General features: G+C 75.5%; 57 protein-coding genes, 3 tRNA genes and 1 pseudogene (1 of these 61 running past the window's edge). 36 read left to right on the top strand and 25 right to left on the bottom strand.

The features are described from left to right. The first annotated feature begins 164 nt into the window (after positions 1-164). From ACTWPP_RS33070 to ACTWPP_RS33085, 4 genes are all read left to right on the top strand, one after another. Positions 165-237, top strand: a tRNA-Asp gene (locus ACTWPP_RS33070). Positions 238-270: 33 nt separating this feature from the next. After that, a tRNA-Cys gene (locus ACTWPP_RS33075) sits at positions 271-343 on the top strand. A 40-nt stretch (positions 344-383) separates the two neighbouring features. After that, positions 384-456: transfer RNA gene (locus ACTWPP_RS33080), tRNA-Arg, on the top strand. A 27-nt stretch (positions 457-483) separates the two neighbouring features. Then, positions 484-1,020 carry an RNA ligase 1 family protein gene (locus ACTWPP_RS33085; RefSeq protein ID WP_443108317.1) on the top strand — a complete coding sequence of 179 codons (537 nt, stop codon included), beginning with the start codon at positions 484-486 and terminating at the stop codon, positions 1,018-1,020. A gap of 87 nt (positions 1,021-1,107) precedes the next feature. On the opposite strand, the gene ACTWPP_RS33090 is transcribed toward ACTWPP_RS33085, so the two are convergent. The 3 genes and pseudogenes from ACTWPP_RS33090 to ACTWPP_RS33100 all read right to left on the bottom strand — a co-directional run. Next, complete coding sequence (locus ACTWPP_RS33090; protein WP_443108318.1) at positions 1,108-1,515, bottom strand: RidA family protein; 408 nt, start codon at positions 1,513-1,515, stop codon at positions 1,108-1,110. 77 nt (positions 1,516-1,592) lie between these two features. Continuing rightward, entirely contained in the window at positions 1,593-1,973 is a 381-nt protein-coding gene (locus tag ACTWPP_RS33095) for a DNA glycosylase AlkZ-like family protein (protein ID WP_443108319.1), read from the bottom strand. Positions 1,974-1,981: 8 nt separating this feature from the next. After that, positions 1,982-2,236, bottom strand: a pseudogene (locus ACTWPP_RS33100) (DNA glycosylase AlkZ-like family protein); the annotation flags it as partial. 105 nt (positions 2,237-2,341) lie between these two features. On the opposite strand from ACTWPP_RS33100, the gene ACTWPP_RS33105 reads away from it, so the two are divergent. Beyond that, complete coding sequence (locus ACTWPP_RS33105; RefSeq protein ID WP_443108320.1) at positions 2,342-3,376, top strand: helix-turn-helix transcriptional regulator; 1,035 nt, start codon at positions 2,342-2,344, stop codon at positions 3,374-3,376. A 332-nt stretch (positions 3,377-3,708) separates the two neighbouring features. Here the strand turns inward: ACTWPP_RS33105 and ACTWPP_RS33110 are convergent, their stop codons facing one another. From ACTWPP_RS33110 to ACTWPP_RS33120, 3 genes are all read right to left on the bottom strand, one after another. Then, positions 3,709-5,337 (bottom strand): LuxR C-terminal-related transcriptional regulator, encoded by a 1,629-nt coding sequence (locus ACTWPP_RS33110; protein WP_443108321.1) that lies wholly within the window; start codon positions 5,335-5,337, stop codon positions 3,709-3,711. Between the two features lie 220 nt (positions 5,338-5,557). Then, positions 5,558-6,661, bottom strand: coding sequence for a flavin-containing monooxygenase (locus ACTWPP_RS33115; protein WP_443108322.1), 1,104 nt, complete (start codon positions 6,659-6,661; stop codon positions 5,558-5,560). Positions 6,662-6,817: 156 nt separating this feature from the next. Continuing rightward, positions 6,818-7,075, bottom strand: coding sequence for a hypothetical protein (locus ACTWPP_RS33120; RefSeq protein ID WP_443108323.1), 258 nt, complete (start codon positions 7,073-7,075; stop codon positions 6,818-6,820). Positions 7,076-7,169: 94 nt separating this feature from the next. On the opposite strand from ACTWPP_RS33120, the gene ACTWPP_RS33125 reads away from it, so the two are divergent. Genes ACTWPP_RS33125 through ACTWPP_RS33135 form a run of 3 tightly spaced genes read left to right on the top strand, consistent with a single transcriptional unit; the run spans position 7,170 to position 9,483 of the window. After that, positions 7,170-7,937 carry an SDR family NAD(P)-dependent oxidoreductase gene (locus ACTWPP_RS33125; RefSeq protein WP_443108324.1) on the top strand — a complete coding sequence of 256 codons (768 nt, stop codon included), beginning with the start codon at positions 7,170-7,172 and terminating at the stop codon, positions 7,935-7,937. After that, positions 7,934-8,554: an NAD-dependent epimerase/dehydratase family protein gene (locus tag ACTWPP_RS33130; protein ID WP_443108325.1), complete on the top strand. Its 621-nt coding sequence runs from the start codon at positions 7,934-7,936 to the stop codon at positions 8,552-8,554. Before ACTWPP_RS33125 ends, ACTWPP_RS33130 begins: the two co-directional genes overlap by 4 nt. Beyond that, positions 8,551-9,483: an RNA polymerase sigma-70 factor gene (locus ACTWPP_RS33135; RefSeq protein ID WP_443108326.1), complete on the top strand. Its 933-nt coding sequence runs from the start codon at positions 8,551-8,553 to the stop codon at positions 9,481-9,483. Before ACTWPP_RS33130 ends, ACTWPP_RS33135 begins: the two co-directional genes overlap by 4 nt. An 88-nt stretch (positions 9,484-9,571) precedes the next feature. Here the strand turns inward: ACTWPP_RS33135 and ACTWPP_RS33140 are convergent, their stop codons facing one another. Next, positions 9,572-10,072 (bottom strand): FBP domain-containing protein, encoded by a 501-nt coding sequence (locus ACTWPP_RS33140; RefSeq protein WP_443108327.1) that lies wholly within the window; start codon positions 10,070-10,072, stop codon positions 9,572-9,574. Positions 10,073-10,145: 73 nt separating this feature from the next. Here ACTWPP_RS33140 and ACTWPP_RS33145 point away from each other — a divergent pair, with 73 nt between their 5' ends. Further along, on the top strand, positions 10,146-10,721 hold the full coding sequence (locus ACTWPP_RS33145) for a TetR/AcrR family transcriptional regulator (protein WP_443108328.1): 576 nt from the start codon (positions 10,146-10,148) through the stop codon (positions 10,719-10,721). A gap of 191 nt (positions 10,722-10,912) precedes the next feature. Here the strand turns inward: ACTWPP_RS33145 and ACTWPP_RS33150 are convergent, their stop codons facing one another. Further along, positions 10,913-11,500 carry a dihydrofolate reductase family protein gene (locus ACTWPP_RS33150; RefSeq protein ID WP_443108329.1) on the bottom strand — a complete coding sequence of 196 codons (588 nt, stop codon included), beginning with the start codon at positions 11,498-11,500 and terminating at the stop codon, positions 10,913-10,915. A gap of 116 nt (positions 11,501-11,616) precedes the next feature. On the opposite strand from ACTWPP_RS33150, the gene ACTWPP_RS33155 reads away from it, so the two are divergent. After that, entirely contained in the window at positions 11,617-14,364 is a 2,748-nt protein-coding gene (locus ACTWPP_RS33155) for a BTAD domain-containing putative transcriptional regulator (RefSeq protein ID WP_443108330.1), read from the top strand. Between the two features lie 225 nt (positions 14,365-14,589). Here the strand turns inward: ACTWPP_RS33155 and ACTWPP_RS33160 are convergent, their stop codons facing one another. The 3 genes from ACTWPP_RS33160 to ACTWPP_RS33170 are packed head-to-tail and all read right to left on the bottom strand — an operon-like array spanning position 14,590 to position 16,046. Next, positions 14,590-14,931, bottom strand: coding sequence for a membrane dipeptidase (locus ACTWPP_RS33160; protein WP_443108331.1), 342 nt, complete (start codon positions 14,929-14,931; stop codon positions 14,590-14,592). Beyond that, positions 14,928-15,344, bottom strand: a complete 417-nt coding sequence (locus ACTWPP_RS33165) for a membrane dipeptidase (RefSeq protein WP_443108332.1) — start codon at positions 15,342-15,344, stop codon at positions 14,928-14,930. Before ACTWPP_RS33165 ends, ACTWPP_RS33160 begins: the two co-directional genes overlap by 4 nt. A gap of 54 nt (positions 15,345-15,398) precedes the next feature. Beyond that, the gene (locus tag ACTWPP_RS33170) at positions 15,399-16,046 is read right to left on the bottom strand and encodes a TetR/AcrR family transcriptional regulator (protein WP_443108333.1); all 648 of its coding nucleotides are present in this window, start codon (positions 16,044-16,046) and stop codon (positions 15,399-15,401) included. A gap of 89 nt (positions 16,047-16,135) precedes the next feature. Here ACTWPP_RS33170 and ACTWPP_RS33175 point away from each other — a divergent pair, with 89 nt between their 5' ends. Together ACTWPP_RS33175 and ACTWPP_RS33180 are read left to right on the top strand one after the other, a co-directional pair. Then, positions 16,136-16,594, top strand: coding sequence for an ester cyclase (locus ACTWPP_RS33175; protein WP_443108334.1), 459 nt, complete (start codon positions 16,136-16,138; stop codon positions 16,592-16,594). Then, the gene (locus tag ACTWPP_RS33180) at positions 16,591-17,085 is read left to right on the top strand and encodes a DUF3237 domain-containing protein (RefSeq protein WP_443108335.1); all 495 of its coding nucleotides are present in this window, start codon (positions 16,591-16,593) and stop codon (positions 17,083-17,085) included. Before ACTWPP_RS33175 ends, ACTWPP_RS33180 begins: the two co-directional genes overlap by 4 nt. Before the next feature lie 12 nt (positions 17,086-17,097). Here ACTWPP_RS33180 and ACTWPP_RS33185 read toward each other — a convergent pair whose 3' ends face one another. Beyond that, positions 17,098-17,502: an ArsI/CadI family heavy metal resistance metalloenzyme gene (locus tag ACTWPP_RS33185; protein ID WP_443108336.1), complete on the bottom strand. Its 405-nt coding sequence runs from the start codon at positions 17,500-17,502 to the stop codon at positions 17,098-17,100. Positions 17,503-17,654: 152 nt separating this feature from the next. On the opposite strand from ACTWPP_RS33185, the gene ACTWPP_RS33190 reads away from it, so the two are divergent. Together ACTWPP_RS33190 and ACTWPP_RS33195 are read left to right on the top strand one after the other, a co-directional pair. Continuing rightward, positions 17,655-18,011 carry an ArsR/SmtB family transcription factor gene (locus tag ACTWPP_RS33190; protein WP_443108337.1) on the top strand — a complete coding sequence of 119 codons (357 nt, stop codon included), beginning with the start codon at positions 17,655-17,657 and terminating at the stop codon, positions 18,009-18,011. Beyond that, a complete protein-coding gene (locus ACTWPP_RS33195) occupies positions 18,008-18,718 on the top strand; it encodes a methyltransferase domain-containing protein (protein ID WP_443108338.1) in 711 nt (236 codons plus the stop codon). Before ACTWPP_RS33190 ends, ACTWPP_RS33195 begins: the two co-directional genes overlap by 4 nt. A 9-nt stretch (positions 18,719-18,727) precedes the next feature. Here the strand turns inward: ACTWPP_RS33195 and ACTWPP_RS33200 are convergent, their stop codons facing one another. Further along, positions 18,728-19,441, bottom strand: coding sequence for a TetR/AcrR family transcriptional regulator (locus ACTWPP_RS33200; protein ID WP_443108339.1), 714 nt, complete (start codon positions 19,439-19,441; stop codon positions 18,728-18,730). Positions 19,442-19,546: 105 nt separating this feature from the next. Between ACTWPP_RS33200 and ACTWPP_RS33205 the strand changes: the two genes are divergently transcribed. Both ACTWPP_RS33205 and ACTWPP_RS33210 read left to right on the top strand, forming a co-directional pair. Then, positions 19,547-20,512 carry an ATP-binding cassette domain-containing protein gene (locus tag ACTWPP_RS33205; RefSeq protein WP_443108340.1) on the top strand — a complete coding sequence of 322 codons (966 nt, stop codon included), beginning with the start codon at positions 19,547-19,549 and terminating at the stop codon, positions 20,510-20,512. Next, positions 20,509-21,342: an ABC transporter permease gene (locus tag ACTWPP_RS33210; protein ID WP_443108341.1), complete on the top strand. Its 834-nt coding sequence runs from the start codon at positions 20,509-20,511 to the stop codon at positions 21,340-21,342. The genes ACTWPP_RS33205 and ACTWPP_RS33210 overlap by 4 nt, the downstream gene beginning before the upstream one ends. A 75-nt stretch (positions 21,343-21,417) precedes the next feature. Here ACTWPP_RS33210 and ACTWPP_RS33215 read toward each other — a convergent pair whose 3' ends face one another. Both ACTWPP_RS33215 and rsgA read right to left on the bottom strand, forming a co-directional pair. Then, positions 21,418-21,924: a GNAT family N-acetyltransferase gene (locus tag ACTWPP_RS33215; RefSeq protein ID WP_443108342.1), complete on the bottom strand. Its 507-nt coding sequence runs from the start codon at positions 21,922-21,924 to the stop codon at positions 21,418-21,420. Then, on the bottom strand, positions 21,921-23,009 hold the full coding sequence (rsgA, locus tag ACTWPP_RS33220) for a ribosome small subunit-dependent GTPase A (protein WP_443108343.1): 1,089 nt from the start codon (positions 23,007-23,009) through the stop codon (positions 21,921-21,923). The genes ACTWPP_RS33215 and rsgA overlap by 4 nt, the downstream gene beginning before the upstream one ends. A 310-nt stretch (positions 23,010-23,319) precedes the next feature. On the opposite strand from rsgA, the gene ACTWPP_RS33225 reads away from it, so the two are divergent. The 4 genes from ACTWPP_RS33225 to ACTWPP_RS33240 all read left to right on the top strand — a co-directional run bounded on the left by ACTWPP_RS33225 (position 23,320) and on the right by ACTWPP_RS33240 (position 26,568). Then, a complete protein-coding gene (locus ACTWPP_RS33225) occupies positions 23,320-24,348 on the top strand; it encodes a hypothetical protein (RefSeq protein WP_443108344.1) in 1,029 nt (342 codons plus the stop codon). A 98-nt stretch (positions 24,349-24,446) separates the two neighbouring features. Continuing rightward, positions 24,447-25,625, top strand: a complete 1,179-nt coding sequence (locus ACTWPP_RS33230) for a hypothetical protein (RefSeq protein ID WP_443108345.1) — start codon at positions 24,447-24,449, stop codon at positions 25,623-25,625. 113 nt (positions 25,626-25,738) lie between these two features. Next, positions 25,739-26,089, top strand: coding sequence for a 4a-hydroxytetrahydrobiopterin dehydratase (locus tag ACTWPP_RS33235; RefSeq protein WP_443108446.1), 351 nt, complete (start codon positions 25,739-25,741; stop codon positions 26,087-26,089). A 5-nt stretch (positions 26,090-26,094) separates the two neighbouring features. Further along, the gene (locus tag ACTWPP_RS33240; RefSeq protein ID WP_443108346.1) at positions 26,095-26,568 is read left to right on the top strand and encodes a TIGR00725 family protein; all 474 of its coding nucleotides are present in this window, start codon (positions 26,095-26,097) and stop codon (positions 26,566-26,568) included. 10 nt (positions 26,569-26,578) lie between these two features. On the opposite strand, the gene ACTWPP_RS33245 is transcribed toward ACTWPP_RS33240, so the two are convergent. Genes ACTWPP_RS33245 through ACTWPP_RS33255 form a run of 3 tightly spaced genes read right to left on the bottom strand, consistent with a single transcriptional unit; the run spans position 26,579 to position 29,474 of the window. Beyond that, entirely contained in the window at positions 26,579-27,370 is a 792-nt protein-coding gene (locus ACTWPP_RS33245) for an SDR family NAD(P)-dependent oxidoreductase (protein WP_443108347.1), read from the bottom strand. A gap of 11 nt (positions 27,371-27,381) precedes the next feature. After that, the gene (locus ACTWPP_RS33250) at positions 27,382-27,576 is read right to left on the bottom strand and encodes a hypothetical protein (RefSeq protein WP_443108348.1); all 195 of its coding nucleotides are present in this window, start codon (positions 27,574-27,576) and stop codon (positions 27,382-27,384) included. Next, on the bottom strand, positions 27,573-29,474 hold the full coding sequence (locus tag ACTWPP_RS33255; RefSeq protein ID WP_443108349.1) for a hypothetical protein: 1,902 nt from the start codon (positions 29,472-29,474) through the stop codon (positions 27,573-27,575). The genes ACTWPP_RS33250 and ACTWPP_RS33255 overlap by 4 nt, the downstream gene beginning before the upstream one ends. 137 nt (positions 29,475-29,611) lie before the next feature. Between ACTWPP_RS33255 and ACTWPP_RS33260 the strand changes: the two genes are divergently transcribed. The 3 genes from ACTWPP_RS33260 (at position 29,612) to ACTWPP_RS33270 (ending at position 31,909) form a co-directional block, all read left to right on the top strand. Continuing rightward, positions 29,612-30,031: a hypothetical protein gene (locus ACTWPP_RS33260; protein WP_443108350.1), complete on the top strand. Its 420-nt coding sequence runs from the start codon at positions 29,612-29,614 to the stop codon at positions 30,029-30,031. 2 nt (positions 30,032-30,033) lie between these two features. Beyond that, a complete protein-coding gene (locus tag ACTWPP_RS33265) occupies positions 30,034-31,401 on the top strand; it encodes a hypothetical protein (protein ID WP_443108351.1) in 1,368 nt (455 codons plus the stop codon). A 67-nt stretch (positions 31,402-31,468) separates the two neighbouring features. After that, on the top strand, positions 31,469-31,909 hold the full coding sequence (locus tag ACTWPP_RS33270; RefSeq protein WP_443108352.1) for a hypothetical protein: 441 nt from the start codon (positions 31,469-31,471) through the stop codon (positions 31,907-31,909). Positions 31,910-32,209: 300 nt separating this feature from the next. On the opposite strand, the gene ACTWPP_RS33275 is transcribed toward ACTWPP_RS33270, so the two are convergent. Next, positions 32,210-32,734: a pyridoxamine 5'-phosphate oxidase family protein gene (locus ACTWPP_RS33275; RefSeq protein ID WP_443108353.1), complete on the bottom strand. Its 525-nt coding sequence runs from the start codon at positions 32,732-32,734 to the stop codon at positions 32,210-32,212. Positions 32,735-32,829: 95 nt separating this feature from the next. On the opposite strand from ACTWPP_RS33275, the gene ACTWPP_RS33280 reads away from it, so the two are divergent. Then, positions 32,830-33,300 (top strand): PPOX class F420-dependent oxidoreductase, encoded by a 471-nt coding sequence (locus ACTWPP_RS33280; RefSeq protein ID WP_443108354.1) that lies wholly within the window; start codon positions 32,830-32,832, stop codon positions 33,298-33,300. A gap of 5 nt (positions 33,301-33,305) precedes the next feature. Here the strand turns inward: ACTWPP_RS33280 and ACTWPP_RS33285 are convergent, their stop codons facing one another. Then, positions 33,306-35,600 carry an ATP-binding cassette domain-containing protein gene (locus tag ACTWPP_RS33285; RefSeq protein ID WP_443108355.1) on the bottom strand — a complete coding sequence of 765 codons (2,295 nt, stop codon included), beginning with the start codon at positions 35,598-35,600 and terminating at the stop codon, positions 33,306-33,308. 65 nt (positions 35,601-35,665) lie between these two features. Between ACTWPP_RS33285 and ACTWPP_RS33290 the strand changes: the two genes are divergently transcribed. Beyond that, the gene (locus ACTWPP_RS33290; RefSeq protein ID WP_443108356.1) at positions 35,666-36,643 is read left to right on the top strand and encodes a helix-turn-helix transcriptional regulator; all 978 of its coding nucleotides are present in this window, start codon (positions 35,666-35,668) and stop codon (positions 36,641-36,643) included. Here ACTWPP_RS33290 and ACTWPP_RS33295 read toward each other — a convergent pair. Further along, a complete protein-coding gene (locus ACTWPP_RS33295; protein WP_443108357.1) occupies positions 36,640-38,004 on the bottom strand; it encodes a cytochrome P450 in 1,365 nt (454 codons plus the stop codon). The two genes, ACTWPP_RS33290 and ACTWPP_RS33295, sit on opposite strands and share 4 nt — an antisense overlap. 101 nt (positions 38,005-38,105) lie before the next feature. Between ACTWPP_RS33295 and ACTWPP_RS33300 the strand changes: the two genes are divergently transcribed. Further along, positions 38,106-38,894: an IclR family transcriptional regulator gene (locus ACTWPP_RS33300; protein WP_443108358.1), complete on the top strand. Its 789-nt coding sequence runs from the start codon at positions 38,106-38,108 to the stop codon at positions 38,892-38,894. Here ACTWPP_RS33300 and ACTWPP_RS33305 read toward each other — a convergent pair. Then, positions 38,787-39,803: a LysR family transcriptional regulator gene (locus tag ACTWPP_RS33305; protein ID WP_443108359.1), complete on the bottom strand. Its 1,017-nt coding sequence runs from the start codon at positions 39,801-39,803 to the stop codon at positions 38,787-38,789. The two genes, ACTWPP_RS33300 and ACTWPP_RS33305, sit on opposite strands and share 108 nt — an antisense overlap. Positions 39,804-39,887: 84 nt before the next feature. Between ACTWPP_RS33305 and ACTWPP_RS33310 the strand changes: the two genes are divergently transcribed. The 6 genes from ACTWPP_RS33310 (at position 39,888) to ACTWPP_RS33335 (ending at position 45,310) form a co-directional block, all read left to right on the top strand. Beyond that, entirely contained in the window at positions 39,888-40,964 is a 1,077-nt protein-coding gene (locus ACTWPP_RS33310; RefSeq protein ID WP_443108360.1) for an aminotransferase class V-fold PLP-dependent enzyme, read from the top strand. Between the two features lie 83 nt (positions 40,965-41,047). Then, positions 41,048-42,073: an NAD-dependent epimerase/dehydratase family protein gene (locus tag ACTWPP_RS33315; protein WP_443108361.1), complete on the top strand. Its 1,026-nt coding sequence runs from the start codon at positions 41,048-41,050 to the stop codon at positions 42,071-42,073. Between the two features lie 37 nt (positions 42,074-42,110). After that, complete coding sequence (locus tag ACTWPP_RS33320) at positions 42,111-42,779, top strand: glycosyltransferase family 2 protein (RefSeq protein WP_443108362.1); 669 nt, start codon at positions 42,111-42,113, stop codon at positions 42,777-42,779. Further along, positions 42,776-43,462, top strand: a complete 687-nt coding sequence (locus ACTWPP_RS33325; protein ID WP_443108363.1) for a TIGR04282 family arsenosugar biosynthesis glycosyltransferase — start codon at positions 42,776-42,778, stop codon at positions 43,460-43,462. Before ACTWPP_RS33320 ends, ACTWPP_RS33325 begins: the two co-directional genes overlap by 4 nt. A 94-nt stretch (positions 43,463-43,556) precedes the next feature. Further along, positions 43,557-44,933 (top strand): hypothetical protein, encoded by a 1,377-nt coding sequence (locus ACTWPP_RS33330; protein WP_443108364.1) that lies wholly within the window; start codon positions 43,557-43,559, stop codon positions 44,931-44,933. Further along, the gene (locus ACTWPP_RS33335; RefSeq protein WP_443108365.1) at positions 44,930-45,310 is read left to right on the top strand and encodes a DoxX family protein; all 381 of its coding nucleotides are present in this window, start codon (positions 44,930-44,932) and stop codon (positions 45,308-45,310) included. Before ACTWPP_RS33330 ends, ACTWPP_RS33335 begins: the two co-directional genes overlap by 4 nt. Before the next feature lie 59 nt (positions 45,311-45,369). Here ACTWPP_RS33335 and ACTWPP_RS33340 read toward each other — a convergent pair whose 3' ends face one another. Together ACTWPP_RS33340 and ACTWPP_RS33345 are read right to left on the bottom strand one after the other, a co-directional pair. Beyond that, complete coding sequence (locus ACTWPP_RS33340) at positions 45,370-46,425, bottom strand: SgcJ/EcaC family oxidoreductase (protein WP_443108366.1); 1,056 nt, start codon at positions 46,423-46,425, stop codon at positions 45,370-45,372. A 55-nt stretch (positions 46,426-46,480) separates the two neighbouring features. Continuing rightward, positions 46,481-47,539 (bottom strand): 3-oxoacyl-ACP synthase III family protein, encoded by a 1,059-nt coding sequence (locus tag ACTWPP_RS33345; RefSeq protein ID WP_443108367.1) that lies wholly within the window; start codon positions 47,537-47,539, stop codon positions 46,481-46,483. 103 nt (positions 47,540-47,642) lie between these two features. On the opposite strand from ACTWPP_RS33345, the gene ACTWPP_RS33350 reads away from it, so the two are divergent. The 3 genes from ACTWPP_RS33350 (at position 47,643) to ACTWPP_RS33360 (ending at position 51,247) form a co-directional block, all read left to right on the top strand. Then, positions 47,643-48,656 (top strand): acyltransferase domain-containing protein, encoded by a 1,014-nt coding sequence (locus tag ACTWPP_RS33350; RefSeq protein ID WP_443108368.1) that lies wholly within the window; start codon positions 47,643-47,645, stop codon positions 48,654-48,656. 12 nt (positions 48,657-48,668) lie between these two features. Further along, positions 48,669-50,504: an acyl-CoA dehydrogenase family protein gene (locus ACTWPP_RS33355; RefSeq protein ID WP_443108369.1), complete on the top strand. Its 1,836-nt coding sequence runs from the start codon at positions 48,669-48,671 to the stop codon at positions 50,502-50,504. Positions 50,505-50,671: 167 nt separating this feature from the next. Beyond that, complete coding sequence (locus ACTWPP_RS33360; protein ID WP_443108370.1) at positions 50,672-51,247, top strand: TerD family protein; 576 nt, start codon at positions 50,672-50,674, stop codon at positions 51,245-51,247. Between the two features lie 81 nt (positions 51,248-51,328). On the opposite strand, the gene ACTWPP_RS33365 is transcribed toward ACTWPP_RS33360, so the two are convergent. After that, the gene (locus tag ACTWPP_RS33365) at positions 51,329-53,032 is read right to left on the bottom strand and encodes a class I adenylate-forming enzyme family protein (RefSeq protein ID WP_443108371.1); all 1,704 of its coding nucleotides are present in this window, start codon (positions 53,030-53,032) and stop codon (positions 51,329-51,331) included. Positions 53,033-53,219: 187 nt separating this feature from the next. Here ACTWPP_RS33365 and ACTWPP_RS33370 point away from each other — a divergent pair, with 187 nt between their 5' ends. After that, positions 53,220-53,515: the 5' portion of an HAD-IIA family hydrolase gene (locus tag ACTWPP_RS33370; RefSeq protein ID WP_443108372.1), read on the top strand. 484 nt of this gene lie beyond the right edge of the window; the window shows 296 of its 780 coding nt (coding positions 1-296); its start codon is at positions 53,220-53,222; its stop codon lies off the right edge, out of view.

Genomic DNA, 53,515 nt, shown 5'->3' on the forward strand with positions numbered 1-53,515 from the left:
GGGCGGTCATGACCTGTCGCCGCGACGACCGCACCCGGTCTCGGACCCCCGGGCGGGCGGCCCCCTGACACCCGGTGTCCCACCGGCGCGCGGCGGCCGCCTCCCCACCCGGGAGAGCGGCCCCTCGTCTTTCACGACCACATCTTTCACGCCTCGTCTTTCACGACCTCGTAGCTCAGCGGCCAGAGCACCGGCCCGTCACGCCGGAAGCCGTGGGTTCGAATCCCATCGGGGTCGCACGGCCCGCACCACACCGCGCCGCGGGCCCGTGACGTCGTAGCCGAGTGGCTCAGGCGGCGGTCTGCAAAACCGTCTCACGTGGGTTCGAATCCCACCGGCGTCTCCGGCTCCGCCCCCGCGTCACCCTGGGGGCGGGGCCCCGACTCCCCGTAGCTCAGCGGACAGAGCACCGGCCTCCGAAGCCGGGAGCCGCAGGTTCGACTCCTGCCGGGGAGGCGCCCCACCCCCGGTCAAGGAGGCCGCATGCGCAAGATCCCCACCGTGTTCGTCCGCGACTGGGACGGCGACCCCTCCCGCGTCACCCGCGAACCCGACCCGGCCTGCGCGTGGGTGCTGGCCGGGGAGGGACGCGCCACCCGCAAGTACGACGGGACCTGCGTCCGCTTCGACGGCGAGCGGTGGCTGGCGCGCCGCGAGGTCAGGGCCGGGCGCGCCGCCCCGCCCGGATTCACCGCCCTGTCCGCCGACCCCGCCACCGGCAAGACGATCGGGTGGGAGCCCGCCGAGCAGTCCTCGTTCTGGAAGCACCTGCGCCCCGCCATCGGCGGCCGCGACTGGGACGCCGGCACCTACGAGCTGGTCGGCCCGAAAATCAACGGGAACCCGGAGGGCCTGGACGCGCACACCCTCGTCCCGCACGGCGCCGACGACCTCGGCGAGGTCCCCCTCGACTACGACGGGCTGGCCGCCTGGCTGCGTTCGCGCCCCTACGAGGGCATCGTCTGGCACGCCCCCGACGGCCGCATGGCCAAGCTCAAGCGCCGCGACTTCCCGCCCTGACCCGCCACCCCGACCCGCCACCCTGTCCGGCCGCCGGACCGTCCGGCCGGCCTCGCCGGCCGGACACGGCGCGGTCCCGGGGGCGGGCTACCGCGGTATGACGGCCACCGCCTCGACCTCCACCAGCTGGTCGTCATACCCCAGCACCGTCACCCCCAGCAGCGTGCTCGGCGGATCGTGCGCGCCCATGTGCTCCCGGTACACCTCCCACGCCTCCACCAGGTCGGCCCGCCGCGGCGACGCCACGTACACCGTCGTCTTCACCACGTCCGCCGTGGACGCCCCCGCGCCCTCCAGCGCCGCCCGCAGGTTCCGCATCACCTGCCGCGCCTGCCCGGCGTAGTCGCCCACCGCGACCGTCGCGCCCGCCTCGTCCAGCGGGCACGCGCCCGCCGCCCACACTGCCCGCACCGGCGTGTCCGCGACCGCCGCGTACGCGTAGTCGGCGCCGGCCAGGCCCACGTCCCGAACCAGCCGCACACCCCTCACGCCCATCGGTCCCCCTCTCGCTCACGGCCCGCCCCGTGCAACGCCCCGCCCACCAAGATCGTTCCGCCGGGGCGGGGCGCCGGTCAGGCGTGGCCGCCGACCGTCACCGGCCCGACCGTGAGGCTCGCCCGGGACGCCTCCAGCACGTGCGCGACCCGCTCCACCTGCTCGTCCAGCTCCGCCCGCCGCGCCCGGGTCAGCGTGACCAGGGGCTCCACCGTGACGTCGACGCGGCGGCCCGACCGGCGCTGATGCCACAGGCCGCCGGCGACGCCGTCCACCAGCAGCACCTGGAAGTTGCCGCGCAGCCGCTCACCGGCACGCCCCGGATACAGCAGCTCCGGCGGCTGGTTGCCGACCCGGTAGGCGTAGCCGTCGAAATACGGCAGCAGCCGCACCCCGCGCGGCGGATCCGGCGGCGCCGCGGTGTCGCCGGCGGCAGCGCCGCCAGCGCCCCCGTCCACATCGGCAGGTCCCGCGCCGCCAGCACGTGCACGGTGCCGCGCGGCCCGTGCGCCTTGACCAGCGTCCGGTCCTCCCACAGCGCCCGCCGCACGTCCGCGCGGGTCGCGCCGTCCACCCGCAGCCCGATCCCCAGCTCCGCCGCCGCCATCACCTGCGCGTGGACGCCCGCCACGGCCGCCGCCACCTCCGCGCAGCCGCCGCCGGACGGGACCGCCAGCGCGTGCCGCTCCAGCCGCCGCGCGCACACCTGCCCGAACGACATCTCCACCGTCACCGCGCGCCTCCCCGCTCAAGCCCTCCGGACGCGACCCACACTAGAAGCCGTTCAGGCCGGATTCCGTCCTGAATGTGCGGCATGCTGGGCGGCATGGCCGACCCCGCGATCCGGTTGCTGAACCTGCTGTCGCTGCTGCAGACGCCCCGCGAATGGCCCGGGACCGAACTCGCCGGACGCCTCGGCGTCAGCGGGCGCACCGTCCGCCGCGACATCGACCGGCTCCGCGAACTCGGCTACCCCGTCGAGGCCGCCCGCGGGCAGGGCGGCGGCTACCGCCTGGTCGCCGGGACCGCGATGCCGCCGCTGCTGCTCGACGACGAGGAGTCCGTCGCGATCGCCGTCGGGCTGCGCACCGCCGCCGCCCACCCCGTCGACGGCATCGGCGAGGCCTCCGCCCGCGCCCTGGCCAAACTCGAGCACATCCTGCCGTCCCGGCTCCGGCACCGCGTCGCCTCCCTCGGCGCCGCCACCGAGCCGCTCACCACCGCCGCCGAACCCGGCGTCGACCCCGCCGTCCTGGCCGCCCTCGCCACGGCCGCCGCCGCCCGCGAACGCGTCCGCTTCACCCACACCGGCGGCACCGGAACCGAGACCCGCCGCCACACCGAACCGCACCGCATCATCGCCGCCGGACGCCGCTGGTACCTCATCGCCTACGACCTCGACCGCGGCGACTGGCGCACCTTCCGCGCCGACCGCGTCACCGCGCCCCACCCCACCGGGCAGCGCGCCGAACCACGCGACGTCCCCGGCGGCGACGCCGCCGCCTACTTCAAGGACACCATGTACTCCCGGGCGCCCACCCACCGCGCCGAGGTCACCCTCCACCTGCCCGCCGACCGCGCCGCCGCCCGCCTCGGCGCCGCCCCCGCCGACGTCCGCCCCCTCGACGGCGGCCGCTGCCTGCTCACCACCGGCGCCGACACCCTCGGCTGGCTCGCCGCCCGCCTGCTCATGCTCGGCTGCGACTTCCACGTCCACACCCCGCCCGAACTCATCACCCACCTGCGCGCCCTCGCCGCCCGCGCCACCGCCGCCGCCACCCGGCCCGGCGGCGCCCCTCCCGGCGGGCCGGGAGGCGATGGAGCGGCCCGCGAGGACGCTGAGTGCAGGAATCAGCGGTAGGGCGTCCCGGTGGCAATCCCGGAAAATCCAACGAACCTACGTCTAACCTGCGCTGAGGAACCCGGCGAAGGGCTGATCACTCACTGCTCGACGACCGGGGACACCGGCCCCTGCGGACCGTGGCCACCGACCGGCCCGGCGCCGGGCTGTGGAACCTCCCACGCACCAGCAGGAGGAAAGGTGTCCTATCCGGGCGTGCTCGTCACGTCTTTCCACGGCAACGGCCCAGGTCAGCGGCTACTCCGTAGTTTTCGTCGAGGACTGCTGGGACAGCGTCAACGCCCCCTCGACGCCCTGCCAACTAGCCGGGACTGCTCAGAACGAAGGGCGGCTCAGACCAGGTGATGCGCGTAGGCGAACGCCGCGGCCGCGGTTCGGGAGCCGACATCGAGCTTGGCGAAGATGTTGGACAGGTGCCGGGCCACGGTTTTCTCCGAGAGCACCAGGGTCTCGGCGATCTCCGGGTTGCTCCTGCCCGCCGCCACCAGCCGGAGGACCTCGACCTCCCGGGGGCTCAGCCCGCCGGGAGCCTTCTCCTCGCCCAACAGCGCCGCGACCTCCTGCTCCGCCGGCTTCGCCCCCATCTCCGCGAACGCCCTCCGGGCCGCGCTCAGGTCGGCCGCGGCCGACTCCTCGTCACCCAGCAGCCGGAGCGCGCGCCCGACGAGCACCCGGGAGCGGGCCACCTCGTACACCGCGGAGAGCTGCGCCCAGGTCTCGGCCGCCTGCCGCGCGCAGACGAGCCCGCGGTCCGCCTCGCCCCGGGCCAGGGCGACGGTCGCGGCGGCGTACTGCCCCGATGCCTGCAGCGCCGAGCACCCGAACGAGCTCCCGATCTGCCCCAGCTGCTCGGCAAGGGGTGCTGCCGTGTCCACCTCGCCGGTGGCCACCAGCACCTCGACCGCCGCCGGGAGCATCTGCGACCGGTGGACGGGATCGTGCACCTCGGCCACCACCCGGTGGATCGCGGCCGACGCCGCATCCCGCCGGCCGTGCTCCAGCCACAGCAGTGCCCGGCCGGGCTGGGCCGAGTGGCCGAACTCGGCGGCCTCCGCGAAGGCGGCCTCCGCGGCGTTGTGGTCGCCGCGAAGCCGGAGGGTCTCACCCCGCTCGTAGTGGGCCTGACCGACCGCCAGGTCCCCGCCGGCAGCGGCGTACCGCCCGACCGCGCGCTCGAGTTCCCTGACGGCGTCGCGGTAGGCGCCGTGCAGTCGCATCAGCTGGCCGCGGTGGACCGCACACTGACCGGTGAACGCGACCAGGCCGGGCTGGCCGTCGCACCAGGTGGTCAGCGCGTGAGTCCACTCGCCCATCCGGCCGAAGTCGGAGATCTGCTGGCAGGCCTCGACCGACGAGCAGTAGATCACCCCGGAGAAGATGGGTGAGACCTCCCCGGCCAGGACCGAGACCATCGCCTCGTCGAGGAGGCTCAGCCCGTCGGCGACCTGGCCCGCGAAGATCTTCATCCGACCCTCCATGTGGAGGCCCATGGCTGTCAGGTCGGGGTCGTCGAACCGTCGGCCGCACTCGGTGACCTTCGGCACGGCAACGAAGGCCTCGGCGAACTCTCCCTTGATGATGTGCCCCATGGTGGCCCGCTCGAGCAGATAGCCACGCTCCACCACATCCCCGCCATGGTCGCCGAGCAGCCGCTCGGCCCGGGCCAGCCAGCCACTGCCGATGGCGACCTCGCCGCCCTGCCACAGGACCACGGTCAGCCAGTACGCCGCGCGCACCGCGCCGAGGGTATCGTCCCTGTCACGGTAGGCCTGGAACGCCCGTTGCAGCGCCTGGACACAGTCGTTGCGGTGGCCCAGGAGGTGCGCGGTGACCGCCAGCGCCATGAAGTCGTCGGCCTGAAGCTCGGTCTCGTCCAGGTCGGAGAGAGCGCGGTACGCCGCCACCCACTCCTGGCGCTCGTACTCCTCGCGAGCTCGGCGTAGATCGTCGACCATGCTCATCTCGCAACACCTCGATTCGAGGCTAGTCGACGCTCATGATCCGCAGCATTCCTCGCCTGGATGATCAGGCACGGGTGTCTGGAGCCACCGAAGAAGAGCAACCCATCGACCCAGTGGAGGCCCGCGGGCTCGTAGATCTCCCCGGTCGTGTCCCCTGCGAGCGGGAGGGCTGCCGCGGTGAAGAGCCCGCAGCCGACGGCCACCAGCAGGGCCGTGCGTCTCAAGCCGCGACCGCGGTTTGCCGCGCCCGGGGGTGGGCGGCGATCTTGTCGGCGACGTACGCCGCGTCCCGGCCGACGCCACTGATCTCGCCCGAGGCGAACGCGTACTGGAACGCCAGGCCGCAGAAGTAGAGGCCCGGCACGGACTCGACCACGCCGCGGTACTCCACCGGCCACCCGTCCTCGATCGGCAGCGGGAGGTCGATCCAGTCGTAGACCTGCCGGAACCCGGTGGCCCAGACGATGCTCGCGACGTCGAAGGCGCGGCCGTCCTCGAGGCGCGGTAGCCCGTCGGCGACGCCCACGACGTGCTCGGTGATCCATTCCACATCGCGCACCCCCAGATGATGGCGCTTGATCCGCAGCTGCGGGGCGCCGTGGTGGCGAATCTTCTGCATCACCTTGCGTCCCATCGGCGTGCGCCGGGTGAGCACGTGATTGAAGGCGAACTCGATGAACGGGAATGCCGCGTGGAACCGCCGCGAGCCCCATTCGAGAGGGATGTTCCCGCGGTCGGGTCCGACCAGCGTGGTGGGACGGTCAGCGGCCAGGTCGTAGGCGATGTCCAACCCACTGTGCGAGGCACCGACGACCAGCACCGGCCCGTCGGGCAGCTGGGAGGGCCGGCGGTACTCGCCGGAGTGGAGCTGTTGGATCCGGGGGGTGATGTCGGCGGCGAAGGCCGGGATCTGCGGCGTACGGCCGAAGGTGCCGGTCGCCAGTACGACGTTGTCGCAGGTGACCTCGTCGGCTCCGAGGACCGCGGTGAAACCTCCGCCCTCGAGGGCCGCGAGCCGATCGACCCGGGACTGCGTCCGCACCGGCAGGCCGTTGGTGACGGCGTACAGCTCGAGGTACTCGGCGAACTCGTCCTTGGTCGCAAACTCCCACGGGTCGCCGGGGAACGGCATCCCGTCCAAGCCATTGGCCCGGGCGGGCGTGAACAGCCTGAGGCTGTCGTAGTGGCAGCGCCAGTTGTCACCGACCCGCTCGCGCTCGTCGACGATCAGGAACTCCCGACCGAGCCGCTGGAGGTGGTAGCCGACCGCCAAGCCGGCCTGGCCGGCACCGATGATCAGGGTTTCGATGTGTTGGGTGGTCATGGTTCGTTCTCCTTGGTTCCAGCCACTCACGAGTGATCCCGGCGACCAGGTCGGCGTGGCGGCACCGCGGGCGCGTGCCCGCCGGGCACCGGGTGAAAGTCCGGGTCGGGATCGGCATCGCGCCGGCCGGAGTCGGGGCCTCTCATGACGCCTACGCTAGAAACCCGACGGCCCGGTGCGCGTCGGCCGCGATACCCATTCCCTCCTCGGCCCGATGGGTGGATCGACGCACGACCCGCCACCGGTCACGGACACAGGACCCGCCCGGTCGCGCGGGTGCCTCCCGGCCCGCTCGCAGTGCCGCTCCAGCGCCGCGGCCAGGGCGGCGTTGAACGCGACGGCGTCGCCTTCGGCGATCGCGCGCAGCATCCGGCCCTCGGAGATGTCCGGGTACGTCTCGGCGGGCCGCTTCATTTTCCGTCCGCATGTCACAGGCGGCCGGACTGTCTCGTCTCGGGTCTCGAAGAAGGGTTCGAGAAGAACCACCATCCATAGCGAGGAGCCGGTCATGAGCGGGCAGACCACACAACAGAAGGTCGCTCTGGTCACCGGGGCGAACAAGGGGATCGGCCGTGCGGCCGCCGAGCAGCTCGCCGGGCTGGGCATGACGGTCCTGATCGGCGCCCGGGACGAGCGGCGCGGCGAGGAGGCCGCCGCGGCGCTGCGCGCAGCGGGCGGCGACGCGCACGCCGTCACCCTGGACGTCACCGACCAGGCCACCGCCCGGGCGGCCGCCGAGCGGATCCGGGAGCGCTTCGGCCGCCTCGACGTGCTGATCAACAACGCCGCCATCACCGGCTCCGGGCAGGTCTCGCCCGCCGACGCCCACGACCAGGTCCCCAGCTCCGTCGACCTGGACATGGTCCGGGCGGTGTTCGAGACCAACGTCCTCGGCGTGATCGCGGTGACCAACGCCATGCTGCCGCTGCTGCGGCGCTCCCCGGCGCCGCGCATCGTCAACGTCAGCAGCCACGCCGCGTCGCTGACCCTCACCGGCGACCCCGACGGCCCCTTCGCGGCGCTGCTGCCGTCGGCCGCGTACACGCCCTCCAAGTCCGCGCTGAGCGCGCTGACCGTGCAGTACGCCAACGAGCTGCGCAAGGACGGCGTCCTCGTCAACGCCGCCGCCCCCGGATTCGTCGACACCGACAGCAACGACCACACCGGCCACCTCACCCCCGCGCAGGGCGCCGCGGTCGTGGTGCGCCTGGCCACGCTCGGCGCGGACGGACCCACCGCCGGGTTCTTCGGCGAGGACGGCCCGGTGCCCTGGTGACGGCGGTCCCGGCCGCGGCCGAGGCGGCCGGCGTCCCCCATGTCGTCGCGCAGGGCTACGGCGCCTGGAACGGCATCCGCGAGGGCGGCTGGGTGAAGACCGAGGACGACCCGGTGGACCCGATGAGGGGAACGCCGGCGGAACCGGGGATGGCGGCGATCGGCCATGTCGAGGACGTCGTCGTCAAGGCCGGCGGCGCCGTCCTTCGCTACGGCTGGTTCTACGGGCCGGGCGCCACCGGCGACCTGGCCGAGCCCGTGCGCAAGCGGCGGTTCCCGGTCGTCGGGGGCGGCGCCGGCCACTGCTCGTGGGTGCATCTGGACGACGCGGCGAGCGCCACCGTCCTGTCCGTGGAGCAGAAGGCGAGGGGCGTGTTCAACATCGTCGACGACGAACCCGCCCCGGCCCGGGAGTGGCTGCCCCACCTGGCCGGGTGCGCGGGCGCCAAGCGGCCGATGCGGGTCCCCGCGTGGCTGGCCCGGCCGCTGGCCGGGGACGTGGCGGTGATGATGATGACCGAGGGCCGCGGCTTCTCCAACGCCAAGGCCAGGCGGGAGCTCGGCTGGGAGCCGCGCCACCCGTCCTGGCGGCAGGGCTTCAAGGAGGAGCCGGCGTGAGCAGGGCCGACGAGTTCGTGGACCTGCGGCCCCTGCTGTTCTCGATCGCCTACCGGATCCTGGGCAGCGTCAGCGAGGCCGAGGACGCGGTCCAGGACGCCTGGCTGCGCTACGAGGCGACCCCCGCCGTGCCCGCCTCGCCCAAGGCGTTCCTGTCGGCCGTGGTCACCCGGATCTCCATCGACGTGCTGCGCTCGGCCCGCGTCCGCCGCGAGGAGTACGTCGGGCCGTGGTTCCCCGAACCCCTGCTGGCCGACCCCTACCAGGACCCGGAGCGCTCGGCGGAGCTGGCCGACTCGATGTCGATGGCGGCCCTCCTCCTGCTCGAACGGCTCAGCCCCCTCGAACGCGCGGTCTTCGTGCTGCGCGAGGTGTTCGGGTTCGGCTTCCCCGAGATCGCCTCTGCCGTGGAACGCTCGGAGCCCGCCTGCCGCCAGCTCGCGGTCCGGGCACGCCGCCACATGGACGCGGGCCGGCCCCGGTTCGAGGCCGGCCGCCGAAAGCGCGAGGAGCTCGCCGGCCGGTTCCTCGACGCCTTCCGGGACGGGGACGTCGACGGGCTGACCGGACTGCTGGCCGCCGACGTCCAGATGGTCGGCGACGGCGGCGGCAAGGCCCCCCAGTGGGCCGACCGCTTCATCGGCGCCGAGAACGTGGCCCGGGTCCTCGCCGCGCTCGCCCGCCCGTTCGCCCGGATCGAGGCGGAGGTGGAGCCGCACCAGGTGAACGGCCAGCCGGGCGCGATCTTCCGCGACCGCGACGGCAGGATCCTCACCACCTGGATCCTCGACATCCTCGACGGGCGGATCCAGACGATCCGCACGGTGATCAACCCCGACAAGCTCGGGCACCTCGGCCCCGTGGCGGACGCCTGGGAGGCACTCCGCGAGGCCGGCCAGGCCCGCCGCCCCCGGCCTCATCCCGGGTAGAGCGACGGGCGCGCCATGCCGCGCCCGAAGCCCGGGCCCCGCCCGAGCCGCACGCGGGGCCGCACAGGGCCGCACGGGGCCCGGCGGGTCATCTGGTGATCTTGCCGAGGAACGCGTCCAGGTTGGCGTGCAGGCGGGCGACCTTCTCCTCCAGGGACAGCGACTCCTCCAGGTCCCTCCCGGCCACGGACTCCTTCTTGCCCCGCAGGTACAGGGAGCAGTCCAGGTCGCCGCACAGGTACTGCCCGACGGTGTTGCCCTGGCGGCCGGCCTCGCCGGTGCGGCGCGCGGTCATCAGCGCCACGCCGCCGCCGGTGCGCGTGGTCAGGCACAGCGAGCACATGCTGCGCGCGGTGAAGCCGCGTCCGCCGCCGGAGGCGGTCACCCGCAGCGCGATGCCGACCAGCCCGCCACCGCGTTCGGCGATCAGATGGGCGCGTCCGGGCGCGCCCGGATCCCGCCAGCCGAGGAAGTCCAGGTCGTCCCACGGCCGGTCCGCGAGGTCCCGGGGGAGCCCGAGCCGCCTGGCCTCGCCCTTGGTGGAGTTGACGAAGGATGCGCGGATGTCGCTCTCGGTCATCGCCCTCATGGGCACCGAGGCTAGCTAGGCTGACTCTGTTAGGCAAATTCCTAAATTGCTTAGCTTCTGGGAGGATGGCCGCATGAAACGCGCGGGGGTGACCGCCGAACGCCTGACCCGGGTGGCGGCGGAACTGGCCGACGAGATCGGCTTCGACAACGTCACGGTCACGGCGCTGGCGCGCAGCTTCGGCGTCAAGGAGGCCAGCCTGTACTCCCACATCAGGAACATGCGGGACCTGCGGGTCAGGGTGGCGCTGTTCGCGCTGGCCGAACTCGCCGACGCCGCCGCCGACGCCCTGGCCGGGCGCTCGGGCAAGGACGCCCTGGTGGCCTTCGCCGACGCCTACCGCGACTACGCCAGGAGACATCCGGGACGGTACGCCGCCAGCCGGTTCAGCCTCGACCCGGAGACCGCGGCGGCCAGCGCCGCCGTCCGGCACGTGGAGATGACCCGGGCGATCCTGCGCGGCTACCGCATCCCCGAGTCCGACCAGATCGACGCGATCCGGCTGCTGGGCAGCACCTTCCACGGATTCGTGAGCCTGGAGGCCGCGGAGGCCTTCCGGCACTCCCGCGACGCGCGCGGCACCGACGCCTCATGGTCGAGGATCCTGGACACCCTCCACGCCGCCCTCACCAGCTGGCCCCCGCCCTGACCGCCGCCCTGACCGGCCGTCGCCGCCGGCGGCGGACCGGCGACGACGCCCGCAGCGGCCGGCCCGGCGCCCGCCGCACGCCCCGCTCCACCGACACCGGCCGGCCGGGGGAGCCGCCCCCGCGGAAGGGCGGGCATGGCGGGGCCGCTCACGCCCCATCCCCGAGGTCCGCGGCCGCCGGGCGTCACCCGCTACTTCACGATGCGGTAGAGGAGGTGGGTGGCGTGCGGGGTGTCGGTCACGCTCGCCACTTCGAGCTGGATGTGGTCATCGCCGATGTGGTCCAGGAGCCGGGTGCCCCCGCCGAACAGCACGGGGACCAGATGGATCCCGATCTCGTCGACCAGCCCCGCCCTGACGAACTGGCCGGCGACGTCCGGGCCGCCCATCACGTAGACGTCCTTGCCGGCGGCGGTCTCCCTCGCCCGCCGCAGGGCGCTTTCCACGCCGTCGGTCACGAACGTGTAGACGCCGTTCTCGGGCACGTCCCCGGGCGCGGGCGCCCGATGGGTCACGACGAACAACGGCAGCCGGGCGGAGCCCGTCGGCCCGTCGGCCCCCCACCAGCGCAGCGAGTCGTCATAGGTCCGCCTCCCGCCGATGAAGGCGCCCGCCCCCGCCCTGGCGGCGGCCAGCAGCTCGCCGCCGGCGGTGTCGCCGCCCATCGCCCACTCGTGCAGCCGCTCGCCGCCCTTGCCGAGCGGCTCCTCCGGCGTGGGGGCGGACGCCCGGACGAACCCGTCCAGCGACATGCTCACATCGAAGATCACCTTGCTCATGGGACTCCCTCGGTGGATCACACTCGTACGGATCGGCCGCCAGCCTGGCGGACCGCGGTGGCAGAGTCGTGTCAGTCCGGTGAAACGTCCCGCCGGGCCGGGAAGGGGTGATCCGCGTGCTGAGCGTCGAGCTGCTCGGGCCGCTGCGCGTGTCGGTGGCCGGGCGGCCGGTGGAGCTGCCGGCCGGGCGGCTGCGCGCGCTGCTGGCCGTGCTGGCCATGTCGGCGGGCCGCACCGTCCCCGCGGACAGGCTGGCGACCGCCGTGTGGGGCGCCGGCGCGGGCGGCGACCCCGGCGCCAACGTCCGCACCAACGTCAAGCGGCTGCGCCGCGCCCTGGAGGCCGAGGAGCTGATCGCGGCCCGGCCCGGCGGCTACCTGCTGGCCGCCGCGCCGGGCGACGTGGACGCGCTGCGCTTCGGCCGCCTGCTCGACGACGCCGCGGCCGAGCACGACCCGGCGGCCGAGCGGCCCCTGCTGGCCGCCGCGCTCGCGCTGTGGCGCGGTGTCCCCTTCGACGGGATCCGGTCGGACTGGCTGGAGCAGTCCGCGGCGCCGGCGCTGCGGGAGCGGTACCTGACCGCGCTGGAGCGGCGGGCCGACCTGGACCTGGCGGCGGGAACGCGTCCCGACCCGGCCGGGCTGGCCGATGCCGCCGCGCGGCATCCGCTGCGGGAATCGCTGTGGGCGCGGCTGCTGCGGGCCCTGGAGGCGGCCGGGCGGCCCGCCGAGGCGCTGGAGCGGTACGAGACGATCCGGCGCCGCCTCGCCGACGAACTCGGCGCCGACCCCAGCCCCGAGCTGCGGCAGGTCCACGCCGACCTCCTCGCCGGCGGCGCGCCGCCCGAAGTCCGCGCGGTGCCGCGGCAGCTGCCCGCCGCCGTCGCAGGGTTCGCCGGGCGGGAGGACGAGCTGGCGGCACTGGACGCGCTGCTCGGCCCGCCGGACGGGCCGCCGCCCGTCGCGGTGATCACCGGCACCGCCGGGGTCGGGAAGACCACCCTCGCCGTGCACTGGGCCCACCGGGTCGCCGGACGCTTCCCCGACGGCCAGCTCTACCTCGACCTGCGCGGATACGGCCCGTCGGGCGAGGCGCCGCAGCCGTCGGCGGCCATCGCCGAGTTCCTCGGCGCGCTGCGGGTGCCGCCGCACCGGATCCCCGGCGGCACCGCCGCCCAGGCCGGGCTGTACCGCAGCCTGCTGGCCGGGCGGCGCATGCTGGTGCTGCTGGACAACGCCCGCGACACCGACCAGGTCGCCCCCCTGCTGCCCGGGACGCCCGGCTGCCTGACGCTGATCACCAGCCGGGACCACCTCCCCGGAGTCGTCACGGCCTATGGCGCGCGTCCCCTCAACCTCGGCCTGCTGCCGCCGGACCAGGCCGGGCGGCTGCTGGCCGCCCGGCTCGGGAGGGACCGCGTCACCGCCGACCCCGCCGCCGCCGACCAGATCGTCCGCCGCTGCGCCGGGCTGCCGCTGGCACTGGCGATCGTCGCCGCCCGCGCCGCGATCCACCCCGCGCACCCGCTCGGCGCGCTCGCCGGCGAACTCCGCGACACCCTCGGCACACTGGACCGCACCGCCGGCGTCCGGGCGATCTTCTCATGGTCCTACGACACCCTCGGTGACGAGACGGCGCGGCTGTTCCGCCTGGTCGCCGGGCTGCACCCCGGCCCCGGCGTCACCACCGACGCCGCCGCGAGCCTCGCGGGCGTCCCGGCCCCGCGGGTACGGGCGCCGCTGGACGCGCTGACCCGCGCCAACCTGCTCACCGAGCACGCCCCGGGCCGCCACTCCTGCCACGACCTGCTGCGCGCCTACGCCGCCGAACTCTGCGAGGCCCGCGACCCGGACCGCGACGCCGCGCGGCACCGCATCGTGGACCACTACGTCCACACCGCGCACGCCGCCGCGCTGCACCTCCCCGGGCCCACCGGGACCACCGCCCCCGCCGCGCCCCGCCCCGGCGTGTCCGTGACCGGCTTCGCCGGGCCCGGCGACGCGGCGGCATGGCTCGCCGCCGAGCGCCCGGCCCTGCTGGCCGCCCTGAAACTCGCCGCCGATCTGCGCCTGGACCGGCACGTCTGCCACCTGGCGCGGGCGCTGTTCGTCTTCCTGCACCGGCGGGGCCGCTGGCTGGACCGGGCCGAGACCCAGCGGGCGGCCGTGGCCGCCGCCCGGCGGCTGGGCGACCCGGCCGAACAGGCACGGGCGCACCGCGACCTGGCGCTGGCGCTGGCCGACCTGGGCCGCTTCGGCGACGCCCACCGCCACCTCGACACCGCACTGGAACGTTCGCACGACGACCCGGCAGGTCAGGCGTGGGCGCACTACCACCGCGACCTCGTCTACGCCGCGCAGGGACGGGAGGCCGACGCGCTCGACGCCGCCCGCCGCGCCCACGACCTGTTCGACCGGCTGGGCGACGAGGCCGGCCGGGCCATGGCGCTCACCGACCTCGGCTGGCATCACGGCCGCCTCGGACACCACGGCCGGGCCCTCGACCTGTGCGAGCGGGCCCTGATCCTGCACCGAAGGTCCGGCAACCGCCCCCATGAGGCCCACACGCTGTCCTGCCTCGCCGACACCCGGCTCAAGCTGGGCGACCCCGCGGGGGCCGACCCCCTCTACCGGCGGGCCCTCGACCTGTTCCGGGAGTTCGGCGACCGGTACGCCGAGGCCGGCGTCCTCGCCCACCTCGGCGCCTGCCGCCACCTCACCGGCGACCACGCGGCCGCCCGCGAGCACTGGCGCCGCGCCCGCGCCGTCCTCGGCGACCTCGACCCCACCTCCGCCGACCTCGTCCGCGTCCAGCTCACGATGACCGACGCGTCCGCCGCCGCGGCCTTCCACCGGCACCGCTGACCCGCCGCTTCCCGGCGCGCACGTCGGCGGTGACCGGACCCGACCGAGCGTCCGGCCATGAGGCACCCATGCAGACGATCACCGTGGACGGGTTCACCGCCTTCGGCGCCGACACGGTGGGGCCGCATCGTGCGCCGTTCCCGCCGACGCCACCGCCCACGACAGGCGTGCCACGCCACATCGGGGTCAGGCGCCGGGACGGGAGGAGCCGACAGGTGTCGAGGGTCAGGCGAGATGGGCGGCGAGCAGCCGGTGGAGGTTGCCGCCGAGGATCCCGCGGATGTCGGGCTCGGCCCGGCCGCGGGCGAGGAGCTCGCCGGTGACCAGGGGCAGGCCCGAGGGACCGGCGAGGCCGGGGAGAGTGGCCATGACGTCGAAGTCGACGGTCGCCGCGGGATCCTCGCAGCAGGGCGGGGTGAGGTCGGTGAAGACCTCGCGGACGAAGTCCGGGCCGAGGCCGACGTGGTCGGCGCCCGCCACCGACGCGACGTGCTCGATGTGGTCGGCCAGCCGCGCGACGGTGTAGCCGGACGGATCGGCGGCCAGGAAGCCCGGCAGGAAGTTCACGCAGACCACACCGCCGGACGCCGAGCCGGTGCACGGTCGCGAGCAGCTCGACGTTCGCGTCCAGCCCCGGGCATGCTCTCCAGCGCCAGGACCAGCGCGATCTTCCCCTCGGCCAGTGCCGCGTCGATCTGCGGCCCGCCGAGGCAGAGCCGGACGTCCCCGGCGCTCCCCTCGGCGATCGCGTGCGCGCACTCGATCATCCGGAGCGTCTCGCGCAGCGCCCCCTCGGGCCGGAACCGGTCGTCGATGAACACCGGGAGCACCTGGAGATCGACTCCGCCCGCGCGGAGCTGCGGCAGCCACCGCTCCCTGAAGAAGGACGCCCACCGCGCGGGCGGGCGGGCCGCCACCGCCATCAGCAGGTCATTGTGCGCGTCGGCCACCACCGCGCTGTCATGCAAGTCCGCAGGCATGACCGGCACTGTAGGGGGACCGGAACACGGCGGGTCCTCACACCGCGGCCCCGATCACCGCGGAGGGGCGAGGAGGCCTTCGATGACGCGGCGGACCTTGGCCACGGCCCCGTGGTCGCCGAGGCGCAGGGCGGTGTTGGCGGCCATGAGGACCGCGTCGATCTGGAAGGCCGCGAGGTCGGCGTCCACGTCGGCGATCTCGCCTTCGCCGGCGGCGTGCCGCAGTTCGCCGGCCAAGACGCAGAGCCAGTCGCGATGCCCGCGGAACAGGGCGTCGCGGACCGGGCCCGGCCGGCTGTCGAAGTCGGCGAGGTTGGCCGCCCAGAAGCAGCCGCCGGCGAACAGCGGGGTCTCGGCGTAGCCGATCCAGTGCTCGGTCAGCGCGCGCAGCCGCGCGGCGCCGCGCGGCGCGTCCCCGGCGGGCCGGACGACGGCGTCGGTGAACTGCTCGCCCGCCGACTCCACGGCCGCGAGCTGCAGATTCTCCTTCGTCCTGAAGAGGGTCTGGATGCCGCTCTTGCTGAGCCCCAGGTCGGTGGCCAGCCGGCCGAGGCTGAGGCCGGTGAGTCCGTCGAGGGACGCGACGTCCACGGCGTGGCGCGCGATGGTCCGCCTGGCCCGCGCGCCGCGCACCAGGCGCCGGTCGGTCACCGCCGCGTCCGCCCGCCCGTGCGCGCCGGGCCGCTGTGCGAGTTCGCTCATCGGGTCCATCCTGCCACAAACCCGATAGACGTACGACCGGACGTATGTTTAACTCGTGGCGCCACGGTACGTCGTCAGGAGGAGTGCGCATGGAGCCGATGTTCGAGCTGGCGCAGGCGCTGGCCGCCGCGAAGAGCCGGCAGGACCTGCCCGCGGCCATGAAGCTGCTGCATCACGAGATGGTGCTCGAGGCCCCGGCGTTCGGGACGACGGCCCGCGGCCCCGCCGAGAACGAGAAGGCGCTGGCCCGGTTCTTCGCGTCCTTCCCGGACTACGACGTCGCCCTGGAGGGGCACGCGGGCGGCGGCGACGCCCTGGCCTGCTGGGGGACGGCGCGGATGACCATGACCGGCGACCGGTTCGGCGTGACACCGAACGGCGGCCGCGCCGAACTGCCCGTGTTCATCCGGTTCGCCTTCAAAGACGGCCTGATCTGCGGGGAGCGGTTCTTCTTCGACCTGTCGGCGCTCTGCGCCCAGTCGGGCGTGTCGACCGACGCGGTCCGGCGGAGCCTGTTCGGGGAGGCGTTCGCGGGGGAGGGGCGATGACGGCGGACCCGCGCGTCAGGGACGTCGGCGAGATCGCGACGGCGCATCTCCTCGACCTGGTCGTCGACCTGAATCCACAGCTGGACATGGGCGCCGGGCCGTTCGGCCGGCGGATCCTGTTCGGCGGCGCCGGCGGCACGTTCGACGGCCCGAGGCTGCGCGGGGACGTGCTGCCCGGCGGCGGCGACTGGGCGCTGTTCCGCCCCGGCGGATCGATGACGCTGGACGTCCGGCTGACGCTGCGCACCCACGACGGCGCCCTGGTGTACATGGGCTACGGGGGCCGCTGGATCACCCCGCCGGAACTGCGCGCCGCCGTGGCCGATCCGGCCGGCCGGCACCGGGTCGACCCCGCCGGCTACTACTTCCGGACCAATCCGCTCTTCGAGACCGGCTCCGAGCGGTACGCATGGCTCAACGACATCGTCTGCGTGGGATCGGGCTACCTGGTCGAAGGCGGGATCGCGTACAAGATCTCGCAGGTTCTGTGAATCGGGCGCCGGTCAGCAGCAGGTCGAGCCGCCGGCCTTCTCCAGGGTGTCTGCGTCGCCCTTGACGACGTAGACCTCCCAGGGCTCCCGGCCGGGGCCGTGGACCCAGACCTTGTCCTGCACGGCGTAGCAGCAGGACGTGCCGTTCTCCTCCAGGGTGGCCAGGCCCGCGCCGGACAGGCGGCGGGCGGCGTCGCGGACCTGGCCGGAGTCCTCGACCTCGACGCCCAGGTGGTCCAGGCGGGTGGGCTCGCCGCCGGCGCCCTCGATGAGGACGAGCTTGAGCGGCGGCTCGGCGACGGCGAAGTTGGCGTAGCCGGGGCGGCGCTTGGCCGGGCCGGTGCCGAACAGCCTGGAGTAGAAGGCGATCGAGCCCTCCAGGTCGGAGACGCGCAGGGCGAGCTGCACACGGGACATCACGACCTCCTGTTTTGACGCCCATCGAATCAGCGGTCGCACTCAGCATGCGCGCTGCATCGACGAATGTCAATTTAGAAGTACGTCTAATCAAGAAGCGCGTCCGCGCACCCCTACCCCCATGGCCTTTCATCGTCTATCGTCGATTGACGATGGATACGGAGAAGGGGCCGCTCGGCCGGTCCGCCGCCGCAGAGTACGCGTCCTGGTTCAAGGCGCTCGCCGACCCGACCCGCGTGCAGATCGTGTCGCTGCTGGCCCGGCAGGGCCGGCCGATGAACGTGGGCGAGATCGTCGAGGCGGTCGACGTCGGGCAGTCCACCGTGTCGGCGCACCTGAAGGTGCTGGCGGAGGTGCGGTTCGTGCTGGCCGACAGCCGCGGCACCGCCCGCTACTACCGGATCAACGACGCGTGCGTCGGCTGCTTCCCCAGCGCCGCCGACGTCGTCATGGGACGGCCCGCGCCGCAGGCGCCGGCGTGCCGGGAACCGATGGGAGAGACATCATGACCGACGACGTGGTCGAGCGTTACTCCGGGCTGGCGCGGCTGGCCGGGGACGGCGGCCTCCCGCTGCTGGAGGAACCGCGGGGGTGCTTCGGCGCCGCCGCCTACACCGGCGAGGACGACGTCCCCGAGGACGCGCTGCGCGCCAGCCTCGGGTGCGGCAACCCCCTGGCCGTCGCCGACCTGCGCCCCGGCGACACCGTCCTGGACCTGGGGTCGGGGGGAGGGCTGGACGTGCTGCTGTCGGCGCGGCGCGTCGGCCCGTCCGGCGTCGCCTACGGCCTGGACGCCAGCGACGACATGCTCGCCCTCGCCCGCGCCAACGCCGAGCGGGCCGGGGCCGCCAACGCCCGGTTCCTGCGCGGCCGCATCGAGGACGTCCCGCTGCTTGACGGCTCGGTCGACGTCGTCATCTCCAACTGCGTCGTCAACCTCTCGCCCGACAAGCCCCGGGTGCTGGCCGAGGCGTTCCGCGTCCTGCGCCCCGGCGGGCGCCTCGGCATCAGCGACGTCATCGCCGGCGACGGGCTGGACCCCGCGCGGCGGGCCGAGGCCGAGCGCGGCGCCGGGTGCGCCCGCGGGACGCTGACCGCGGGGGAGTACCGGGCCCTGCTGGCCGCGGCCGGGTTCGGCGGCATCGCCCTCACCCCGGCGGGCGACGCCGGGGGCGGCCTGCGGTCGGCGATCGTCCAAGCCGTAAAGCCGGAGTGATCACGGCCGTCAGGGCAGGGCGCCGGCGATGCAGTCCAGGACGCGCTCCAGCCCGTGGCGGAACCGCTCCTCGCCGGTCATGTGGGGCAGCCGCGCGTCCCTGATGACGCGCTCGAACATCGGGTGGGCGCCGGTGTCCAGCAGTTCCCGGACGTAGGGGCCGCTGCGCGTCATCCACAGCTCCGGCGTGATCCCGCTCCGCCGGTTCTCCCGCTCCCATTCGATCTCGCCGCGCACGACGTGCTCGACATAGCCGTTCAGCATGTCGAGCAGGGTGAGCGCGTCGTCGATGGGGACGCCCACGTCCAGCGCGCCGATCGCGAACTCCACCAGCCGCAGCCGGTTGGGGCCGAACGTGGCGCGCGGGCGGTGCAGGCCGGCCAGCCAGGCGTGCCGCAGCCACATCGCGCGGGTGTTCTCGGCGATCAGCGTCAGGTCGGCGCGCCAGTCGCCGGTGGGGCGGGCGGGGACGTCCATCTCGGTCAGGACGTGGTCGGCCATCAGCTCGATCAGGTCGTCGCGGGACGGCACATAGCGGTACAGCGACATCGCGCCGGTGCCGAGCTCGGCGGCGATGCGGCGCATCGAGGCCGCCTCCAGGCCGTCGGCGTCGGCGATGCGGACCGCCGCCTCGGTGATCTGGGCGCGGCTGTAGGCGGGGCGGGGGCCGCGGCCCTGCCGCTCCGGGATCGACCAGATGCTGACGTGCTCGCCGCCTGACAACGGGCCTCCTCGTGCGTCCTGCGGAGCATCCTAGTTGCGTACGGCGTACCCGGTTGTCTACTGTGGCGAACACCGACCGCGTACACCGTACCCAGAGGAGGCGTCGTGGCCGACGAACCGATCGTGGTCGCCGAGGGGCTGCGCAAGCGCTACGGCGGCACCCGGGCCCTGGACGGCCTCGACCTCGCCGTCCCCGCCGGGACCGTCTGCGGGGTCCTCGGCCCCAACGGCGCCGGCAAGACCACCGCCGTGCGGATCCTGGCGACGCTCGCCGACGCCGACTCCGGCCACGCCCGCATCGCCGGGTACGACGTCGCCCGCCGCCCCGACCAGGTGCGGGCCCGCATCGGGCTGGCCGGGCAGCACGCCGCCGTCGACGACAAGCTCACCGGACGCGGCAACCTGCGCATGTTCGGCCGCCTGTACCACCTGTCCCGCCGCGACGCGCGCCGCAGGGCCGACGAGCTGCTGGAGCGGTTCGGGCTCGACGACGACGCCGACCGGCAGGTGCGGGGCTACTCCGGCGGGATGCGCCGCCGCCTCGACCTGATCACCAGCCTGATCCTGCGGCCCCAGGTGCTGTTCCTGGACGAGCCCACCACCGGCCTGGACCCCCGCAGCCGCGGCGAGATCTGGGACGCCGTCCGCGAACTCGCCGCAAGCGGCACCACCGTCCTGCTCACCACCCAGTACCTGGACGAGGCCGACCGGCTCGCCGACGACATCGCCGTCGTCGACCACGGCCGCGTCATCGCCACCGGCACCCCCGACCGGCTCAAGGCCTCCATCGGCGACCGCCTCGACGTCGTCCTGCAGGACCCCGCCATGGCCGGCGGCGCCGCCGAGGTCCTGCACGCCCTCGCCGGCGCCCACCCGGCCCTGGACGGCGCCCGGCTGTCGGTGCCGCTGCCCGCCGGGGCCGTCCGGCTCGCCGACGTCGTCCGCGAACTCGACCGCGCCGGCGTCGCCGCCGAAGACGTCGCGCTGCGCCGCCCGACCCTGGACGAGGTGTTCCTGCGCCTCACCGGCACCGGCGCCGCCCCCGAACACGAGAAGGAGACCGTCCGATGACCGCCCCCGCCCTCACCGCCCCCGCGTCCCGCACCGGGCGGCTGCGCTGGACGATCACCGACGGCCTCACCCTCGCCGGCCGCGAACTGGCCCGCATCCGGCGCGAACCCGGCGAGCTCATCGCCGCGCTGATCTTCCCCGCCGTCATGGTCCTGCTGTTCGGCTACGTGTTCGGCAGCGCCATCGCCGTCCCCGGCGGCGGGAACTACCGCGAGTACCTCATGCCCGGCCTGTTCGCCATGGTCACCTTCACCGCCACCATGGCCGTCACCATGCGCGTCGCCGCCGACGCCTCCCGCGGCGTCATGGACCGGTTCCGCTCCATGCCGATGGCGCGCTCCGCCGTCCCGTTCGGGCAGACCGGAGCCGACGTCCTCAGCGGCGTCCTCGGGATGGTCATCATGGCCGCCGCCGGGCTGATCGTCGGGTGGCGCGCCCACAACGGCCTCTGGCCCACCGTCGAGGCGTTCCTGCTGCTGGCCCTCATGCGGTACGCGCTGAGCTGGGCCGGCTGCTACCTCGGCCTCGTCGTCAAGAACGAGCAGACCGCCGACCAGCTCCTGCCGCTGGTGTTCCCGGTCACCATGCTGTCCAACTCCTTCGTCCCCACCGGCGGCATGCCCGCGCCGCTGCGGACGATCGCCGACTGGAACCCCGTCAGCGCCCTCACCGCCGCCTGCCGCGAGCTGTTCGGCAACCCCGGCGCGCCCCCCGGCGACGCGGCGTGGCCGGTCGCCCACCCCGTCGCCGCCACGCTCGGCTGGTCGCTGCTGCTGCTGGCGATCTTCGTGCCGCTGTCGGTGCGGACCTACGGGCGCCGCGGCCGCTGACGCCCCGGCGGCGGGCGGGGGAGCGGGCCGGGCCCGGGGCGGCGACGTGTGCGCCGCCGGGCCCGGCCCGCCGCCTCAGACGCCGAACGGCGCCGGGTAGGCGATCGTCCCGGACGGGACCGGGCCCCGACCGTCCAGCACCAGCGCCATCAGCGCCTCGTCCGGAGCCTCGAACGGCGCGGAGATCCCCAGCGACGACGCCCGGACGAACCCGAACCTCGGGTAGTACTCCGGATGCCCGAGCACCACCACCAGGCGTTCACCGGGCCGCCCGGCCGCCGCGGCCAGGACGGCGCGGACGGCCGCGCCGCCCGCGCCGCGCCGCCGGTGCTCCGGGAGGACGGCCACCGGCGCCAGCGCGAGCGCGCCGGACCCGCCGACACCGCACCGCGTCAGCAGCGCGTACCCGGCGACGCGCCCGCCCGGCGTCTCGGCGACCATCGACAGGCCCGGCTGCCACGCCGCGTCGCCGCGCAGCGCGTCCACCAGGTCCGCCTCCTCGGCGGTCGGGAACGCCGCCTCGACCACCGCGCGGACCGCGCCCTCATCGGCGGCGGTCTCCGGCCTCGTCGTCCACCTCACCGGTCCCGCCCCCGTTCCTTGTACATCTGCCGCTGCCACCGGGTGATGGCCTTGCGCTGGTTCTGCCGCTCGGCGCGCAGCCGAGCCTCGCCGCGGGAGGCGATCCATTCGTTCTCCCGCCGCAGCTTGCGGTAGCTGTCGAGGCGGCGGCGCGGCAGCGTCCCGTCCTCGATCGCGGCCAGGACGGCGCAGCCCGGCTCGGTGCGGTGCGCGCAGTCACCGAACCGGCACTCCGCCGCCAGTTCCTCGATGTCGGCGAACGTGCGCTCCAGGCCTTCGGACGCGTCGAACAGGCCCACGCCGCGCAGCCCCGGCGTGTCGATCAGGACGCCGCCGCCCGGCAGCGGAAGCAGCTCCCGCCGGACGGTCGTGTGCCGCCCCTTGCCGTCCCGCTCCCGGACGGCGCCGGTCGCGAGGGCGTCCTCGCCGAGCAGCGCGTTGCCGAGCGTGGACTTGCCCGAGCCGGACGGGCCGACCAGCACCACCGTGCCCGCCAGGACGGCGCGGACCACGTCCACGCCGTCGCCGGTCGCGGCACTGCACGCCACCACGGCGACGCCCGGCGCCGCGGAGGCGGCCTCCGCCTCCGCAGCGGCGGTGCCGGGGGCCCGGTCGGCCTTGGTGAGCACGATCACCGGCCGCGCGCCGCTCTCGAACGCCAGCGCCAGCAGCCGCTCGACGCGGCCGAGGTCCAGGCGGTCGGCCGGCGACACGGTGACGGCGACGGTGTCGACGTTGGCGGCCAGCACCTGGCCGCGCGAGTCCCGCGACGCCGACGACCGCACGATCGCGGTCCGGCGCGGCAGCAGCGCCGCCACCACCGGCCGCCCGCCCGGGCCGTCCGGGCGCAGCGCCGCCCAGTCGCCCGTGCACGGCGCCGCCGCCGGATCATCGGGTGAGGCGACGGGTCCGGTCCCGGCCCGGAGCGGGCCGTCCCCGGCGACCACGTCGCACAGGCCGCGGTCGACCGCGGCGACGCGCGCGGGGATCAGCCCCGCCGCGCGATGAGAGGTGAACTCGTTCTCCAGGGTCGCGTCCCAGCCGTAGGCGGCCAGGCGGGACGACCCCGCGGATGCGTAGGACAATGGTTCGGAACCCTTGCGTCGAAGGGGCCCCCGGCGCACGCGCCGCACCGGCGATGCGGAACGGGATCAGCCGGCGGCCCGGGAAATGAGGACAGGCTGAAGGCTGCGGGCGGCAACCACCGCAACGACGGCCATACATCCTCACCTCCCTCGTGGTTCCGTCCGCGACCTTAACCGCCGGCCCGGCCCAGCGCCATCCCTTTTTCCGCGCCGGCCCGCGCCCGGCCCGCCGGACGATCCCTCGCGCGGGGGAGGCGGATCGGCCGCGGCGGGGAGGCGCCGTCCCGCCTCCCGGCCGCAGGATCGTGCCATGACCACCACCACCGTCGCCGACCAGACCACCGCCGGCACGAAGCCCCGCGGAACACCCGGCCGGCGGGCGCTCGAACGCCGCCTCCCGGTCATCGCGCTCGCCTGGGTCACCGCCTACGGCGCGCTGCGCGCCTACTGGGCGTCCGGGAACCAGCCTGACGACATATCGCCCGTGGACACCGACCTGGTGGTCTTCACCGGCTGGGCGAGCGTCGCGCTGTGCGGCGCGGCCGCGGCCGTCCTGCTCGCGCTCGCCCACCCGGGCGCGGGACGGCTGCCCCGGCGGCCGCTGCTGGCGGTGGCGTGGACGGCCGCGCTCTTCCTCGTCGGCTCGGGTGCGCTGCTGCTGCTCGACGTGATCGGCGCGGTCCTGCCCGGCCTCGGAATCACCTTCTACCCGCTGGGCGCGCTCAGCCGCGCCGCCTGCGTCGCCGCCGGGGTCATGACCGGCCTTTCCGCCCTCGCGTACGCGCGCCGCACCCGCGCCGGATGCGCCGCCTGCGGACGTCCCGGGACCGCGCCCGGGACCCTCGCCCGCACCCCCGCGTGGGCGTACTGGGCCGCCTACCTCGCCGTCGCCGGCTGCCTCGCCCGGATCGCCGCGCAGGCCGCGGTCGGGTTCGGCGAGTCGCCGCTGTCGGGCGGCGCCTCGGCGATCCTGTTCGAGGCGGGCTTCGTGCTCGGCGGGAGCCTGCTGCCGCTCGCCCTCGTCCACTCCTTCGGGCGGACGTGGCCGCGCCGGCTCCCCCGGCTCGGCGGGCGCCGCGTCCCGCGCCGGCTGGTGCTGTGGCCCGGCGCCGCGATCTCCGGCGGCCTCACCGTCTACTTCGGTCTGATGCTGCTGCACATGTTCTGGGAGCGGCTGCAGGGCCGCAACCCGTTCCCGCCCGAAGGCGGCCTCGCCCTGCCCGAGGCGTTCTTCTGGGTCGCCGTCCCCGCCTACCTGCTGTGGGGCGCCGGGATGGCCGTCGCCGCCCGCGCCTACGCCCGCCGCACCCGCGTCCCCTGCCCGTCCTGCGCCCGCTGACCGCCCGGCGCCCGCATCGGGGAGGTTCCGCAGGAACTGGAGGCGGTGTTCGGAAGTTATGGTGATTTGGGGGCGGATCGTGACAAGGGGGTGTGGCCGTGGACGACGACAGGCGACAGCGGGAGCCCGGACTCGACGACGGGACCGGGCTTCCGGGACGGGCGAGCCAGGCCGACCAGGCCGCGGCGGAGCGGCTGGAAGAGATCTGGGACGGGCTGGCGCCGGCCGCCCTGAACGCCGCGCGGACGGCCGCCTCCGCCGGTGAACCCGTCGCCGCCGCCGCCCGCGACGCCGCCGCGCTCGCCGCGACCCGCATCCTGGAACAGGTGTCCGGCACGCCCGCGATGAAGGTCATCGAGCGGGCCGCCCGGGACGCCGCCGTCAAGGCCGCCACCGCCGCTGCCGAGCGGGCCGTCACCGAGGCCCGCGCCGCCGCCGCGGCCAACCCCGCCACCGCGGGCGCGTTCGAGGCCGCCACCGCCGCGATGACCCTCGCCGAGCAGGCCGCGCGGCACCCCATGGCGGCCGCCGCGCGCCGCTTCGCCGCCGAGAGCCCCCTCGCCCGCGCCGCCGGCGACGCCGCCCTGGACCTGGCCGGCCGCACCGCGTCCGCGCCGGTCGTGCAGGCCGCCACCAGGACCGTCGTGGACGCCGCGATCGACACCGTCGCCGACGCCGCCGTCGACGCCGCCATGATCGCGGGCCGCGACGTCGTCGCCCGCGTCGTCCGCGAGACCGCCGAGCAGGCCGCCCGCGACCTGGCCGCCGCGGTGCGCGACCGCGCCCGCGACGCCGCCGGGTCCGCCGAGCTGGCCCCGCTCACCGGCGCGGCCGCCGGCGTGGCCGCGCGCGCCGCCGGCGACCCGGCCCTTCGCGACGCCGCCCGCGGCGCCGGGGAGCTGATCGCCGCCGCGGCGGGCAGCGCCGTCGCCCGCACCGCGCGCGACCTGGCCTTCCGCGCCGCCTCCCGCGCCCTCACCGCCGCGGTCGAGGCCGTCCTGCGCGAACTGCTGCGCGACGCCCTCAAGCTCGCCATGAAGGACACCCTGCGCGGCATGATCCTCGACGTGTCCCGCGACGTCGTCGTCGACGTCGCCAAGACCACATGGGTCACCGCCACACGCCCCGCCCCGGGGACCGCCGAGGCGACGGCGGCCGTCGTCGTCCAGGCCACCGCGGAGACGGCCGACGTGTGGGCGGAGGTCACTGCGGACACCCCGCTGGAGGTCGCGGCCGAGGCCGCCGCGGACGACCCGCCCGAGGGACGCGCCTCCTGAACCGCCCCTGAGAAGTCTCTGAAAGAACCATGAGGGGCCCCCGCCGGTGGCCGGGGCGCCCGCCCGCGGTGTCCGCCACTCACCGGTGACCGCAGGGGGTCCGGCGGCGCGTGATGTACTCGGAGGGAGAGGTCATCCTCGCCGACGAACAGGAAGTGATCCCGATGGCCGACACGCTCGACGACACCGCCGTCGCCGACCGCCTGCGCGACCTGCCCGCCTGGAGCAGGGACGGCGACGAGATCCGCCGGACGGTGAAGGCGCCCTCGTTCCTGGCCGGGATCGACGTGGTGACCGACGTCGCCCGCGCCGCCGAGGACGCCGACCACCATCCCGACATCGACATCCGCTGGCGCACCCTGACGTTCGCGCTGTCCACCCACAGCGCGGGCGGCCTGACCGGCAAGGACTTCGCCCTCGCCGCGACGATCGACGAGATCGCCGCCCGGCACGGCGCCGGTTAGCGGCCGTGCCCGTCCAGGTGGCGGTGTGCGGGCCGGGCGAGTGCACCGAACGGGAATGGGACCACGCGCACGAGACCGGGCGGCTGCTGGCCGGGCACGGCGCCGTGGTCATCTGCGGCGGGCACGGCGGGGTGATGGCCGCGGCCGCCGCCGGCGCCCGCGCCGGAGGCGGGATCGTGGTGGGGGTGCTGCCGGCCGCCGACCGGTCCGCCGCGGGGCCCGACCTCACCGTCGCGCTGCCCACCGGCCTCGGCCAGGCCCGCAACACCGTCATCGTCAACGCCGCCGACGCCGTGATCGTCGTCGGCGGGTCGTGGGGGACGCTGTCGGAGCTGGCGCTGGCGATGCGGCGGGCCGCGGTCCCGGTCGTGCAGATCGGCGGGTGGCGCGTCCACGACGAGGACGGACGGCCCACCGGCGGCGTCGTGCACGCCGCGGGCCCGGCGGAGGCGGTCGAGGCGACCGGCCTGTTCGCCTAGCGGCCCGGCGTCAGTGGGCGGAGAACCCGCCGTCCACGAAGATCGACTGGCCGGTGACGTAGGCGGCCGACGCCGACGCCAGGAACACCGCCGCGCCGGCGAAGTCGCCGGCCAGGCCGTTGCGGCCGGTCATGGTGCGCTCGGCGAGGGCCTTCACCTTCCGCGGGTCCGACGACAGCCGGGCGTTGAGCGGCGTCATCACGAACCCGGGAACGAGGGTGTTGGCGGTGACGCCGCGGGGCGACCACGCCTCGGCCTGCGACCGGGCGAGCGCGACGAGACCCGCCTTGGACACCCCGTAGGCGCCGCTGGTCACCGACGCGCGGAACGCCTGCTGCGAGGCGATGTGGATCAGCCGCCCGAAGCCGCGCTCGGCCATGCCGGGGCCGAACCGCTGCCCGAGCAGGAACGGCGCGTCCAGGTTCACCGCCATCGTGGTGTCCCAGACGCCCTGGTCCAGCTCGTCCATCGGCGGCCGGAGGTTCACCGCGGCGGAGTTGACGAGGATGTCGGGTTCGCCGAACGCGGCCGCCGCGCCCTCGGCCGCCTTCGCGACCCCGTCGCGGGTGCCGAGGTCGGCGCTGACGGACGCGGCGCGGCAGCCGTGGCCCTCCAGGTCGCGGACGGCCGCGGCCAGTTCCGCCTCCCGCCGCGCGACGATCACCACGGACGCGCCGGACCGGGCGAGGGCCTCGGCGATCGCCCGGCCGATGCCCGAGCTGCCTCCCGTCACGATCGCGACCCTGCCCTCCAGCGAGAACAGCTCCGACAGGTATGCGGCGGGTGACGGCCGGTCGCTCATGATCGCAGAGTCTACGGCCCGTCCGGCGGCCCGTCCGGCGGGTTCCCGCCCGGGTGGCCGGTCGGGTCGTCGGCGGGGTCGTCGGCGCGGCGGCGGTCGCGCCAGATCACCACGGCGATCACCGCGACGACGATGAACGTCGGCACGAAGAACGGGACCGCCGTGATCACCGGGTGGGTCGCCAGCACCCCGCCGGCGGGGCTCATGCGCCCGCCTTCGACGGCGTCCCGGACGGGGCGGCGGCGGGCTCGGGCAGGCGGCGGGCGATCCGCGCGACGCCCCGGCCGAGGGAGAGCACCAGCGCCAGCGTGCACAGCAGCACCACCGCCGAGCACGCCGCCCACAGCCAGCCCGGCACGTCGGTCTTCAGCTCCCGCTGCAGGATCGTCCGCTCGCCCTGCAGGTCGCGGGTGAACTCCGCCGGGGCGGGCACCTCCTCGGCGCCGATGGCCGGGTCGGCGGGCAGGTAGACGGGGACGCCCGCCAGCGTCCGCCCGTCGTGGACGCGGACCAGCGTCTTCCACTCGCCGTGCAGCGGCATCGGCTCGCTCGTCCGGTACACGCCTTCGCGTTCGCGCACCAGGCGGTCGACGTACAGGCCCTTGCCCTGCCAGCCGGTCACCGTCACCCAGGCCGCGCCGTCGACCGCGTCCGCCGGGGAGAACTCGATGCGGGCGCCGGCGGTGCGGGGCGCCGCGTCGCCCGTCCGGGCGGGGCTCGTCGCTTGACCGGCTGTGGGCGGGGGCGGGAGGAGGGTCACCGTCACCTGCACCGCGCGGTCCGGCGGGACGGAGATCAGCAGGCCGTTCGCGACCGCCGCGGCCACCGCCAGGATCGCCCCCGCGAAGATCCCGCGCGCCGCCGCCGGACGCGGCGTCCGCCCCTCCAGGCCCTCGGCCAGCAGCGCCCCGCACAGCCCGCCCGCGACCCCGCCCGCCACCGCCATGACCATGCCCTCGGCGGCGATGTCGGGCGTCCACGGCAGCCGGAACGCCACCTGGCTCCACGCGTACTCGGCGCCGAACCCCGCCGTGCCGATCAGCGCCCCCGACACCGCGCCCAGCGCCAGCGGGCGCCGCGCCAGCAGCAGCGCCACGGCCTCCACGCACAGCGCCTCGGCGAAGTACAGCGGCACCGACGCCCACAACTCCCCGATCGGCCAGCCGACCAGCACCGACACGCCGCCGCGCACCAGCATGTAGAACGCGACGGCCGACACCGCGCCGCCGCGCCCGGCCCACAGCCGCGCCGCGACCAGCGCGCAGCCCGCCGCCAGCGCGATCAGCAGCGGCTGGTGGACGAGCCGGAACTGCGGAACGCCGAAGTCGTACTCGGCCTGGAACACCGACAGCCCGATCAGCAGCCCGCCCGCGTGCATGGACCGCCGCACGTACCGGACCCATCCGGGCGGCTGCTGCGACGCCGGCCCCCGGAAGGCGCGCCGTCCCTCCCGTTCCAGGACCATCATCGCCACCAGCGACAGGCCCGCGCCGCCGATCAGCATCAGGTGCGTCGGCCCCCACAGCGTCACGTCCTGGCCGAAGATGCGGTGCCACACGTCGTCGAGCGGGAAGCCCAGCAGCGCGTAGAACCCGGCGCCCGCCAGCAGCACCCCGCCGGCCGGGGCGTGCCAGTCGCGCGTGATCCGCACCGACGCCGCGCCGGGGCGCTCGCCCTTCGGCAGCACCATGGCCAGCACGCCCGCGGTGAAGATGCCGAACAGCCCGATGAGGATCGGGTAGTGGGCGATGTTGGCCAGCGGCCCCTCGTCCCGGCCGTGCGAGATGTGCAGGGAGATGTCCCAGTACATGCCGAGGAGCGCGGTGAGCAGGGACAGCATCGCCACCGGCGTCGGCAGCGCCGCCCAGCCGGGGGTGCCGCGCCCGGGGCCGCGCTCGGCCAGCCGCGCCAGCCGCGCCAGGACGGTGATCCGGCCGCTGCGGTGCCCCCACCCGAGTACCAGCAGCGCGGCCGTCAGGACGGCGGCGCCGCCGGAGGCGATGAGGATCTGGTCCAGTGCCGCGCCGCCCGCCGGTTTCGCCGGCGTCTCGGCGGCCAGCCGCAGCGCGGCCCCCGCCCCCTTGCCCGTCAGATGATCCAGCACCGGTGCGCTCCCTCGCCGCAGGAAACCAGAGAAGGGGGCGCGGCGGCCCCGCTCCCCGGAGTATGTCATCTTCTAATGTGTCATTGTCCAGTGTCACAATCTGTGGTGTGGGACACCGGGACGAAAGGAGCGCGGGCATGCGGAGGGCACTCATGGCGGGCACCGTGGCCGCGATGGCCGCCGTGACACTGGCGACGGCGGCCGGATGCGGCGAGCCCCCGCCCCCGAACGGCACCCGGGGCGGCGCCGCGCCCGCCTCCGGCACGCCCGGTGCCCCGGAAAGCGCCGGGCCGCCGGTCATCACCGTCACCGCGACCGTGTCCGGCGGGAAGGTGCACACCGCGCACCGCCGCGTGAAGGTCCCGCGCGGCGCGACCGTCCAGATCACCGTCACCGGCGACCGCGCCGACGAGTTCCACCTGCACGGCTACGACCGCGAGATGGCGCTCACGCCCGGGCGTCCCGCCACCATGCGGTTCACCGCCGACACGCCCGGCGTCTTCGAGGCCGAACTGCACCACTCCGGCGGCCGCGTGTTCGAACTCCAGGTCGGCTGACCGTGGCCCCCGGACCGCACCACGTCCTCGCCCACGGGCTCGGCGGCCGCACCGACCTGCCCCTGGACGCCGTCGCCGCCATCGCCGGCGGCGGCATCGCCGTGGCCGCCTCGTTCCTCGCCCTCACCCTGGCGTGGAAGCGGCCCCGCCTGCACCCGTCCGCCGGACGGCCGCTGCCCCCCGCGCTCGCCCGCGTCCTGGACGCGCCGGCCCTCACCCGCACCGGACGCGTCCTCGCCCTGGCCGCCGCCGCCTTCGTCGTCGCCGTCGCGTTCGCCGGACCGCCCGCCGCCGACGCCAACCTCGCGCCGTGGGCGCTGTACGTGACGTTCTGGGTCGGGCTCGTCCCCGCCAGCGTCCTGCTCGGGCCCGTCTGGCGGCGCGTCAACCCGCTGCGGACCCTGCACGCCGCCCTGTGCCGCGCCACCCGCACGTCCCCGGCCGGGCGCCGCCCCCTGCCGCCCCGGCTCGGCCACCGGCCGGCGGCGGCATGGCTCACGGGGTTCGTCTGGCTCGAACTCGTCGCGCCGAACCGGTCCGACCCCCGCGTCGTCGGCACGCTCATCCTGGCCTACGCGGCGGTCAACCTCGCCCTCGCCTGGTGGTTCGGCCGCGACTGGTTCACCGGCGGCGACGGCTTCGAGGCCTACTCGAACCTGCTGGCCCGCCTGTCCCCGGTCGGGCGGCGCGGCGGCGGGACCCCCGTCCTCCAGCCCCCACCCACCGCCAATCAACGGACGAGCTCCGCCCGGACTCTCGTGCTGCGCACCCCGCTGACCGGCCTGATGTCCGGCGCCGACGAACCGGGGCTCACCGCGGTCGCCTGCGTGCTGATCGGCTCCACCGGGTTCGACGGCATCACCCGCACCACCTACTGGCGCGACAACGTCGACCCCTCCAGCGTCCCCGCCGGAACGCTAGGGCTCGCCGCCTCGATCGCCGCCGTCGCCGTCCTGTACGTCGCGGCGCTGCGGCTCAGCGCGCGCCTGACCGGCCAGGACCCCGCCGCCCTGCCGGGACGGTTCGCCGCGACCCTGCTGCCGATCGCCCTCGGCTACACCGTCGCGCACTACTTCTCGTTCCTCGTCCTGGAAGGCCAGACGACCTTCATCCTCCTCGGCGACCCGTTCGGGACGGGCCTGGACGTCTTCGGCACCGCCGGAAACCGCGTCGACCACGACCTGGCCGGGCCGACCCTCACCGCGCAGGTCCAGGTCAACGCCATCGTCCTCGGGCACATCGCGGGCACCGTCGCCGCGCACGACCTCGCGCTGCGCTCCCCGGCCCGGGCGCTGCGCGGCCAGCTCCCCGTCGCCGCCGTCATGGTCGCGCTCACCTGCGCCGGCCTGTTCGCGCTGCTGAGCGGCTGACCGCCTGCGCCGCCGCACCTCCCGCACCGCGACGACCACAGCGATCACGATCGGCACCCAGAACTTCGTGGTCGCCAGGATCGCCTTCAGCCACGCCGGCGCCGACACGTCCGGCAGATCGGGCCACGGGATGCCGGGCCAGGGGATGTCGGGCCAGGGGATGTCGGGCCAGGGGATGTCGGGCCAGGGGAGCGACGGCGGATCGACGTCCGGGAGCTCCACGTCCGGCCACGGGATCATCCTGATGAGGACGTTCAGCAGGGCGGTGACGCCCAGCAGCGGGAACACCACCCTGCCGGCCGCCGCCACCACGTGCCGCGAGGCGTACAGGACCGGGCGCCTGCGCGCCAGCTCCTCCCGCCTGGCCGCCCGCGTCCCCTCCGCGGGAGTGAACGCGATCTTCTCCGGCCGGTCGTCCTCGCCGTCCCCGGGCTTCTCGCCCTTGTCCGCGGGCTTGGGCGGGGCCAGCTCGCAGCGCGCCGCCTGCCCGTCGATGAGGCCGAGGTAGTCGAACGCGACCGCGACCACCAGATCTCCGTACGGCAGCGTCGCCTTCTGGGCGGCCGTGGCCTCCCCGGAGTGCGCACCGTCCACGTACAGGCGCACGACCCGGTGCCACCCGGCGCGTTCGGTCTCCACCTCCAGCCGGTGGCCGCCGTGGTCGAGAGTCCAGCGGCCGGCGGGCGCGCCGCTCAGTGAGATGCCCCCTGTCATGGCTCCAGTCTCGGCGGCGCCGGCGCCCCGGCCATCGCCCGAACGTTCACGGCCCGTCGACTTTGGTCTACGGGCACCGGGCCGGTCGGCGCCGTCAGCGGCCGAAGCTCCAGCGCGTCGCGCCGAACGGCTCGGCGGTCGCCACCCCGACCACGGTCCGGAAGGCCAGGCGGTACAGGTACCACGGCGGCGGGCCCGCGCTCTGCGCGCTGAACGGCGCGGTCAGCGCGTCGCCGTCGACCTGCGCCGGCCAGCCGCCCTCCCGGTACCCGGCGGCCACCGGCTCCAGGACGGCCGGGTCGGTGACGCGCTCGGCCTCGCCCTCCAGCACCAGGTCCACGCCCGGGACCCGGACCGAGATCGTGCACGCCGGGTTCGCCGCCAGGTCGCGGGACTTGCGGGTGCCGGGGCCGCTGGTGAAGTACAGGTCGCCCTCGTACCACAGCGCGCCGACGCCCGCCGCGTGCGGCCGGCCGTCCGGGCGGACGGTCCCCAGGAACACCGGCGTCTCCATTTCCGGCAGCGCCGCCCTCAGCGCGTCCCGCGCGGTCTCCCACGCCAGCTCGCCGCCGCCGTAGATGTCGAGGTTGCGGGCTTCCACGGGTTCACGGTCGGTCATCGTCGTCCTCCTTCTCCTTCTCACCGGACGCTTCTGAGATGCCGACCGCCCGGCGCGCCCGAACTCATCGGCCCCGGGTCTCTAAGGTGGCGGGCATGGCCCCTTCGATCGCCACGGCGAACCGCGTCGAACGTCCCGAACTGCTCGACTTCCTGCGCCCGCGGCACCACGCGGTGCTGTCCACCGTCCGCGCCGACGGGCGCCCCCAGATGTCGCCGGTCACGTGCGGGCTCGACGAGCGGGGACGCATCGTGATCTCCACCTACCCCGAGCGGGCCAAGGCACGCAACGCCCGCAGGGACGCGCGGGTGTCGGTGTGCGTGCTGTCCGACGAGTTCAACGGCCCCTACGTGCAGGTCGACGGGACCGCCGAGGTCATCGACATGCCCGACGCCGCCGACGCCCTGGTCGGCTACTACCGCTGCATCGCCGGGGAGCACCCCGACTGGGACGAGTACCGCGAGGCCATGCGCCGCCAGGACAAGTCCCTGATCCGCGTCACCGTCGACCGGTGGGGCCCGATCGCCACCGGCGGGTTCCCCGCCCGGCTCGCACCCGATCGGTAGCGGGGTCAGGCGGGCACCGACGGAGCCCGGGCGGCCGGGTCGCGGCGCAGGAACCCGGCCGTGACCGAGGACGGCGCGTCCAGCAGCGCGGCGGGGGTGCCCGCGAAGACGATCTCGCCTCCGTGCCGGCCGCCGCCGGGCCCCAGGTCGATCACCCAGTCCGCGTGCTTGACGACGGCCGGGTCGTGCTCGATGACGATGACGGTGTTGCCCGCGTCCACGAGCCGGTCCAGCAGCGCCAGCAGCCCGTCGACGTCGGACATGTGCAGGCCCGTCGTCGGCTCGTCCAGCACGTACACGGTGCCGGTGCGGTGCAGCCGGGTCGCGAGCTTGACGCGCTGGCGCTCGCCGCCCGACAGCGAGGCGAGCGGCCGTCCCAGCGTCAGGTAGCCCAGGCCCACGTCGTTGAGGGCGCGCAGCCTCGCGGTGATGCCGCGTTCCGCCGCCTCGGCGAAGAAGGCCAGGGCCTCCTCGGCGGTCATCGCCAGCACGTCCACGATCGTGCGGCCCCGCAGGGTGTGGGCGAGGACCTCCGGACGGTACCGGCCGCCCCCGCAGGTCTCGCACCTGGTCGTCACCGGATCCATGAACGCCAGGTCGGTGACGATGACGCCGCTGCCGCCGCACGCCGGGCACGCGCCCGCGGAGTTGTGGCTGAACAGGCCGGGCTCGACGCCGGCGGCCCGGGCGAACAGGCGGCGGACGGGGTCCATGACGCCGAGGAACGTGGCGGGGCTCGACCGGCGGGACGCCGCGATCGCCGACTGGTCCACCACGACGGCGCCGGGATGCCGGGCCGCGAACTCGTCCATGACCAGGGTGCTCTTGCCCGACCCCGCGACGCCCGTCACGGCCGTCAGCACACCGGCGGGGAACCGGGCCGTCACGTCCTTGAGGTTGTGGGTGCGGGCGCCGGTCACCGCCAGCCACCCGGTCGGCTCCCGGAACGCGGCCTTGACCGGCGCGGCGCGGCGCAGGGCCCGCCCGGTCGGTGTGTCCGCCTCGCGCAGCCGCTCGACCGTCCCGGTGAACACCACCTCACCGCCGTGGACGCCGGGGCCCGGCCCCATGTCGATCACATGGTCGGCGACGGCGATCACGTGGGGGTCGTGCTCCACCACCAGGACGCTGTTGCCCTTGTCGCGCAGGCGGAACAGCAGCGCGTTGAGGCGGTCGACGTCGCGGGGGTGCATGCCGGCGGTGGGCTCGTCGAAGATGTAGGTCATCCCCGTCAGGCTGGACCCCAGGTGCCGGACGACCTTGAGCCGCTGCGCCTCCCCGCCCGACAGCGTGCGGGTCTCGCGGTCCAGGCTGAGGTGGCCCAGGCCGATGTCCTCCAGCCGCCGCAGCCGCGTGACCGCCGCACCGGCGACCGTCGCCGCGGCCGGGCCGGTGATCTCGCCGAGCGCGGCGATCAGGTCACCGATCTCCATCCGGCACAGGTCGGCGATGGTGCGGCCGCCGATCCGCGACGCCAGCGCCGCCGGGTTCAGGCGCGCGCCTCCGCAGGCCGGGCAGGTGTCCTCCCGGACGACGCGGCGGGCCGCCTCCCGCACCTTGCCGGGCAGGGAGGCGAGGTCGCGTTTGAGGTAGAGGCGGTCGAACCGCTCGATCACGCCCTCGTAGGCGTTGTGGCCCATCTCCCCGGTCCGGTTCAGGCGCGGCACCCGGAACCCCTTGCCGTGAAGGAGCAGGTCCCATTCCTCGGGGGTGAAGTCCCGCAGCGGCTTGTCGGGGTCGAACAGGCCCGACTCGGCGTACAGCTGCCACACGAACGTGCCGACGCCGAACGGCGGGAAGTTCACCGCGCCCTCGTTCAGCGTCCGCCCGGTGTCGAGGAACCTGTCCAGGTCGACCCGGACGGCGCGGCCGAGCCCGTCGCACCCGGGGCACATGCCCTGCGGGTCGTTGAAGGAGTAGGCGGCGGCCTCACCTGCGCCGGGGGTGCCGTGCCGGGAGAACGGGACGCGCATGACCGCGTAGATGTCGGTGGCCGTCCCGACGGTGGAGCGGGCGTTGCCGCCGATGGGCCGCTGGTCGACGACGATCGCGGGGGCGAGGTGGTCGATGACGTCGGCGTCGGGCCGTTCCCGCTTGGGCAGCCGGTCGCGGACGAACCAGGTGTAGGTCTCGTTCAGCTGCCGCTGCGACTCCGCGGCGACCGTCCCGAACACGATCGACGACTTGCCCGAGCCGGACACGCCCGTGAACACCACGAGGCGGTTCTTCGGGATGCGCAGCGAGACGTCCTTGAGGTTGTTGTGCCTGGCCCCGCCGATGATGATGCTGTCCCCGTTCATACCGGGCCACGCTAAACGGCAATGCGGTCAGGATCTGGCCTCGTTCGCGGGCGCATACTGGGGGCATGTCGTCGTCCGAACGCCTGCTGCGGCTGCTGTCGCTCCTGCAGACCCGCCGCGCGTGGACCGGCCCCGAACTGTGCGAGCGGCTCGGCGTCAGCGGCCGCACCGTCCGCCGCGACGTCGAGCGGCTGCGCGGCCTCGGCTACCCCGTGCACGCCACGCTCGGCGCCGCCGGCGGCTACGTTCTGGAGGCCGGGACGGCGATGCCGCCGCTGCTGCTGGACGACGAGGAGGCCGTCGCGATCGCCGTCGGGCTGCGGGCGGCCGCCGGGGGAGCGGTCGAGGGCATCGGGGAGGCGTCCGTCCGCGCGCTGGCCAAGCTCGAACAGGTCCTGCCCGCCCGGCTGCGGCGCCGCGTGACCGCCCTGCACACCGCCACGACCCCGCTGCCCGGGCCGCCCGCCGGCCCGGCCGTGGACCCCGAGACCCTCACCGTCCTGGCCGCCGCGTGCCGCGACCGTGAACGGCTCCGCTTCACCTACCGCGGCGCGGGCGGCGGGGAGACCCGCCGCGTGGCCGAACCCCGCGGACTGGTCTCGGCAGGACGCCGCTGGTACCTGGTCGCCTTCGACACCGGCCGCGACGCGTGGCGGACGTTCCGCGTCGACCGGCTGGCCTCCCCGCAGCCGACCGGTGTCCGGTGCCCGCCGCGGGAGCTGCCCGCCGCCGACGCCGCCGCGTTCGTCACCGCGTCCCGGGCGCGGTCGCGGCCCCTGCGGCAGGCGGTGCTGACGGTGCACGCCTCAGCCGAGGAGCTGGCCGACCGGTTCCGCGTCACCGGCGCCGAGGTCGAGCCCGTCGACGACCGCACCTGCGTCCTGCGCACCACCGCCGACTCCCTGGAATGGACGGCGCTGCGCATCGCCTACCTCGACCTGGACTTCGAGGTCGACGGGCCGCCCGAGCTGACCGAGCGCCTCACCGCGATGGCCGCCCGCCTGGCCCGCGCGACCGCCGCCCGGGGGTCGCGGCGGAACTAGCCGACGACCTCGACGGGCACGCCTCCGCGCGGGCGCATCGCGGTCACGCTGGTCGGTGTGGCGGCGGGGGAGACCAGCCGCAGCCGGGTACGGCGCAGCAGGCACGCCAGCATCGTCTTGAGCTCGACGGTCGCCAGGGTCGAGCCGATGCAGCGGTGCGGGCCGCCGCCGAACGGCAGGTACGTCGCGGGCGTGGTGGGACGGTACAGATCCGAGGACGGGTCCCACCGTTCGGGACGGAACCGTCCCGCCTGCGGCCACACGTCCGGCATCCGGTGGGTGACGTAGGGGGAGTAGAACACCATCGCGCCCGCCGGGACGCGGTGCCCGGCGTACTCGAAGTCCTCGACGGGCACGCGGGCGCTGAGCACGGCGGGCGGGAACAGCCGCAGCGTCTCGCTGACGACGCCGTCCAGGTAGGTCAGCGCGGGCAGGTCACCGGCGGCCGGGGGCCGGTCGCCGAGCACGTCGGCGACCTCCCGCCGGGCGCGTTCCTCGGCGGCGGGATGGGTCAGCAGCGCGTACACCGCCCACGCCATCGCCGCGCCGGTGGTGTCGTACCCGGCGGAGATGAGGCTGATGACCTGGTCCTGGAGTTCCCGGCGGGTCAGGCCCGCGCCGTCCTCGTCGCGGGCGGCCATCAGCATGCCGAGCACGTCGTCGCCGCCGGTGCCCTCGCGCAGCCGGCGGTCGATCTCCTCGTCCACCCGCCGGGCGACCAGCGCGCGGGACGCGGTGACGCGCCGCCAGTACGGGTTGGGGACCGACCTCAGCATCAGCTGCAGGATGAAGTTGCGGTCGATGCCGGCCAGCGCGACCTGCAGCCGCCGCCCGATCACCTCGGCGTCGGCGGCGAGCCGGTCGCCGAACAGCACCTCGACGGTGCTGCGGCGGATCACCGACCGCAGCTCCGCGTAGGCGTCCAGGGTCCGGCCGGGACGCCAGCCGTCGAGGGCGGCGTCGGTGTTGGCGGCCATCCGCTCGACGTAGGCGCCGACGCGGCGGTGGTGGAACGCCGGCTGGACGAGGCGGCGCCTGCGGCGGTGGTCGGCGCCGTCGCTGACGATCAGCGCGGTCTCCCCGTTCACCGGCACCAGCAGGTCGAACGCCTCCCGCCAGCGGAACAGCCCGGAGTTGGCGAACACGAACGCGTTGGCGTCCGGCCCGAACAGGTGCACCAGCGGCTTGCGGCGCGACCCGACGGCCGCGACCGGGCCCGCCTCGGCGTGCAGCCGCAGCAGGCTCGCGCACGGGTTCATCGCGAACCCGATCCCGTGCCGGGCCGTCAGCGACAACGACGGGCCCCCCGCCCCGCGCGCGCTGCTCGTGCGTGCCCTGCCCGCCGGGATCTGGAGTGTCACGCGCCCACTATGGCACGCCCCTGCGGGCCGTTCGCCCGGGCGCGGTGCGAGGATGGGGGCGTGGAGGAGATCGAGATCGTTCCCGGCCGGCCGGTGGCCGGATGAGCGAGCGTCCGGAGGGGCCGTTCCCGCCCCGGCCAGATCAGCCCAAACCCGGCACGCAGACGGTGGACCGGTCGGTCGCGGTGCTCCGCTCGTTCGAGGACGCCGCCCGGCAGACGCCCACCGAGATCGCGCACCGGCTCGGGCTGTCGGTCAGCACCGCGCACCGCATCGTCCACGCCCTGCACGCCACGGGGATGCTGGGGCAGGACCCGGCGACCGAGCGGTACTTCCTGGGCCCGACCACCGCGATCCTCGGCCGGCTGGCGCTGGAGCGGATGGGCGCCACGCTGCTGCAGCCGGAGCTGACCGCGCTGCGGGACGGGACGGGCGAGGCGGTCAGCCTCGGCGTCCGCGCCGGCGACGAGGTCGCCGTGATGCTGCACCTGCCCTCCACCCATCCGCTGCGCTACGACCAGCCGCCCGGCGACCGCAACCCCATCCACGCGTGCGCGATGGGCAAGACGCTGCTGGCGTTCGGCGACGGCCCGGCCGCGATGGACGAGCCGTTCCGCCGCTACACGCCCACCACCCTCACCACCCGCGAGGAACTGGACGCCGACCTGGACCGCGTCCGGGACCGGGGCTTCTCCGTCGACGACCAGGAGCGCCTGGCGGGTGTGCGCGCGGTGGCGGCGCCGGTCCGCGACGGCGGCGGGCGCGTCTTCGCGGCCGTCGCGCTACAGGGCCCGTCCGTCCGCTTCGGCGACGACCGGCTGCCGGTCCTGGCCGAGGCCGTCGTGGCCGCCGCCGGGCGCCTCACCGACCTGCACCGGTACCTGTCCTAGCGTCTCCGGCCCCGGGTGCCGCGCGGCGGCGACGGCGGTGAGCTCGTCCAGCAGCGCGGCCACCGCGGGCGGCCGCGGTCCCGCCGGGACCAGCGCGGCGACGCGGCGCCCGCCGACCTCGGGGACGTGCGGGCGGGCGACGCCGGGTTCGGTGTGCAGGCCGAGCGCCATCTCCGGCAGCGTCGTGACGGCCAGTCCGCGGGCGACGAGCCGCTGGATCGCGACGTGGTCCTCGGTGGCGTAGGCGATGTCGGGGGTGAAGCCGGCCTTCTCGCACGCCCACCGCAGGTGGTCGCGGCACCGCGAGCAGCCCGACGCCCACGTCTCACCGGCCAGGTCGGCCAGGCAGGGCCGCGGCGCGGAGGCCAGCGGGTGCGCCGCCGGGACCAGGAGGCGGATCGGGTCCTCGCACAGCAGGATCTCGCGGAAGCGGGAGTCGGTGTCGGGCGGCATGTAGGCGTAGCGGAACACCACCGCGATGTCGGTCTCGCCCGCGCGCAGCGCCGCCAGCGCCTCGGTCGGCTCGGCGTCCAGCAGCGTCACCGACACGCCCGGCGCGCGGGCCCGCAGCCCGGCCAGCGCGTCGGGCAGCAGCCCCCCGGCGGCGGTGGGGAACACCGCGATCCGCACCCGCCCGGCGCGCAGCCCGGCGATCGCGGCGATCTGCTCCTCGGCGTCGGACATCCGGGCCAGGACGTCCTCGACGTGCTCGACCAGGATCCGCCCGGCCTCGGTCAGCCGGACGCCGCGGCCGTGCCGGATCACCAGCGGGGTGCCGGCCTCGGCCTCCAGCCGGGCGATGTGGTGCGACACGGCGGGCTGGGTGTAGGCGAGGGCGCGGGCCGCGGCGGTCATCGAGCCGAGCCGCGCCACCTCGCGCAGGATCCGTCCCCGGTGCAGGTCCAGCATCCCCGCAAGCTATCAACGACATTGATGGGCCGCCAAGAAAACCGTACTTTGTCCTATGGGTGGGTGATGGACGACGATCGGCGCATGAGCCCATCGCCCGAGCAGACCCTCTCGATCCACGAGGCGCAGCGGGAGTTCACCGCCGGCGTCGCCTACCTCAACACCGCCACCTACGGGCTGCCGCCCCGCGCGGCGCACGAGGCGATGCTCGCCGCCGAGCGGGACCGGGCCGCCGGGCTGATGACCACCGGGACGCTGGACGAGGCGGTGACCCGCTCCCGCGAGGCGTTCGCGCGGCTGCTCGGGGTGCCCGCCGGGCGGGTCGCGTGCGGGCCGCAGGTGTCCTACTTCGTCGGGCTGGTCGCCGCGTCGCTGCCCGCCGGGTCCACGGTCCTGGTCGCCGACGGCGACTTCACCTCGCTGCTGTGGCCGTTCGCCGCCCGGGAAGGGCTGACCGTCCGGTCCGTCCCGCTGGAGCGGATCGCCGAGGAGGTCGGCGGCGGCACCGACCTGGTCGCGGTGTCGGCCGTGCAGTCCTCCGACGGGCGCATCGCCCCCATGGACGACCTGATCGCCGCCGCCCGCGCGCACGGCGCCCGGATCCTGCTGGACGCCACGCAGGCCGGCGGGTGGCTGCCGCTGCCCGCCGGCCGCGTCGACTGGCTGGTGTGCGGCGGCTACAAGTGGCTGCTCGGCCCGCGCGGCACCTGCTTCCTCACCGGCACGGCCGAGGCCCTGGACGCGCTTCCCGCGATCGGCGCCGGCTGGTACGCGGGCGCCGACATCTGGGACTCGGTCTACGGGCTGCCGCTGCGCCCGGCACCCGGCGGGCGCCGGCTCGACCTGTCCCCGGCGTGGCAGTGCTGGGCCGGGCACGCCCCCGCCCTGGAACTGCTCGGGCGGGTCGGCGTCCAGGCGATCCACGACCACGACGTGGCGCTGGCGCGCCGCTTCCGGGCCGCGCTGGGCCTGCCGCCCGCGGACTCGGCCATCGTGTCGGTGGCCGTCCCCGACGGCACCGCCGACGTGCTGCGCGCAGGAGGGGTGATCGCCGCGGTCCGGGCGGGGCGGCTGCGCTGCGCGTTCCACCTGACCACCACCGAGGCCGACGTGGACAAGGCCGCCGGGCTCCTCGCCCCGCTCGTCACGCCCGGAGGCTGAAGATGTTACAAGGTTCGAACAAGGTGGCTTGACGGGGCCGTTCACGCCCGTCCGGGCGGCCGGCGCGTCCTACCTTCGTCCGCATGAACGTACTGCTCACCGGGTCGGCCGGATTCATCGGCTCGCACATCGCCGAGGCCCTGACCGCCGCCGGGCACCGCGTCCGCGGCCTGGACACGCAACCCGGCGGCGCCGGCGGCGACCCCGCCGACGTCCGCGACGCCGGCGCGGTGGCGGAGCGGCTGGACGGCGTGGACGCCGTCTGCCACCAGGCCGCCAAGGTCGGCCTCGGCGTGGACGTGTCCGACCTGCCCGCCTACACCTCCGTCAACGTGCAGGGCACCGCCGTGCTGCTGGCGGAGATGGCCCGCGCCGGCGTCGGCACCCTCGTCCTGGCCTCCTCGATGGTGGTGTACGGGGAGGGCGCCTACACCTGCGACCGGCACGGCGCGGTGCGTCCCGGGCCCCGCGCGGAGGAGGCGCTGCGGGCGGGGCGGTTCGAGCCCGCCTGCCCGTCCTGCGGGCGGCCGCTCGACCCCGGCGTCGTCGGGGAGGAGACCCCGCCCGACCCCCGCAACGTCTACGCCGACACCAAGCTCGCCCAGGAGCACCTGGCCGCCTCGTGGGCGCGGGCGACCGGCGGCTCGGTCGCCGCGCTGCGCTACCACAACGTGTACGGGCCGCGGATGCCGCGCGACACCCCCTACGCGGGGGTCGCGGCGATCTTCCGGTCGCGGCTGATGGACGGGAGGGCGCCGCTGGTGTTCGAGGACGGCGCGCAGCGCCGCGACTTCGTGCACGTCCGCGACGTCGCCCGCGCCAACGTGCTGGCGCTGGAGCGGGTCGCGGTCGGGCCGCCCGAGCCCGGCGGGCTGCGCGCCTACAACGTCGCCAGCGGCGAGCCCCGGACCATCGGCGACATGGCGGCGGCGCTCGCCGCCGCGTTCGGCGGGCCCGGCCCGCGCGTCACCGGCGGCTACCGGCTCGGGGACGTCCGCCACATCGTCGCCCGCCCCGACCGCGCCCGCCGCGAGCTGGGGTTCTCCCCGTCGGTGGCGTTCGCCGACGGGACGGCCGAGTTCGCCCGGCGGCCCGTCACCAGTTCGTAAGGGTCGTTCACCCGTCACCGAAAGTAGCGTCACAACCGTGATCGATGTGGTTCTCCCGTGCCTCAACGAGGCCAAGGCCCTGCCCTGGGTGCTGACGCGCATGCCCGAGGGCTTCCGGCCGCTGGTGGTCGACAACGCCTCCACCGACGGCTCCGCGCGCGTCGCCGCCGACCACGGCGCACGCGTCGTCCCGGCGTCGGTCCGCGGGTTCGGCGCCGCCTGCCACGAGGGGCTGCTGGCCGCCGCCACCGAGGTGGTGTGCGTGATGGACGCCGACGCCTCCCTCGACCCGGCCGAGCTGCCCCGGATCGTCGCCGCCCTCCACGAGCTGGAGGAGGCGGGGCGGCCCGGGCTGGTGCTGGGGCGGCGGCGGCCGTCCGGGCGCGGCGCGTGGCCGCCGCACGCGCGGCTCGGCAACGCCGTCCTGGCCCGGTCGCTGAACCGGCGCGCCGGGACGCGGCTGCACGACCTGGGGCCGATGCGCGCCGCCCGCCGCGGCAGCCTGCTCGGGCTCGGGCTGGCGGACCGCCGGTTCGGCTACCCGCTGGAGATGGTGCTGCGCGCGTCCCGCGCCGGCTGGCGGATCGGGGAGGTCGACGTCGCCTACCTCCCCCGCACCGGCGAGTCGAAGGTGACCGGGACGCTCGGCGGGACGGTCCGCGCCGTCCGCGACATGCGCCGCGTCCTGGCGGAGGTCGCCCCATGAACGACACCCTCAACGACACCGTGAAGGACGCAGCGGACGGCGGGCCGCCGGCGGACGTCATCGTCATCGCCAAGGAACCCGCCGTGGGGCGGGTCAAGACGCGGCTGACGCCCGCGTACACGCCGGCCGAGGCCGCCGCGCTGGCCGAGGCGTCCCTGCGCGACACCCTCGCCGCCGTCGCCGCGGCCCCGGCCGGGCGACGCGTCCTCGCGCTCGACGGCACGCCCGGACGGTGGCTGCCCCGCGGGTTCACCGTGATCGCCCAGCGCGGCGGCGGCCTGGACGAGCGCCTCGCCCACGCCTTCGACGACGCCTGGGCGGGCCGCCCCCTCGTGCTGATCGGGATGGACACCCCGCAGGTCACGCCGAGGCTGCTGGCGCAGGCGCACCGCGGCCTGGCCCGGCACGACGCGGTGGTCGGCCCGGCCTCCGACGGCGGGTTCTGGCTGCTCGGGCTGCGGCGCCCCGACGCGCGGCTGCTGCGCGGCGTCCCGATGTCGCGGACCTACACCGGGGAGGTCCTGCTCACGCGGCTGCGCAACGCCGGCCTGGAGGTGGGATTCCTGCCCCGGCTCACCGACGTCGACACCCCGGCCGACGCGCAGTCCGTCGCCGCCCGCGCCGCGGGCGGCCGGTTCGCGGCCGCCGTGCGGGCCCTGGGCGCCCGGACGGCCGCGGCGTGATCGGCGAACCGTACGAGGAGCCGCTGCGGGGCGGCGGACCGGTGGAGACCGAGGACGCCGGCGGGCCTCCGCGGCCCGCGGAGAAGGGACACGCGTGATCCTCACCGATGTGCGCAGGCGCCGCCCGGCGGAACGCAAGGACGTCCGGTGGCGCGCGGGGCCGGGGTGGGCCGCCGTCGCGGTGTGGGCGGCGGGGATCGCGGCGGCGTTCGCGGTGGGCTGGTACCTGCGGCGTGCCGGCCTGGCGACCGAGGACCGGCTGCCCCCGCTGCATGCGCGGGCGCGGGGGTGGCCGCTGACCTGGGAGCTGCTGCCCGCGGCGGCGGTCGCGGCCGCCGCCGTGGCGGCGCTCCCGGTGCTGGCGGCCCGGCTGCCGTGGCGGGCGCTGCCGGCCGCCGGGTGGGCGGTGGCGGCGGCGTGGGCGGTGGCGCTGGCGGCCGCCGGCGGCTGGGACGCGCTCGCGGCCCCGCTCAACGCCCCCACCGAATACCCGGCGGGCCTGGCGCAGATGCGGCCCGACCCGCTGCTGTGGCTGCAGACCTTCACCGAGCGGCTCGGCGGCTACACCACGCACGTGCGGGGCCATCCGCCGCTGCCGATGCTGGTGCTGTGGGCGCTGGAGGCGGCCGGGCTGGGCGGGACCGGCTGGGCGGCGGCGTTCATCATCGCGGCGGGAACGTCCGCGGTGGCGGCGATCGCGGTGACGGTGCGGTGCGTGGCGGGCGAGGGCATGGCGCGGGCGGCGGTGCCGTTCCTGGCGCTGGCGCCGGCGGCGCTGTGGATCGCGACCGCGATGGACGCGTTCTTCCTCGCCGTGGGCGCGTGGGGGACGGCGCTGCTCGCCCTGGCGGCCCGCCGCGCGGGCGCGCGGGGGCTCGCCGCCGCCGGGGCGGGCGGGCTGCTGCTGGGATGCCTGCCGTATCTGAGCTACGGGCTGCTGCCGCTGTTCGCGGTGCCGCTGGCGGTGCTGGTGCTGACCCGGCCCCGGGCGCGCGTGGCGGCGGCGCTCGCGGCCGGCCTGGTGGTGGTGCCGGCCGCGTTCACGCTGCTGGGGTTCTGGTGGCCGGACGGTGTCCGCGCCACGCTGGAGACCTACCTGGTCAGCCGCGGGTCGTCGCAGCGCTCCTACGCCTACTTCGTCCTGGCGAACCTCGCCGTGCTGGGCCTGCTGACCGGCCCGGCGGCCGCGCACGCGCTGCCCCGCGCGCTGGGCGCGCTGCGCGGCGCGATCCGGGTGAGGGCCGTGTCCCCGGCCGCCGCGGCGGCGGCCATCGCGGCCGCGGCGCTGGTGGGCGTGCTCGTCCTGGACGCCTCCGGCGTGACCCGGGGCGAGGTCGAGCGGATCTGGGTGCCGTTCTCCGCCTGGCTGCTCGTGGCGGCCGCCCTGCACCGGCCTCCGTCGCGGGCATGGCTGGCGGCGCAGGCCGCGACCGCGCTCGCCGTCCAGGCCCTGATCGTGTCCCCGTGGTGACGCGCGGGCGATCCGCCCGGGGTCGGGACCGGCGATGGCTTTCACCTGCGCTGACACGGCAGCGGAAAAATCTCGAAGAAAAATCCGCGGTCGAGACCTTCACCGAGATCGGCTGGGGCCAGTGGTTCCGGTACGCGACCGGCGCCGTCGAGGCCGCCGGCGCGATCGCGCTGGTGATCCCGCGGCTGGCCGGGCTCGCCGCGGCCGGGCTGATCGGCCTGATGGGCGGCGCCGTCCTCACCCAGATCCTGGTGCTGGAGCCCGCGTGGGCGCTGCTGCCCGCCGCGTACGCCGCCGTGTTCGCCGCGGTCGCCTGGGACCGCCGCGCCGAGTCCCGCCGGGTGCTGCGCTCCCTGCGGGGCCGCGCCGGGCGCTGACACCGCGCACCGCGACGGCGGAGGACCCGGGGCCGGACGGCCACGGGTCCTCCGCCGTTTCACGCTTCCCGCCCTCCCTCGCCGGCCAGGAGGGCGCGGAGCTCGGCGGTGAGCGCGGCGGAGGCCTCGGGACGCCCGTGGTAGGCGGCCGGGGTGTTCTGGAACAGCGCGACGCGCCACTCGTCCGCGACCCGGGACGCGGTGAGAGTCTGGACGCTGTTGGCGTCGGGATTGAGGTCGGACGCGCCGGGCGGCACCATCCCGGCGACGGCGCGCAGCACGGCGGCGCCGGGGCCGATGACCCGGACGTCGCGGACCACGGCGACGTAGCGGCCGGTCGGGTGGCCGGCGAAGATCCGGTCCGTCTGCGCGGCGATCTCGGCGCGGCCGGAGTGCAGGGTGCCGTCGAACCCGATCGTCTCGCCGTCGTCGCGGAACGGCTCGGCGAACGCGCGGCCGTCGCGGGCGTTCCAGCCGTCCAGGATCCGCCGGTGCAGGGCGCGGACGGCGTCCAGGGCGCCGAGGCGGGCGGCGTAGCGGTCGTGGTGGACCTGCCAGCGGGCGGCCGTCCAGTTCGCCCAGTCGACGCGGGCGCCGTCGAGGGCCTCCTCGAGGTAGTCCAGGTGCAGGTGCCAGCCGGCCAGGGTCTGGATGAGGTAGTCGCCGGGCAGTTCGACGTCGCTGGTGAACACCAGGCGGGTCCCTTCGGGGACGGGGGTCAGCTCCCACCGCAGCCGGCCGTGGATGTCGGAGTCCAGTTCCAGCAGCCGCGGCGGGTCGAAGGCGGTGACGGTGCCGCGGGCGACCGGCGGGTCGTCGCCCGCGTTGAGCCAGCGCAGCTCGAACTTGCCGCCGGCGGCGGGTTCCAGGACGGCGTCGGCGAGCCACGCCGACAGCTCGGCCGGGTCGGTGAGGGCCCGCCATACCCGTTCGGGCGGGTGCCGCAGGCGCCGTTCGAAGCGCAGCAGGGTGCGCCCGTCCCGGTGGGCGGCGGTGCCGTCGGAGGCGCCGGCGCCGCCCGTGGTGCCGCCCGTGGTGCCGTCGTTGTTCATCTCGCGCTGCCTTTCGTCGGTGGCGTTCCTGCCCGGAGGCGCGGCGGGCACACGTGCTCGCACCCCGAACATAACTCCTTTCGCATATAACCGGCAAGGCATGTGCGCGGGCGGGAGGTCAGGCGGGCGGCCAGGTGACGAGGGTGTGCCCCCAGGTCACGCCCGCGCCGAAGCCGGCGAGCAGGACCAGGTCCCCGGCCGCGATCCGGTGCTCGCGCACGGCCCGGTCCAGGGCGTAGGGGAGGCTGGCGGCGCCGATGTTGCCGACGTCCTGCCCGGCGATCGCCAGCTGCGCCGGGTCGAGGCCGGCCGCGCAGGCCAGCGAGGCGACCAGCCGCGGGTTGGGCTGGTGCGGGACGACCAGCGCCAGGTCGGCGGGCTTGATCCCGGCGTCCTCGGCGGCCTCGGCCACCAGCCGGGGGAAGACGGCGGAGATGAAACCGCGCACGGCCCGGCCGTCCATGTGGATGGTGTGGCCGAGCCCGGCGAGGGTGTCGGCGCCGGCGGGGCGGCGGCTGCCTCCGGCGGGGATGAGCACGTCCCCGGCGCGGGAGCCGTCCGACCCGAGCGTGACCCGGCCGATCCCGTACGGCGGCGCGACGGGCCCGATCACCGCGGCCGCGGCGCCGTCCCCGAACAGCGCGGCGGTGGCGCGGTCGGCGGGGTTGAGGAACCGGGAGTACACCTCGACGCCGATGACCAGCGCGTGCGGCGCGGGCTCGGGCCGCCCGGCGAGCCAGCCGACCGCGGCCTGCAGCCCGTAGACGAACCCGGTGCAGGCGGCGGCGACGTCGAACGCGGCGGCGCGGCGGGCGCCCAGCAGCGCCTGCACGCGGCAGGCGGTGGAGGGGCCCAGCTCGTCGGGGGTTGAGGTGCCGAGGACGATCAGGCCGATGTCGCTCGCGTCCAGTCCCGCCTGCTCCAGCGCAGGCCCGGCGGCGGCCGCGGCCAGGTCCGAGGCCGCCTGCCCGGGCCCGGCGACGTGCCGGTGGCGGATGCCGGTGCGCTCCTCGATCCAGGACGGAGCCAGTCCCAACGACCGGGACAGTTCCTCGCTGTGCACGCGGCGGGCGGGCAGATACGCGCCGGTTCCGCGGATCGCCCACCCCCGATGTCCGCCGTGCGGGTGGAGGCCGTGCGGTGTTCGTGCCACTGACGGTTGCCAGACGGATTCCATGAGCGAATAATCCCATTTCAGAGTTTATGTTCCATAACTAGGAGTTAAGCGGCCTTTATCCAAATAGAAAAGAGAGCCTTCCTTCGAGGTAAGGAGACCCCGCGTGCCGTTCTCTCATCTTCATCCGGCCGAGGAGCTCAAGCCCGACGACGTGTGCGCGTTCCTTTTCGCCGGCACCGGCTCGGCGGGGGTCCCCGACCTTCCCGCGCTCGCCCGCACCGGACGCGCCGCCGCACGCGCCGTCGCCGACGTCCTGGACGCCGTCCAGGAGGGACTGCCGCGCGCCGGGTGGCCGTCCCTGCGCTCGATCCTGCTGGAGGACCCCGGCGCCTACCGCGCGGCGGCCCGCGCGCCCGGCGTCGCCCAGCTCACCGGATACGCCGCCTCGGTCGCCGTCGACCGGGTCCTGCGGACCGCCGGCGTGCACCCCGGCCACGTGGTCGGGCAGAGCTTCGGGGAGATCGCCGCGCTGGTCAGCGCCGGCGCGTTCGCGATCACCGACGGCGCCCGCATGGCCGTCAGCCTCGTCGGCGTGCTGACGCGCCGCGGCCGCGGCGGCGGCCTGGCCCTGCTGGAGGCCGGCGAGGACGGCGCACGCGCCTGCATCGAGGCCGCCGCCGCCCCGCAGGTCGTGGTGGCCTGCCTGAACGCGCCGTCGGTGACGGTCGTGTCCGGGCCGGACGGCCCCCTGGAGGAGGTTCTGGACGCCGCACGCGGCCGGGGAGTGCGGACCGTGCGGCTCGCCGTCCCCTACCTGTCGCACCATCCCGCGATGGCCGGAGCCGACGACGAGTGGTACACGATGATCCGCCGCTTCCCGCAGCGGCCGCTGGAACTGCCGGTGCACTCGCCCGTGCGGGGCCGCGCCTACCGCGACGGCGACGACCTGCACCGCGCGCTGGCCGACTGCATCGTCAAGCCGGTGCGGCTGCCGCAGACGCTGCGCGCGGTGCACGAGGCGGGCGCGACGGTCTTCACCGAGGCCGGCGCCGGGAACGCGCTTTGCCAGTGCGCGCGGCTGACGCTGCCGGGCGCGCGCACCCTGACGCCGCTGCGCGACCGCCCGCCCGGGCCGCGTCCGGGCCCGCCCGCGCCCGCCGCCCGCCCCCGAGCCTGACGGAGGACCCCGATGGACACCATCACCGGCACGGACTCCCTCACCGGCGCCGTCCCCGACGCGGGCCTGCTCGCCTTCGTGCGGGGCACGTCCCTGGACGCCGAGACGCGGGCGCGGCTGGACGCGGCCGTCCCCGACGAGTTCTTCGCCTACCCCGCCGGGCTCACCGCCCGCGGCCGCCAGGAACTCACCTACGAGCGGCTGCGGCGGGCGGGCCTGGCCGCGCCGCCGGCGCCCGAGCTGCTGGACGACCCGCCGGCGCTGTGCGCGCTGCTGGAACGCGCCGCGATCGCCGACCCGGCCCTGTTCCACGTGATGCTGCTGCACTACACCCTGGCGCTCGGCCCGATCCTGCGGTTCGGCGCCGGGCGGGACGGCCCCCGCCGGGCGCGCGACGACCTGGAGTCGATGACCTCGTTCGGGACGCTGCTGATGACCGAGGTGGGGCGCAGCAACAGCCACCTGTCGCCGCGCACCGTCGCCCGCCACGACCCGTCGTCCGGCGGGTTCGTGCTGAGCACGCCGGACGCGCAGGCCGCCAAGTTCCCCACCAACACCGCCCACCCCCGCGTCCCCAAGACCGCCGCCGTCTACGCCACCCTCGTGCACGGCGGCCGGGAACGCGGCGTGTTCGTGTTCGTGGTGCCGCTGCGCGGCGCGGACGGCGCCGTCCCGCCCGGCGTCCGGATCATCGAGGCGCCGGAGACGACGGGCCTGCAGGTCGACTACGCGGCGGTGCGGCTGGACGACCTGGCGGTGCCCTACCGGTCGTGGCTGCGCGACGGCGCCCGCATCGACGCCGACGGGTCCTTCCACGACCCCGCCGGGTCCCCGGCGGCGCGGCTGACGCGGTCGATGGGCATCGCCCCGGCGGTGTGGCGGGCCGTCATCTCCGCGTCGGCCGCGATCACGCGGGCGTCGGCGGGGACGCTGCTGGCGCACTCGGCGGGACGCGTCACGCTCGGCCGGCTGGCGCCGCGCCGCCCGCTGACCGACTACCGCAACCAGCAGGAGGCGGTGCTGGGCGCGCTCGCGTCCGGCTACGCGCTCACCGCCGTCGCCGCCCACGTCCAGGCCCGCCGCACCTCCGCCGAGCCCGCCGCCACCGCCGCCGGGGGGCCGGACACCGCGTGGGCGCCGTGGTCGGCGGTCGACCGCGACCTGGCGCTGCTGAAGGCCGCCGCGACCGCCCAGGCGCAGGAGACGGTGTCGGCGTGCCGGGTGCACAGCGGCGCGCCCGGGTTCGCGGCCGTCGAGCGCCTCAACTCCTACCGGGGCCTGACGCACGCCTACGCCAGCGCCGGCGGCGACAACGAGCTGATCCTCTACGACACCGCCCGCGCGATGGCGGAACTGGACCGCTACGTCCCGCCCGAGCCGGGGGCCGGGCCGCCCGACGGCGGCGACCTGGAGTCCCCGCGGGTGTGGCTGTTCCTGGCCCGCGACGCCGAGCGCCGGATGCGCGACCGGCTCGCCGCGCGGGTGGAGGCGGCCCGCGGCTCGGGCGACGACGCGTTCACCGCGTGGAACGCCAACCTGGTGCTGGCCGCGCGGACCGCGGCTGCCTGCGCCGACCGGATCGTCCTGGAGATCCTCGCCTCCGCCCTGGACGCGGGGCCGCCGGCGCTGGCGCCCGTGCTGCGCCTGCACGCCCTGAACCGGCTGGACCACCGCGCCGCCGACCTGCTGAACGAGGGGGTGGTGCCGCCCGGGATGCTCGACGAGGTGTGGGCGGCGCGGCGGGCCGCCTGCGACGAGCTGGCCCCGCGCGCCGGGGAGCTGGCCGCCGCGTTCGAGCTCCCCTCCGCGATCGGCGCGCCGGCCGCCGCGTTCCTCGGGGGCGGGTGAGCAACACGGCGGGCCCGGAACACGGCGGCAAGGAAAACCGGCACGCCACGCCGTGATTTTGACAAGGAGGCGGGGGAACCAGCGTGAGGTGGCTACCGTTCTCGTAAGACAGACGAAACGCGCGCGGGTGAATCGCACCCGCAGAGGCCGATACGGAGGTAGACACAGTGGGAGTCAGTCTGAGCAAGGGCGGCAACGTCTCGCTGACCAAGGAGGCTCCCGGACTGACCGCCGTCGTGGTTGGTCTGGGCTGGGACGTGCGGACCACGACCGGTACCGACTTCGACCTCGACGCCAGCGCTCTGGTGTGCTCGGCGGAGAACAAGGTGCTGTCGGACCAGCACTTCGTGTTCTTCAACAACCTCAAGAGCCCCGACGGCTCGGTCGAGCACACCGGTGACAACCTGACCGGTGAGGGCGAGGGCGACGACGAGCAGATCAAGGTGAGCCTGTCGACCGTGCCGGCCGATGTCTCCAAGATCGTGTTCCCGGTGTCGATCTACGACGCCGACGGCCGGCAGCAGAGCTTCGGCCAGGTCCGCAACGCCTTCATCCGGGTGGTGAACCAGGCCGACAACAGCGAGATCGCACGCTACGACCTGTCGGAGGACGCCTCGACCGAGACCGCGATGGTGTTCGGCGAGCTGTACCGCAGCGGCGCGGAGTGGAAGTTCCGCGCGGTGGGCCAGGGGTACGCCTCGGGCCTGTCGGGCATCGCCTCCGACTTCGGCGTCAACGTCTGAGCGTCCGCGGTCGGGCGGGGCGCCCCGGGCGGGTCCCGGGGCGCCCCGCCGCATGTCCGGGCACCCCGGGGCGCGGGCGGGTCAGCCGAGGAGCTCTTCGCGCAGGCGGGTCTTGAGGATCTTCCCGCCGGGGTTGCGGGGCAGGCCCTCGTCGCGGAACCAGTAGTGCACCGGGACCTTGAAGGCGGCGATCCGGCCGGCCAGGAACGCCGCGATGTCCTGCTCGGTGACGGCGGCGCCGGGACGCGGCACGATCACGGCGCCGACCTCCTCGCCGAGGACCTGGTGGGGGACGCCGATGACGGCGCAGTCGGCGACGGCGGGGTGCTCGTACAGGGCGGCCTCGACCTCGGCGCAGTAGATGTTCTCCCCGCCGCGGATGAGCATGTCCTTGGCGCGGTCGACGATGTACACGAACCCGTCGTCGTCCAGGCGGGCCAGGTCGCCGCTGTGGAACCAGCCGTCCACGAACGCCTGCGCGGTCGCCTCGGGCTTGTTCCAGTAGCCCTTGATGACGTTGGGGCCCTTGATGAGCAGCTCGCCGACCTCCCCGGGCGGCAGCTCCCCGCCGGCGGGGTCGACGACCTTGACGTCGCAGACCGCGACGGGCGGGCCGACGCTCTCGGGCCGCTCCAGGTAGTTGACGCCGCCGTTGTAGGTGGTGACCGACGACGTCTCGGTCAGGCCGTAGCCGTTGCCGGGGGCCCGCTCGGGCAGCCGCTCCCTGATCTTGTCGACGAGGGCGGGCGCGGCGGGGGCGCCGCCGTAGCTGACGCCGGTGAGGCTGGAGGTGTCGTACTTGTCGAAGTCGGGGGAGGTCAGCACCTGCCACGCCATGGTGGGGACGCCGCCGAACCCGGTGACGCGCTCCCGCTCGATCAGCTCCAGAGCGGTCGGCACGTCCCACTTGTACATCATCACGACGGTGCCGCCCTGCAGGGCGCTGGTCACCAGGACCGAGTGGCAGCCGGTGGCGTGGAAGAACGGGACGCTCAGCAGCGTCACCCGCGGCTGCGGCGCGGTCAGCTCCTCGACCGTCCGGCCCGCGCGGATCCCGGCGGAGATGATCCCGTAGGCGAGGCTGACGGGGTTGGTGGCGATGTTGCGGTGGGTGCCCAGAGCGCCCTTGGGGCGGCCGGTGGTGCCGGAGGTGTAGAAGATCGTGGCCTCGTCGTCGGGGTCGAGCGGCACGTCCGGCAGGGACGCGGCGGCGGGGTCGCCGGGGTCGCCGAGGACGGCCTCGAACGACTCGCAGCCGGCGGGGACGGCGCCGTCCGCGCGGGCGACCAGGCAGCGGACGCCGAGCCCCGGCAGGACGCCGGAGAGCCGTTCGGCGCGCTCGGCGTCGGCGATGAGGACCGCGGCGCCGCTGTCGGCGAGCCCGTACTCCAGCTCGGCGGCGGTCCACCAGGCGTTCAGCGGCACCACCACGGCGCCGGCGACGGCGGCGCCGAAGAACGCCACCGACCATTCGGGGTAGTTGCGCATCGCGATCGCGACCCGGTCGCCCTTGGCGACGCCGTAGCCGTCGATGAGGCGGCGCGCGAACGCGGCGGCCCGCGCGTAGTGGTCGGCGAAGCTCAGCCGGTCGCCCTCGTAGACCAGGTACGCGGCGTCGCCGTGGGCGCGGGAGACCTCCAGGATCTCGCGGAGGGTGGGCGGGGCGTTCTTCCAGACGCGGGTCCGCACCCCGCGGATCTCGGCCTCGTCCATCTCGAACAGCTGCCCGGGCGCCGTCATCGCCGCCCTGACCTCGGCGATGGCCGGCAATTGCTGGTCGTGCACGTCGCGCCTCCCGCGGGGTGACGGCGCGCCGCCGCGCGGCCCGAGCGCCGAACACGATTCGGTGCGCCGTGCCCGAAATCTATGATCCGCGTCACGCGCAGGTCAACGGCCCCGCCGCGCCGGGCGCGTCCGGGCCGGCGGTCCGGGCGAAGATCCCCGCCTGCGATGATCCTGCGACAATGGGGACATGAACGAGCGCGGGCCGATCGAATACTGGCTGTCGGACATGGACGGGGTCCTGGTGCACGAGGGCCGTCCCGTCCCCGGTGCCGAGGAGTTCATCCGGCGGCTGTCGGCCTCCGGCAAGCCCTTCCTGGTCCTGACCAACAACTCGATCTACACCCGCCGGGACCTGTCGGCGCGGCTGGCGGCGGCGGGGCTGCGGGTGCCGGCCGAGTCGATCTGGACGTCGGCGCTGGCGACCGCCCGGTTCCTGGCCGACCAGCGGCCCGAGGGGTCGGCGTACGTGATCGGGGAGGCGGG

The sequence above is a fragment of the Actinomadura sp. 3N407 genome (assembly GCF_052245875.1).
Taxonomy (GTDB): Bacteria; Actinomycetota; Actinomycetes; order Streptosporangiales; family Streptosporangiaceae; genus Spirillospora.

Coding starts and splice junctions, on each gene's coding strand:
- ACTWPP_RS33285 (WP_443108355.1), bottom strand. CDS start 35,600: ATGAACGGGGACAGCATCATCATCGGCGGGGCCAGGCACAACAACCTC.
- ACTWPP_RS33225 (WP_443108344.1), top strand. CDS start 23,320: ATGACCACCACCACCGTCGCCGACCAGACCACCGCCGGCACGAAGCCC.
- ACTWPP_RS33315 (WP_443108361.1), top strand. CDS start 41,048: ATGAACGTACTGCTCACCGGGTCGGCCGGATTCATCGGCTCGCACATC.
- ACTWPP_RS33190 (WP_443108337.1), top strand. CDS start 17,655: ATGGATACGGAGAAGGGGCCGCTCGGCCGGTCCGCCGCCGCAGAGTAC.
- ACTWPP_RS33105 (WP_443108320.1), top strand. CDS start 2,342: ATGGCCGACCCCGCGATCCGGTTGCTGAACCTGCTGTCGCTGCTGCAG.
- ACTWPP_RS33090 (WP_443108318.1), bottom strand. CDS start 1,515: ATGGGCGTGAGGGGTGTGCGGCTGGTTCGGGACGTGGGCCTGGCCGGC.
- ACTWPP_RS33085 (WP_443108317.1), top strand. CDS start 484: ATGCGCAAGATCCCCACCGTGTTCGTCCGCGACTGGGACGGCGACCCC.
- ACTWPP_RS33260 (WP_443108350.1), top strand. CDS start 29,612: ATGCGGAGGGCACTCATGGCGGGCACCGTGGCCGCGATGGCCGCCGTG.
- ACTWPP_RS33245 (WP_443108347.1), bottom strand. CDS start 27,370: ATGAGCGACCGGCCGTCACCCGCCGCATACCTGTCGGAGCTGTTCTCG.
- ACTWPP_RS33110 (WP_443108321.1), bottom strand. CDS start 5,337: ATGAGCATGGTCGACGATCTACGCCGAGCTCGCGAGGAGTACGAGCGC.
- ACTWPP_RS33165 (WP_443108332.1), bottom strand. CDS start 15,344: ATGCCTGCGGACTTGCATGACAGCGCGGTGGTGGCCGACGCGCACAAT.
- ACTWPP_RS33185 (WP_443108336.1), bottom strand. CDS start 17,502: ATGTCCCGTGTGCAGCTCGCCCTGCGCGTCTCCGACCTGGAGGGCTCG.
- ACTWPP_RS33235 (WP_443108446.1), top strand. CDS start 25,739: ATGTACTCGGAGGGAGAGGTCATCCTCGCCGACGAACAGGAAGTGATC.
- ACTWPP_RS33310 (WP_443108360.1), top strand. CDS start 39,888: ATGAGCCCATCGCCCGAGCAGACCCTCTCGATCCACGAGGCGCAGCGG.
- ACTWPP_RS33290 (WP_443108356.1), top strand. CDS start 35,666: ATGTCGTCGTCCGAACGCCTGCTGCGGCTGCTGTCGCTCCTGCAGACC.
- ACTWPP_RS33175 (WP_443108334.1), top strand. CDS start 16,136: ATGGAGCCGATGTTCGAGCTGGCGCAGGCGCTGGCCGCCGCGAAGAGC.
- ACTWPP_RS33125 (WP_443108324.1), top strand. CDS start 7,170: ATGAGCGGGCAGACCACACAACAGAAGGTCGCTCTGGTCACCGGGGCG.
- ACTWPP_RS33150 (WP_443108329.1), bottom strand. CDS start 11,500: ATGAGCAAGGTGATCTTCGATGTGAGCATGTCGCTGGACGGGTTCGTC.
- ACTWPP_RS33145 (WP_443108328.1), top strand. CDS start 10,146: ATGAAACGCGCGGGGGTGACCGCCGAACGCCTGACCCGGGTGGCGGCG.
- ACTWPP_RS33210 (WP_443108341.1), top strand. CDS start 20,509: ATGACCGCCCCCGCCCTCACCGCCCCCGCGTCCCGCACCGGGCGGCTG.
- ACTWPP_RS33275 (WP_443108353.1), bottom strand. CDS start 32,734: ATGACCGACCGTGAACCCGTGGAAGCCCGCAACCTCGACATCTACGGC.
- ACTWPP_RS33325 (WP_443108363.1), top strand. CDS start 42,776: ATGAACGACACCCTCAACGACACCGTGAAGGACGCAGCGGACGGCGGG.
- ACTWPP_RS33195 (WP_443108338.1), top strand. CDS start 18,008: ATGACCGACGACGTGGTCGAGCGTTACTCCGGGCTGGCGCGGCTGGCC.
- ACTWPP_RS33305 (WP_443108359.1), bottom strand. CDS start 39,803: ATGCTGGACCTGCACCGGGGACGGATCCTGCGCGAGGTGGCGCGGCTC.
- ACTWPP_RS33300 (WP_443108358.1), top strand. CDS start 38,106: ATGAGCGAGCGTCCGGAGGGGCCGTTCCCGCCCCGGCCAGATCAGCCC.
- ACTWPP_RS33345 (WP_443108367.1), bottom strand. CDS start 47,539: ATGGAATCCGTCTGGCAACCGTCAGTGGCACGAACACCGCACGGCCTC.
- ACTWPP_RS33140 (WP_443108327.1), bottom strand. CDS start 10,072: ATGAGGGCGATGACCGAGAGCGACATCCGCGCATCCTTCGTCAACTCC.
- ACTWPP_RS33355 (WP_443108369.1), top strand. CDS start 48,669: ATGGACACCATCACCGGCACGGACTCCCTCACCGGCGCCGTCCCCGAC.
- ACTWPP_RS33115 (WP_443108322.1), bottom strand. CDS start 6,661: ATGACCACCCAACACATCGAAACCCTGATCATCGGTGCCGGCCAGGCC.
- ACTWPP_RS33170 (WP_443108333.1), bottom strand. CDS start 16,046: ATGAGCGAACTCGCACAGCGGCCCGGCGCGCACGGGCGGGCGGACGCG.
- ACTWPP_RS33120 (WP_443108323.1), bottom strand. CDS start 7,075: ATGAAGCGGCCCGCCGAGACGTACCCGGACATCTCCGAGGGCCGGATG.
- ACTWPP_RS33280 (WP_443108354.1), top strand. CDS start 32,830: ATGGCCCCTTCGATCGCCACGGCGAACCGCGTCGAACGTCCCGAACTG.
- ACTWPP_RS33250 (WP_443108348.1), bottom strand. CDS start 27,576: ATGAGCCCCGCCGGCGGGGTGCTGGCGACCCACCCGGTGATCACGGCG.
- ACTWPP_RS33180 (WP_443108335.1), top strand. CDS start 16,591: ATGACGGCGGACCCGCGCGTCAGGGACGTCGGCGAGATCGCGACGGCG.